Source organism: Pseudomonas sp. GW822-FHT03F04 (genome assembly GCF_058801405.1).
In genome coordinates, this window is record NZ_JBXANF010000002.1 from 627687 (window position 1) to 670494 (window position 42808).

Genomic DNA, 42808 nt, shown 5'->3' on the forward strand with positions numbered 1-42808 from the left:
ACGTCAAGGCTGCGCGGGCGCTGGGCCTGACCGACCGCAAGGTGATCTTCCGGCACATCCTGCCCAATGCGATGAATGCCACGTTGAGCTACCTGCCGTTCATTCTGACCGGCGCGATCTCCACCCTGACCGCGCTGGATTTCCTGGGTTTCGGCATGCCCGCCGGCAGTGCGTCGCTGGGCGAGTTGATCGGCCAGGGCAAACAGAACCTGCAAGCACCGTGGCTGGGATTGACGGCGTTTTTCACCCTCGCGTTGATTCTGTCCTTGTTGGTATTCATCGGCGAAGCGTTGCGCGATGCCTTTGACCCGCGCTCATGAACGGATCCTTGAAATGACTGACAACCTGATCGAAATCCGTGACCTCAGCGTCGCCTTCAATGGCCAGACCGCGGTGCGCAATCTGTGCCTGGACATCCGCCCCGGCGAGTGTCTGGCACTGGTCGGCGAGTCGGGGTCGGGCAAATCGGTGACAGCCCACTCGATCCTGCAACTGCTCCCGGACAGCGAAGCCCAGACCACCGGCAGCATTCGCTATCGCGGCCAGGAGCTGGTGGGAGCTGATCCCAAGACCTTGCGCGACTTGCGGGGCAACCGCATCGCGATGATCTTCCAGGAGCCAATGACCTCGCTCAACCCGCTGCACACCATCGAAAAGCAGATTGGCGAAACCCTGCTGCTGCACCGAGGCCTGGGCGGCAAAGAGGCGCAGAAACGCATTCTCGAACTACTCGAACTGGTTGGCATCCAGAAACCGAAAGAACGGTTGAAGGCTTACCCCCACCAATTGTCCGGCGGCCAGCGACAACGCGTCATGATCGCCATGGCCCTGGCCTGCGAACCGGAACTGTTGATCGCCGACGAGCCGACCACGGCCCTGGACGTCACCGTGCAGCGCAAGATTCTGGTGCTGCTCAAATCCCTGCAACAACGGCTTGGGATGTCGCTGCTGCTGATCAGCCACGATCTCAATCTGGTGCGCAGCATCGCCCAGCGGGTGTGCGTGATGAAGGCCGGGGAAATCGTCGAGCAGGCACCGTGCGAAACCCTGTTTACAGAGCCGAAACACCCCTATAGCTGCGTGTTGCTCAATGCTGAACCTGAGGGTGAAGCGCTTCCCCGGGATGAACGGGAAAACGTGCTGGAAGTTGAAGATCTGCGGGTCGACTTCGCGGTCGGCGGCGGGCTGTTCCAGCGCAAGCAATACCTGCGTGCCGTTGACGGTATCAGCCTGAACATCCAGCGTGGCAAAACGTTGGGCATCGTCGGTGAATCCGGCTCGGGCAAGTCAACGCTGGGTCAGGCAATCCTGCGCTTACTCGATTCCGAAGGCAGCATCCGCTTTCAGGGCCAGTCCCTCGATGACCTGAACCAGAAGCAAATGCGCCCGTGGCGCCGGCAGATGCAGGTGGTGTTTCAAGACCCCTTCGGCAGCCTCAGCCCGCGCATGTCGGTGGCACAGATCATCAGCGAAGGGCTGGAGGTACACTGCCAGTCCACCGCCGACGAGTGCGACGCCCAGGTGATCCGTGTGCTCAAGGAAGTCGGCCTCGACCCCGACAGCCGTCATCGCTACCCCCACGAATTTTCCGGTGGCCAGCGTCAGCGCATCGCCATTGCCCGGGCACTGGTGCTCAAACCGGCGCTGATCCTGCTCGACGAGCCGACCTCAGCGCTGGATCGCACCGTGCAGAAACAGGTGGTCGCCCTGCTCCGCCAGCTTCAGGAAAAACATGGCCTGACGTACCTGTTCATCAGCCACGACCTGGCGGTGGTCAGGGCACTGGCCCACGACATGATCGTGATCAAGGACGGCAAAGTGGTCGAACGTGGCGCCAGTCACGACGTGTTCGACTCGCCGCAGCATCCCTATACCAAAGAGCTGTTGGCGGCGGCGCATCCGGGATAGGCATAATCGCGCCACCTGACTTCCGCCAATGGACGCCGCCATGAACACCACTGAAAGCCTCAAGGATTACCAACGGGTTCGCACGCTGGCGATCCGTTCGTTGTTCGAGATCATCGAGCAATCGAGCGAAGGCACGGTGATTGTCGACCGCGACGCCAACATCGTCTGGATGAACGAGCGCTATGCCCGGCGCTTCGGGCTCGACTCTGCGGCCGGAGCCATCGGCAAACCTTGCGAAAGCGTGATTCCGGGCAGTCTGCTGCGTGAAGTGGTGCGCACCGGGCGACCGATTCTGCTGGACATGCAGGACACGCCGAAAGAGCCGCTGGTGGTGATGCGCCTGCCGATCCATGACGACGCCGGATCGGTGATCGGCGCCATCGGCTTCGCCCTGTTCGATGAACTGCGCAGCCTGTCGCCGATGCTCAAGCGCTACCTGAGCATGCAGGAAGAACTGGCCTCGACCCGTTCGCTGCTGCGCGCCCGCCAGACCAAATACAACTTCGCCCACTTCATCGGCACCAGCGCGGCCAGCCTGGAAGTCAAACGCCGTGCCCGCCGCAGCGCGAGTGCGGAGTCACCGGTTCTGCTGCTGGGCGAGACCGGCAGCGGCAAGGAATTGCTGGCCCAGGCGATCCACGGCGCTTCACCCCGAGCGCACAAGGCGTTCGTAAGCATCAACAGTGCGGCGATTCCCGAAGCGCTGCTCGAAGCCGAGTTCTTCGGCACCGCGCCCGGCGCCTTCACCGGTGCAGACCGCAAGGGCCGCACCGGCAAATTGCAGATTGCTCAGGGCGGGACGCTGTTTCTCGACGAAATCGGCGACATGCCGCTGCCACTGCAAAGCAAGTTGTTGCGGGTGCTTCAGGAAAAAGAATTCGAACCCGTAGGTTCCAACGACGTGATCCAGAGCGATGTGCGGGTGATTGCCGCGACGTCGACGGATCTGGAGGCGGCGATCAAGCGCGGTGAGTTCCGCGCCGACTTGTACTACCGGCTCAATGTACTGCCGATTCAGGTGCCGCCGCTGCGTGAGCGTCTGGACGATCTGCCGGCACTCAGTGAGGCGATTCTTGAAGAGCTGCGCAGCCAGCATGAACTCAATCGCGAAGCCCTGGAGCTGCTGGGGCAGCACGCCTGGCCGGGGAACATTCGCGAGTTGCGCAACGTGCTGGAACGAGCGGCGTTGCTCAGTGATGACTTGATGCTGACAGCGAGCGACATTCGCACGGCGATTGGTACGTTTACGCCGGTCGAGCGGGCATCGACGTCAGTGTCAGAGCCAACAGGCAACGAGACCTTCAGCCAGGCTCGGGAGCGTTTTGACCGGCAGTTGATTCAATCGACCCTCGCGCAATGCGGGGGCAAGGTGATTGAGGCGGCTGAGCGTTTGGGGCTTGGGCGTTCGACGCTGTACAAGAAGATGATTGCGCTGGGGATTGCTGAGTCTCAATAGAGAGACACAAATCTCCATAAAGGGACGAGATCGAAAACTTCGCGAGCAGGCTCACTCCCACAGGGAAAAACGTCCAACTGTGAGAGCGGGCTTGCCCGCGAAGTCGCCCGCCCAGACATAAAAGTCTCAAAACAGAGACAAAACCTTCAAAATCGATAACCGAAATCAAATTAAATCCATATATTTCAGTAACTTAACCAACTGGCACAGTTCTCGCTAAAGCCCCTTCCCACACCCGTTTCACCCACAAAAATAACAATCGAAGGAGCACACCATGAGTGTGATCATCGCCTTGGCAGCCCTCGCGCTGCTGATGCTCGCGGCCTACCGTGGCTACAGCGTTATCCTTTTTGCCCCGATCGCCGCCCTCGGCGCCGTCCTGCTCACCGACCCGTCCGCCGTCGCCCCAGCCTTCACCGGGGTGTTCATGGAGAAAATGGTCGGCTTCATCAAACTCTACTTTCCCGTATTCCTGCTCGGCGCCGTGTTCGGCAAGCTGATCGAGCTGTCGGGTTTCTCCCGTTCGATTGTCGCGGCAGCCATTCGCTTGCTCGGCACCCGTCAGGCGATGCTGGTGATCGTGCTGGTCTGCGCCCTGCTCACCTACGGCGGCGTATCGCTGTTCGTGGTGGTGTTTGCGGTCTATCCGTTCGCAGCGGAAATGTTCCGCCAGAGCAACATTCCCAAGCGCCTGATCCCGGCGACCATCGCCCTCGGCGCGTTCTCGTTCACCATGGACGCCCTGCCCGGCACACCACAGATCCAGAACATCATTCCCAGCACCTTCTTCAACACCACCGCGTGGGCGGCGCCCTGGTTGGGCCTGATCGGCACGATTTTCGTGTTCTGCGCCGGCATGCTGTTCTTGCAGCGTCAACGCAACAAGGCTCAGCGCGCCGGCGAAGGCTATGGCACCGAACTGCGCAATGAACCGGAAACTGCCGAAGATCTGAAGCTGCCGAACCCGTGGCTGGCGCTGTCGCCACTGCTGGCGGTGGGCATCATGAATCTGCTGTTCACCCAGTGGATTCCGCAGTGGTACGGCAAGACCCACAGCCTCGCGCTGCCGGGCATGGCCGCGCCGGTGACCACCGAGATCGCCAAACTCACGGCGATCTGGGCGGTGCAGGCAGCCTTGCTGGTGGGCATCCTGATGGTGCTGGCGTTCGGTTTTCAGGCGATTCGCAGCAAGCTTGCCGAAGGCAGCAAAAGCGCGGTCAGCGGTGCACTGCTGGCGGCGATGAACACGGCGTCTGAATACGGTTTCGGCGCGGTCATCGCCTCGCTGCCAGGTTTTCTGGTGCTGGCCGACTGGCTCAAGAGCATTCCCAATCCGCTGGTCAACGAAGCGATCACCGTGACCCTGCTGGCCGGTATCACCGGTTCCGCCTCGGGCGGCATGAGCATCGCTCTGGCGGCGATGTCCGAGCAGTTCATCAGCGCCGCCCACGCCGCCAACATTCCGCTGGAAGTGCTGCACCGGGTGGCCGCCATGGCCAGCGGCGGCATGGACACCCTGCCGCACAACGGCGCGGTGATCACCCTGCTCGCCGTTACCGGCCTGACCCACCGTGAGGCCTACAAGGACATTTTCTGTATTACGCTGATCAAGACCCTGGCGGTTTTCGTGGTAATCGGCACTTTCTACGCCACTGGCATTGTGTGAGGTATTCATGACGACTCTTTCTGGCAAGACCGCACTGGTCACCGGCTCCACCAGCGGCATCGGACTGGGCATCGCGCTGACGTTGGCCAAGGCCGGCGCCAACCTGATCCTCAACGGCTTTGGCGATGCTTCGAAGGTGATTGCCGAAGTCGAGCAGTTCGGCGGCAAGGTCGGCCATCACCCGGCAGATGTCAGCAGCCCTGAACAGATCGCCGACATGATCGCCTACGCCGAGCGCGAGTTCGGTGGCGTGGACATTCTGGTCAACAACGCCGGCATCCAGCACGTCGCGGCGGTTGAAGAGTTTCCGGTGGAACGTTGGGACTCGATCATCGCCATCAACCTGTCGTCGGTGTTTCACAGCACCCGCCTGAGCCTGCCGGGCATGCGCGACAAGGGCTGGGGACGGATCGTCAACATTGCCTCAGTACACGGTCTGGTGGGTTCCACCGGCAAGGCCGCGTATGTAGCGGCCAAGCATGGCGTGATCGGCCTGACCAAGGTGGTCGGCCTGGAAACCGCCGCCAGCAATGTCACTTGCAACGCCATCTGCCCGGGCTGGGTACTGACGCCTCTGGTGCAGAAACAGATCGATGATCGCGCGGCCAAAGGTGTCGACCCGCAGCAGGCGCAGCACGACCTGCTCGCCGAGAAACAGCCGTCGCTGGAGTTCGTCACGCCGGCGCACCTGGGTGAACTGGTGCTGTTTCTGTGCAGCGAGGCCGGCAGTCAGGTGCGTGGCGCCGCGTGGAATATCGATGGCGGGTGGCTCGCGCAGTAAACGTTCAACTGAACGCTCCCACATTGCAGTGGGAGCTTTCTGACAAACAATAAGAGGCAAACCATGTCCGACATCCTCTGGCAGCCCGATGCCAAACGCATTGCCCGGTCCCGCATGGACGGCTTCCGGCGTTTCATCAATCAGCGCCATCATCTGCACCTCGACGACTACCCTGCCCTGCACCAATGGTCCATCGACCAGCGCGAAGCCTTTTGGCAAGCAATCGTGGATTTCTTCGGTATCTGCTTTCACACCCAGCCCGATGCCGTTTTGCGTGAGGGCCTGCAGATGCCGGGCGCCGCATGGTTTCCCGGCGCCACCCTGAACTTCGCCGAACACCTGTTGAGTCGACGGGACGATGCCGTCGCCGTGATTGCCATCGCGGAAAACGGCCAGCGTGAATTGTTGACCTGGGCCGAACTGGCCCAGCAAGTCGCCGGGTTCCAGGCCAGCCTGCAAGCGGCCGGTGTCGTGCTCGGCGACCGGGTCGCGGCGTGCATGCCCAACACCTGGCAAACCCTGGTGGCGATGCTGGCGACCACCAGTCTCGGCGCGATCTGGTCATGTTCCTCACCGGACTTTGGCACCCACGGCGTAATCGACCGCTTTGGCCAGATCGAGCCGAAAGTGCTGATCACCTGCGCCGGCTACCGTTACGCCGGCAAAGAAATCGACCAGACCGTCAAGATCAACGAAATCCTCGAGCAGCTGCCGACCTTGCAGCAGCTGATCATTGTGCCGTACGCACGCCCTCACGCCCATGCCACGGATTACCGGACGCCCGCCAACGTCACGTTGTGGGACGACTTCTATGAACCGGGCGATGAACCGCAGTTCGTCCCGGTGCCATTCGCCCATCCGCTGTATGTGCTGTATTCCAGCGGCACTACCGGCGTGCCGAAGTGCATCGTCCACAGCACGGGCGGCGTACTGCTGCAACACGCCAAGGAGCACGGGTTACATGTCGATCTGGGGCCCGGCGACCGTTTGTTCTACTACACCACCTGCGGCTGGATGATGTGGAACTGGCTGGTGTCCGCACTGGCGGTCGGCAGCGCAGTGGTGCTGTATGACGGCTCACCGTTTTATCCGGACAACCAGCGATTGCTGGAGCTGCTTGATGACGAACAAGTCAGCGTGTTCGGCACCAGCCCGAAATTCCTTGCGACCCTGGAAAGCAGTGGCATCAAGCCGCAAGAAAGCCATGACCTGAGTCACCTGAAAACCTTGCTCTGCACCGGTTCCGCGTTGTCGCCGCAGAGTTACGACTTCGTCTATCGCGACTTCAAACCCGACGTTTGCCTGTCCTCGATGTCCGGTGGTACGGACATCGTGTCCTGCTTCGTCAACGGCAACCCGATGTCAGCGGTACGCCGGGGCGAGATCATGGGCAAGAGCCTGGCCATGGCGGTCGAAGTGTGGAACGACGCCGGGCAACCGGTGATCGGCGAAAAAGGCGAGCTGGTGTGTACCCGGCCATTCCCGGCGATGCCGATTGGATTGTGGAATGACCCGGACGGCGAGAAGCTGCGCAAATCCTACTTCAGCCAGTTCCCCGGCGTCTGGGCCCAGGGGGACTACGCCGAACAGTTGCCTCACGGCGGGATGTTGATCCACGGTCGCTCCGATGCAGTGCTCAACCCCGGCGGCGTACGCATCGGCACAGCGGAAATCTACCGTCAGGTGGAAAAAGTCCCCGAGGTACTGGACAGCGTTGCCATCGGCCAACAATGGCAGGACGACGTGCGCGTGGTGCTGTTCGTGCGCCTCAAGGAGGGTGTAACGCTGGATGAGGCGCTGCAACAGCAGATCCGTCAGGTGATCCGCGCCAACACCACACCGCGCCATGTACCGGCGAAGATCGTCGCGGTCACGGACATTCCACGCACCATCAGCGGCAAAGTGGTGGAACTGGCCGTGCGCAATGTGGTGCATGGCGAGCCAGTGAAAAACACCGATGCGCTGGCCAATCCTGAAGCGCTTGAGCAGTTTCGCAATCGGGTCGAGCTTCAGGACTGAACCGGCTCAATCCATCAGTCCCCACTCGCCAGTCGATGGTGGTGGGGACGGCATGGTGTCGGCGTGCAGCTTCAGACGCAGGCGCAGGTTGTTCACCGAGTCCGCGTTTTTAAGGGCCTCGTCTTCATCGATGACCCCTTCCGCCACCAGTGCAAACAGCGCACCGTCAAAGGTCTGCATGCCCAGTTCCGCCGACTTTTCCATGATGATTTTCAGTTCGCCGAAATCATTGCGCCGGATCAGATCGGCAATCGTCGGCGTCCCGAGCATCACTTCTGCTGCCGCTCGCCGCTGCCCGTCCCGTGTTCGCACCAGACGCTGGGATACAAACACCTTCAGGTGATTGCCCAAGGCATGCAGCAATTGCGCGCGGCGCTCTTCGGGGAAGAAATTGATGATCCGGTCCAGCGCCTGATTGGCGTTGTTGGCATGCAACGTCGACAACACCAGATGCCCGGTTTCGGCGAATGCGAGCGCATGTTCCATGGTCTCGCGGTCACGGATTTCACCGATCAGCACCACGTCCGGTGCCTGACGCAGGGTGTTTTTCAGCGCCGCGTGAAAACTGCGGGTATCGACCCCGACTTCTCGCTGGTTGATGATCGATTTCTTGTGTCGATGGATGTATTCCACCGGGTCTTCAATGGTGATGATGTGCCCGCTGCTGTGGCGATTGCGATGATCGATCAGCGCTGCCAGCGAGGTGGACTTGCCCGAGTCGGTGGCGCCGACAAACAGGATAAGCCCCTGCTTGAGCATCACCGTTTCGAGCAGTACCGGCGGCAGCTTCAGGTCTTCGAATCGGGGGATGTCGAGTTTGACGTTGCGGATCACGATCGACACATCGTTGCGCTGTTTGAAGATGTTGACCCGGAAACGACCGATCCCGGTTCGGGAAATCGCCAGGTTCATTTCCAGATCCCGGTCGAACTCCCGGCGCTGCTCGGCGTCCATCAGGGAGGCGGCGACAGTCGCCACTTCGCCGGGCTTGAACGGCTGTTCGTTCAACGGTGTCAGCACCCCATCGAACCGCGCACTGGGTGGCGCCCCCGTGGACAGGAACAGATCTGAACCGTGGCGGCTGGCCAGTTGTTTGAGCAGTGCGTCGATTTCCATGGCAAAAAGCACCTGCGAAGCTTTCAATGAACTTAAGACCGTGCGTCGTGACGCGACGGGCCTTACAGCGTCTACCGCACTAGGATAGTAGACGCCGCCTCACCGACCGACGCTCAGGACCCTTTGATGAACGCTGTACCGCACACCGATGACGCCCAGGCATTGATTGCCCGCACCGACTGGAGCCGCAGCCCGCTCGGCAGCGCCGACAATTGGCCGCAGAGCCTGCGGACCGCGGTGGACATCGTGATTCATTCACCGATGCCGATGCTGTTGTTGTGGGGCCCGCAGCTTACCCAGATCTATAACAACGGCTTTGCGCTGCTGGCCGGCAGCAAGCATCCACACGCTTTCGGACAGCCGGCGCACCAGATATGGCCGGAACTTCGAGACTTTACCGACCCGATTTACAGCGCCGTCCTACAAGGCCAGGTGCGAACCTACAGCGAACGACGCTTTACCCTGCAACGGGACGGCAAGGATTCCGACTTCTGGCTGGACCTGACCTACAGCCCGATTCGTGACGAAAGCGCGCAAGTGGCCGGCATTCTGGTCACCGCCATCGAAACCAACGAACGCCGACGCATTGCCCTGGAACTGCAGCAACGTTCCGAAGACAGCCTCAAGGCCCAGCGCGAAAGCGAAGAGCGCCTGCAACTGGCGCTGGCGGCCACCGATGCGGTCGGCACCTGGGACTGGGACATTGGTGAAGATCGCTTTATCGCCGATGCCCATTTCGCCCAATTGCACGGTGTCGACCCGGTTCGGGCCAGTCAGTTGCCCATCAGTGAATACCTGCACGGCGTGCACCCGGAAGACCGCGCGCTGATCGCCCGCAGCATCAAGCACTGCATCACCCATGGCACCGAATACGCCGAGGAATATCGTCTGTTGCAGACCAATGGCGAGGTGCGCTGGGTATTTGCCCGCGGACGTTGCTACAAGGATCACCACGGACGGCCGATGCGTTTTCTCGGCGCGGCGCTGGACCTGACCGAGCGCAAACACACCGAACAGGCACTGCGGCAAAGCCAGACCGAGCTGCAACTGATCATCAACGCAATGCCGATCCTGATCAGCTACGTCGACCGCGAAGAACGCTTTCGCCTGAACAATGCTGCGTACCTGGACTGGTACGGGCTGACGCCGCAAGAGCTGTACGGACGCACGATCCGCGAAGTGATCGGCGAAGAATCCTACTTTCTGCGTGCCCCCTACATCGCCGAAGCACTGGCCGGCCGCCCTTGCTCGTTCAGTCTTTACACACCCCATCGCGATGGCAGTCAGCGCCACGCCCTGATGAACTACCTGCCACGCCATGGCCCGGATGGTGCGGTGAACGGTTTCTACATCTTCGTGATCGACGAGACGGAACGTAAAAAGACCGAAGAAGCCTTGCGCAACCTCAATGAAACCCTAGAGGAACGCGTGAGTGCGCGCACCGAGCAACTGGCCCAGGCCAACCAGCGTTTGCAGAACGAAATGTTCGAACGCGAACGCGCCGAAGACGCCCTGCGTCACGCGCAGAAAATGGAAGCGGTCGGCCAGCTCACCGGCGGCATCGCCCATGACTTCAACAACATGCTGACCGGAATCATCGGCAGTCTCGACCTGATGCAGCGCTATATCGCCAGTGGCCGTACTGATGAAATCGGTCGATTCACCGATGCCGCGGTGTCCTCGGCCAATCGCGCCGCGGCGTTGACCCACCGCTTACTGGCGTTTTCGCGGCGCCAGTCGCTGGATCGCAAGACCTTGAACGTCAACGAGCTGATCCACTCCCTGGAAGACCTGATCCGCCGCACCAAGGGCGATCCGATCGAACTGACTCTGCGCCTGGCCGACAGTGTCTGGCCCGTCAGCACCGATGTCAGCCAATTGGAAAACGCCCTGCTCAATCTGGTGATCAACGCCCGCGACGCCATGCCGGACGGTGGCGAACTGCTGATCGAGACCGCCAACGTCTACCTCGACGGCAACGACATCACCACCCTCGAACCGGTCAAGGCCGGCGATTACCTGATGCTCGCGGTGAGTGACAACGGCACCGGCATGACGCCATCGGTGCGCTCGAAGGCGTTCGACCCGTTCTTCACCACCAAACCGATCGGCCAGGGCACGGGGCTCGGGTTGTCGATGATTTATGGTTTTGCCCAACAAACCGGCGGGCACGTCAGCCTCGACAGCCTGCCGGGCCAGGGCACCTGTGTGCGCCTGTACTTGCCGCGTTTGTACGCGCTGGAACCGGAGCGGCCGGTGATCGAAACGACGACCGAGGCCCCGGCAGCCGCCACCGGCGAAACCGTGGTGGTGGTCGAGGACGATCCGGCGGTGCGCATGCTGGTCATGGACCTGCTCAAGGAATTGGGTTATCGCGCCCATGAGGCCGAAGACGCCAAAAGTGCCTTGCCGCTGCTGGAATCCGACCTGCGTGTTGATCTGCTGGTGACCGATGTCGGGTTGCCGGGCATGAACGGCCGACAACTGGCGGAGATCGCCCGCCAGCATCGTCCGGGGCTCAAAGTGCTGTTCATGACCGGATACGCGCAGAAAGCTGCCGAGCGTCAGGGTTTTCTGGAGGACGGCATGGACATGGTGGCCAAGCCGTTTTCCATTGAGCTTCTGGCGGGCAAGATCCGCACGATGATCAGCCAAAACCCGTGACTTGAGGCATAATCCGCGCCCCGCCGTCACCCCGCTACAGGTATTGCACGATGAAAGCCCAAGCCCGCCACATTCTGGTGAAAACCGCCGAAGAGGCTGAAAAACTCAAACAACGCATCGCCAACGGTGAAGCGTTCGATGTACTGGCGAAGAAATTCTCGACCTGCCCGTCCGGCAAGCGCGGCGGCGATCTGGGTGAAGTGCGGCCGGGGCAGATGGTCGGCGTGATCGACGCAGTGATCTTCAAGAAGCCGCTGCGCACGGTGCACGGGCCGATCAAGAGCAAGTTCGGCTATCACCTGGTGCAGGTGTTTTTCCGCGATTGATCCGGTGCCCTGAAGGCGCGGCTGTCGGCAGCGCCTTCAGAGATCGGATTCATTCTTTGGGGATCAGTGCGCCAGGCACCTGAATCACCCGACTGGCCAACTGGTGCCCAGCCTCCGCCGCCTGCGCAGGGCTTGCGCCCGACAAGCGACTGGCCAGATACGCCGCACTGAACGAATCCCCCGCCGCCGTGGTGTCCACCACTCTCTCGACCTTCTGCGCCGGGACTTCGAACGTTTCCCCGTCGCAACGGATCAGACAGGCTTCAGCGCCGCGCTTGAGGACAACCTCCGGCGTGCCGATCTGCGCGTACGCTTCAAACACCGCATCACAGTCCTCGAAATGGAACAGCGCCTGCTCGTCGTCCACCGTCAGCAACGCCAGATCGACATGCGGCAGCACGCTGCGATACGCCGCCCGCGCCTCTTCTACCGAGGCCCACAGCCGTGGCCGGTAATTGTTGTCGAAGACGATCCGTGCATCGCGCTGACGGGCTTCGATCAAGGTCTGAATCAGCTTTTCCCGCCCCTGTGCGCCGAGCACCGCCAGCGTGATACCGCTGAAATACAGCACGTCGTAGTCCGGCAACGCCGCGAGAATCGGCGCGGCGGCCGGGGTCGTAAAACAGTCGCGTACAGCGGCCTCGTTGCGCCAGTACAGAAAACGCCGTTCGCCGGCGGCATCAGTCTGGATGCAATACAGCCCCGGCAAACGACCGGGCAAGCGCTGGACCAGATCCAGACCAATGTTTTCAGCGGCCCAACTGCGGCACATGGCGTCACTGAAGCTGTCGTCACCCAACGCCGTGACGTAATCGACCTGCGCCTTGTCGCCCATGGCGCGGGACAGATACACCGCCGTGTTCAGCGTGTCGCCGCCGAAGCTCTGTTGCAGGCTGCCATCAGCACGTTGTTGAAGCTCGATCATGCATTCGCCGATCAGGGCGATGCGCGGGGTGTTCGGACCCAAGGGACTGAGCGTGTTCATCAGAAACAGGTTTCCATGGTTTCGATCACCGACAACTGCTCGTCCACCAGCAGCCCTACGCGCCACTTGTCGAAGGTCAGGCACGGGTGCGAAGTGCCGAAGGAAATGATGTCGCCGACGCGCAGTTCCACCCCCGGTGCCACGGTCATGAACGCGTGCTGGTCCATCACCGCCGTCACCTTGCAGGCGCCGACATCGTCGCCCACCGCCGGCAGCACACCGGCCTTGTAACGCAGCAATGGCACCGGCATCCCGGCATCAAACGCCACGTCACGCTTGCCCAGGGCAATCACCGCAAACCCCGGCTCCGGCATCGACTGCACGTGGGCCCAGACTTCCAGCGCCGGGCGCAGGCCTTCATGCAGGTCGCTGCGACGGTCGAGCACGCAGCACTGCGCCTCTTTATAAATGCCATGGTCGTGAGCCACGTAACTGCCGGGACGCAACACGCTGAGGAAACGCCCGCCGGCGTTCTGCGCTTCGAACGACTCGGCGATCAGGTCGTACCAGGCCGAACCCGATGCGGTGATGATCGGCTTGGCGATGGCGAACGCGCCGCTGTCCTGCAACTGCACCGCGAGGCGCACCAGCGAGGCGGCGAATTCACGAATGCCGGTGACGGCGTGATCGCCGTGGATCACGCCTTCGTAACCCTCGATACCGGTCAGGGCCAGCGCCGGTTGCGCGCTGATGGCCTTGGCCAGTTCGATGACTTCCTGTTCGCTGCGGCAACCACAACGGCCGCCGACCACGCCGTACTCGATCATCACGTTCAGGCGCACGCCACGGGACGCGAAGTAAGCGCCCAGATCGGCGACGTTGTCCGGGTGATCGACCATGCAATAGAAGTCGAAGGTCGAATCGGCCGCCAACAGATCGGCGATCAACGCCATGTTCGGCGTACCGACCAGTTGGTTGGCCATCAACACCCGGCGCACGCCGTGGGCGTATGCGGCGCGGGTCTGGGTGGCGCTGGCCAGCGTAATACCCCAGGCGCCGGCGTCGAGCTGACGACGAAACAGCGCCGGGGTCATGCTGGTCTTGCCGTGGGGCGCGAGTTCGGCGCCGCTGTCGCTGACGAATGTCTGCATCCAGCGGATGTTGTGCTCCAGCGCCTCGCGGTGCAGCACCAGCGCCGGCAGGCTGATGTCACGCACCAGTTGCGCGCCGAGGGCGGCATCGCCTTTTTCCACGGCAGCAGTGTTGTTGGCAGTCGTCATGGTCGAACTCCTCACAGTCGCGCCCGCTGCCGGGCGCGGTTATTCGTTGATTCGCCGGGCGAGGCTGTTGGCGCTCTCGATCAAGACCCGGCGATAGTCGTTGTAGTTGGTCTTGGCATCGGCGCGCGGGGCGACGATGCACAGGGTGCAGATGGCCACGCCGCTCGGGTCTTTGACCGGGGCGGCGAAGCAATGGGTAAAGGTGTCGGCAACACTGTCGAACGAGAAGAAACCGTCGATGCCAGCCTGACGGATTTCCTTGAGAAACGTCTCCATCGGCAGGCGTTCGCCACCGGGCAGGATGAAGTCGTCGGGGTCGATCAGGTCGCTGATCTGCTGGTCACTCAAGTGCGCCAGCAGCAAGCGTCCGGACGCCGTCCACGGGATTGGCGCGTTCTCGCCGATATCGGAGGAAATGCGGAAATGCCGCTCGCCCTCCTTCATCAGCGCCACCGTGTATTTGCGCCCGTTGAGCAGGCACATCTGCGCGGTTTCCCGGGTCTGGCTGACGATCTCCTGCAACGCGTGATCGGCCTCGCGACTGAGGTCGAAATGCCGCAGATGCGCCTGGCCGAGGAAATACAGCTGACGACCGAGATAGACATGACCGTCCTTGCCCACCGGTTCGAGAATCCGCCGTTCGAGCAACGAGGCCACCAGTTCGTAGACCGTGGATTTCGGGCTGCCGATGCCGTTGGCGATGTCGTTCGGGCGCAGTGGCTGGCCGATTTCCTTGAGGAAATCGAGGATATCGAACGCCCGGTCCAGACCGCGTGCCCGGCGCTTGATGGTGTCTTCGGTCATTTCAGTGGTTCCCATTCAAAGTGCCGGGAGTTTATCGCGAAAAATCGTTCCCACGCTCTGCGCGGGAACGGTCAACACTCAAGCCTTTTTCTTGTACGCAATGCAGTCGATCTCGACCTTGCAGTCGACCATCATGCTCGCCTGCACACAGGCCCGGGCCGGTGCGTGTTCGGGCTTGAAGTATTCGCCGAAAACCTTGTTGAAACTGCTGAAATCCCGCGGATCGTCCAGCCATACGCCGGCACGTACCACATCTTCCAGGCCATAACCGGCTTCTTCGAGAATCGCGATCAGGTTCTTCATGGTCTGGTGAGTCTGCTCGACGATGCCGCCCACGATGATCTCGCCATCCACCGCCGGCACCTGACCGGAAACGTGCAGCCAGCCATCGGCCTCGACTGCGCGGGCGAATGGACGAGGCTGGCCGCCAGCGGCGGTGCTGCCGGTGCCGTAACGAGTAATGCTCATGGATGTGTCTCCTGATTGAAAAAGTGAAAAGTCAGAACCGCGTGCTTTTGAGAAACTCAGCCAGCCGCGGCGATTGCGGACGCTCAAACAGCTCCTTGGGAGGCCCCTGCTCTTCGATACGCCCCTGATTCATGAAAACGATCTTGTCCGAGACCTCGAACGCAAAACGCATTTCGTGGGTCACCAGCAACATGGTCATGCCGTCCTCGGCCAGGCCCTTGATCACGTTCAGCACTTCGCCGACCAGTTCCGGGTCGAGGGCCGAGGTGACTTCGTCGAACAGCATCAGGCTCGGGTTCATCGCAATCGCCCGGGCAATCGCCACGCGCTGCTGCTGACCGCCGGACAACTGGCCGGGAAAGTGATTGCGCCGCTCCAGCAGGCCGACCCGCTCCAGCCATTTCTCGGCCAGGACCACGGCTTCGTCCTTGTGCATCTTTTTGACTTTGAGCAAGCCGAGGGTGACGTTCTGCAGCGCAGTGAGGTGCGGGAACAGGTTGAACTGCTGGAACGCCATGCCGGTCATCGCCCGATGGCGCGCGATGACTTTTTCCGGGTGGCGCACGCGTTTGCCATTGAGTTCGTCATAACCGATGGATTCGCCGTCGAGCAGGATCTGCCCGCCCTGGAACTCCTCCAGCATGTTCACGCAACGCAGCAGCGTGGTCTTGCCCGAGCCGCTGGAGCCGATCAGCGTCACCACGTTGCCGCGCTGCATGCTCAGGTCGACACCCTTGAGCACTTCGACCGCGCCGTATTGCTTGTGCAGGCCACGGATGTCCAGCAGCGGCTGGCCGTTCTGGACGTTGGAAACTTGAGCTTGAGTCATGGCAAGGCCACCCGCTTTTCAATGTGCCGGCCGAGTAATTCGATGCCGTAGTTGATGACGAAGAACAGAAAACCGGCGAACAGATAAAACTCCAGGGTCATGAACGTCCGGGCGATGATCTGCTGGGTGCTGAGCAACAGCTCCGCCACACCGATCACCGACAGCAAGGTCGAGGCCTTGACGATTTCCGTGGACGAGTTGACCCAGGTCGGCAGGATCTGCCGCAGCGCCTGGGGCAACAGCACGTAGCCGAGGGACTGATAGAACGTCAGGCCGATGGCCTTGCCCGCTTCCATCTGCCCGCGTGGCAATGCCTGCAACGCACCGCGCACGATCTCGGCCACGTGGGAGCCGCAAAACAGCGTCAGACCCAAGGCACCCGCCTGAAACGCGCTGATCTGCCAACCGAGCGCCGGCGCCATGTAGAAGCAGGCCAGTACCAGCACAAACACCGGTGTGCCGCGAATCAGGTCGACATAAAAGCGGAACGGCGCGCGCATCCAGAACTTGCCGTAGGTCAGCACCAGACCGGCGAATACGCCGATGACCGTGCCGAACAGAATCGCCAGCGCCGACACCTGCACGCTGGTCAGAAAGCCTTGCCACAAGGCTTCGCGGGCAATCCACAACTCATGCAACCAACTGGGGGATTCGTACATCGCAGCCTCCTATCGGCGGATCGCCAGACGCTGCTCGAGATAACGCAGCAGCATGGCAATGAGGTAACAGGCCGCGACATACAACGCCGTGGTCACCAGCCAGGTTTCGATCACCCGGTAGCTCTCGACGTTGATCTTGCGCGCGTAGTAGGTCAGCTCCGGCACCGCAATCGCGGCGGCCAGCGAGGTGTCCTTGAACAGCGAAATGAAGTTGTTCGACAGCGCCGGCAGCACGTTGCGCAACATCACCGGCACGGTGACGTAGGCCTTCACCTGCCACTCGCCCAGACCGATGGCCAATCCCGCTTCACGCTGACCTTTGGGGATGCTCAACAAGCCGCCCCGGAACACTTCGGTCAGGTATGCCCCGGCATATAACGACAGGGTGATGATGAACGACGGGATCTTGTCCAGCCGGATCCCCAGGCTCGGCAACGCAAAGTAGATCAACAGAATCAACACCAGAATCGGCGTGTTACGGATCACCGTGACATACACCGATGCCAGCACCCGCAAGGCGCGATGCTTCGACAGCAAGGCAAACGCCATCAGCAGGCCGATCACGCAGCCGATGGCGATCGACACCAGCGCCAGTTCGAGGCCCAGACCGAGCCCCGCCAGCAAGGTGTCGAAATCGCGCCACACGGCGGCAAAGTTCAACTGATAGTTCATGGTTGGCAGTACCTTGAGCGGGGCGCATCAGGGCGCCCCACTCTCACGGGATCATTTGAATTCGACAGGGAAACCGATAGCGGGCGATGGCAGATCAACGCCGAACCATTGCTTGAACGATGCCGCGTAGGTCGGGAATTCAACACCGGTCATGGCTTCATGCAAGGTGGTGTTGACGAAGTTCAGCCAGTCCTGATCGCCACGTTTGACGGCGCAGGCGTAGGTCTGCGGGCTCCAGGCGTATGTCGGGCTGCGATAGCGGCCAGGGTTCTGCACCATCAGGTATTTGACTGAAGACTGGTCGGTAGCAGCGGCATCGGCGCGACCGGAGTTCACGGCCTGATACATCAGATCGACGCTGTCGTACTGATCGACCTTGGCCTTGGGCAGCGCCTGATGCACCAATTCCTCGGCGTACACGTTCTGCAGCACGGCCACGGTCACGCTGTCGCCAGCGGCTTGCAGGTCTTCGATTTCCTTGTACTTGCTGTTGTTCGGCAGCAGCAGGCCGACGCCTTCGCGGTAATACGGCAGGGTGAACGCCACTTGCTGCGCGCGGCTGGCGGTGACGGTGATGAACTGGCAGCTCATGTCGACCTTGTCGGTCAGCAGGTTGGGAATCCGCGCATCGGACGACTGCACCACGAACTCGACCTTGCTCGGATCATTGAACAGACCCTTGGCCACCATCCGGGCGATGTCGATATCAAAGCCCTGCAACTTGCCGTCCGCGCCCTGGAAGTGCCACGGCGCGTTGGTGCTGCCGGTCCCCACGATCAGTTTTCCACGAGCCAGGACGCTGTCGAGCTTGCTGTCGGCCGCCTGGGCCATACCCACGACAGCGGACGAAGCCGCAAGAACAAAAACACACGCTTTGAACAAGGAAAGTCGGCGATGCATGGCAAGCACTCCAGAGAATTGTTTATTCCGTTATACCGGAACACGGTTTGTTACTACGGAATTAACAGCAGAAAGTGTGCCACAGGAATCGCCAGGAATCCGCAACGGATTGAAATGCGTTCTGAATCAAAGGGATGTGAAAAGTGTTCGGAACGGTGTTACGCGCAGTGACAGGGACGCCGCGCTACCGTTGGCTACACGCGACGGGTACTCGGGCCACATATCGGTGCGCGGCGCACAAAAAATTGCGCTCGGCACCTGTCAACTCTGACAGTTGCGACAGCGACCGCCGCTCCTTTAACGTCGTGACGCCTTGTGCATCGAATAAAGGAGGCTCCGATGACGGCGCCGACTCGATATTCAGCGTTGCCCCCGACGTACCGGAAGGTCTTGAAAGCCAGGCGCCTTGTCGTCCTGTACTTCTTCAACGAGCACTGCGGTGCCTGCGTGTTCTCCGGCCCCGTTTTTCTCGAAGTCGCCAAGCCCTTCCGGCCCTGGATGGATGTCTTCATGGTCGATACCGCACAGTCGTGTCGACATCCTGATGTCACGGGTACGCCGACGGTGTTGTTCTACAAGGAAGGCGTACTGCTCAAAAAACTGAAAGGCATCGGAGCGGATGAATCGCTTCTGCAAGACTTCACCCAGTTCCTCGGCAAAACCAGACACCCCGCTGCGCTGCGCAAATCGGTCCATGACCTGAGCTGGCTTCGCCACACCCTGCGTACCCTCTGCACCATCCCCCGCGCAAAACGATGGAACTTTTCCTGAAAGTGCCACCTAAGAGCCATCAGATATGGCACTTTCGTTCCAATTGATCTGTAACAACTAGCCTCAAGGCCGGATTGGACAAGCTCCCATCCGGCTGCTTTTCTTTATTTCTCAGAAAGAGATAGGTGCTGCTGGCTATCCGGCCACGGCCTTGCTTCGTCCCAGGAGGGGTCAATGTCCTTTAACGTCATGATGGTTTTCGGTACTCGCCCGGAGGCCATCAAAATGGCCCCGCTGGCTCGGGTTCTGCGTCAGTGGCCCGACATCAAACTCAACATCTGCTCGACCGGCCAGCATCGGGAGATGCTCAAACAGGTACTCGACGCGTTCGAACTGACGGTCGATGAAGACCTGCAAGTGATGACCCAGGGCCAGACGCTCAACGGTCTGTCGCAACATCTGCTTGCACAACTCGACCAGGCCTACGAACGGGTCAAACCAGACATCGTGCTGGTACACGGCGACACCACCACCAGCTTCATCGCTGCCCTCGCCGCGTTCAATCGCCAGCTGCCCATCGGCCACGTCGAAGCTGGTTTGCGCACCGGCAACCTGCGCGCTCCCTGGCCTGAAGAAGCCAACCGACGTCTGACCGGCGTGATCGCCGACCTGCACTTCCCGCCGACCGGCAAAGCCGAAGCGAATCTGCTGCGTGAAGGCGTGCCGCAGGACAACATCGAAATCACCGGCAATACCGTCATCGATGCGCTGCTGTGGATGCGCACGAACCAGCAACAGAGCAACTGGCGCCCGGCTGCCGATTCACCTCTGGCGGTGCTCGACGACAGCCGTCGCATGGTGTTGATCACGGGCCATCGCCGGGAAAACCTTGGCGACGGTTTCCAGAACATCTGCCAGGCCCTGGCCGATCTCGCCCTGCGTTACCCGGACGTGCAATTCGTCTACCCGGTTCACCTCAATCCGCAGGTGCAGAGCGCGGTGTACGGCATGCTCGCCGACAAACCCAACATCTATCTGGTCGCCCCTCAGGATTACCCGAACTTCGTCTGGCTGATGGGCCGTGCGCACTTCATCCTGACCGACTCCGGCGGCGTCCAGGAGGAAGCTCCGGCCATCGGCAAGCCGTTGCTGGTATTGCGTGACGTCACCGAACGCCCCTCCGTGCTTGAGGGCGGCACCGTGCTGCTGGTGGGCACCGACACCGCGAAGATCGTCAAGGAAGCCAGCCAGTTGCTCGATGACGAAGCGACCTACAAACGCATGAGCCGCATCCACAGCCCATACGGTGACGGTCACGCCAGCGAGCGTATCGCCAAACGCCTCCACGCCTGGCTGAGCACACGCTCGACGGCGGGTAACGGGGTATGAGCCTGGGCTGGGTCGATTTTTTTGCGTATGTGCTGTTTGGTCTGAAGTATGTGGCGATCCTCCTCGCCCTGCTGATGTTCATCCTCGGCCTCGATGACCTGTTCATCGATCTGGTGTACTGGAGCCGCAAGTTAATTCGGCGCTGGCGGATCTACGAGAAATTCAAGCGCGCTGACGAGGAACGCCTGTATTCGATTCCCGAGAAGCCGCTGGCGATCATGGTGCCGGCGTGGAACGAAGTCGGCGTGGTCGGCGAGATGGCGCGGCTGGCTGCCTCGACCATCGATTATGAGAACTATCAGATTTTCGTCGGCACCTACCCCAACGACGCCGAAACCCAGGCCGACGTCGATGCGGTCTGCCAGCACTACCCCAACGTGCACAAAGTGGTCTGCGCCCGCCCGGGTCCCACCAGCAAGGCCGACTGCCTGAACAACATCATCGATGCGATCCTGCGTTTCGAGAGCGAAGCGAAGATCCAGTTCGCCGGTTTCATCCTGCACGATGCCGAAGACGTGATTTCGCCGATGGAGTTGCGCCTCTACAACTACCTGCTGCCGAACAAGGACCTGATCCAGATTCCGGTCTACCCCTACGCACCGGAATGGAAAGGCTTCACCGCCGGGCACTACGTCGATGAGTTCGCCGAGAACCACGGCAAGGACGTCATCGTCCGCGAAGCCCTCACCGGCCAGGTGCCCAGCGCCGGCGTCGGCACCTGCTTCAGCCGTAAAGCCATCAGCGCGCTGCTGGAAGACGGCGACGGTATCGCCTTCGATGTGCAGAGTCTCACCGAAGACTACGACATCGGTTTCCGCCTCAAGCAGAAAGGCATGAAATGCATCTTCGCCCGCTATTCGGTCAGCGATCCGAAACTGGCGCTGGAGCAACCATGGGTCTTCGGGATGAACCGCGAGTTCTCCCAGGTGATCTGCGTACGCGAGCACTTCCCCCGGGACCTGCAACACGCAATCCGGCAGAAATCACGCTGGATTGTCGGCATCGTGTTTCAGGGCACCAAGAACCTCGGCTGGAGCCGCAAAGGCCTGCTCAATTATTTCCTGTGGCGTGACCGTCGCGGACTGATCGCCTACCTGCTGAGCTTTCTGGTCAACCTGCTGTTCCTGGTGCTGCTGGCGATGTGGGGCATCACGGTGATTGCCCCAGAGTCATGGCGCTATCCCTCGATCCTCGCCGACAGTTCCTTGCTGTCGGTGCTGCTGTGGCTCAACGGTTTGATGCTGTTCAACCGCCTGTTCCAGCGTGGCTGGTTTGTCACTCGCTACTACGGGCTGGTCGAAGGTCTGTTGTCGGCGCCGCGCATGATGTGGAGCAACTTCGTCAACTTCTTCGCCAACCTGCGCGCCCTGCGTCAGGTCATGGAGATGGGCGATTCGCGCCGTGTGGCCTGGGACAAGACCACCCACGAATTCCCGGCACTGACCAAGGCACAACGTACCCCGCTCGGCCATCGGCTGGTGGAAAAAGGCCTGCTGACCGAAGAACAACTGGAAGCGGCGATCACCAGTCCGGTGCGTCGTCGACTGGGTCGCGAACTGCTGCTGCGTGAGTACATCGACAGCACTCAGCTGGTTCAAACACTTGCCGAACAGCTTGACCTGGAGTGGGCGCCACTCAACCCGTTCAAGCTCGACAAGCGCCTGATCGATGCCGTGCCACGCCGGGTCGCATCGCACTACGGCGTGCTGCCGGTGGCCGAAGAAGGCGACACCCTGATTCTGGCCTCCGAAGGCCCGGTCAGCCAGGTCTCGCTCGGCGCGATCAGCCGTCAATTGAAACGCCCGGTGCGTAGCCGTCTGGCACCGCAGGGCCGCGTTACGCTGGGGATTCGTTACTGGTACGCCAGCCCCCGCCAGAATGAGGAAGTGCGTCATATGCTCGAAGTACTTGAGCGCCATCAGGACGATGAAGCCTTGCTGGAGCGGGTCAGCCGCCATCAGGTGCTGCTGGGCAATCTGCTGCAGGTTCGCGGTATGGTGCCGCCAACCTTGTTCAATCAGGCGTTGATCGATTTCGATGCGGAAAACATGTCACTCGGGGAGCATCTGATTTCCCGCGGCATGATCACCCAGGAAGTCCTGGAACAAGCCCTCGCCGATCAGGCCAGCGAACAGCAAGCCGCCTACCGCATTGTTCGGGAGGTCGCATGAAGCCTGGGCATCGTCACACCCTGCTGATGGGCAGTCTGCTGCTGGGCCTGAGCACCGCGTATCCGCTACAGGCCGCGCCGCTTAGCGACTTCGAACAATTTCGCAGCTATCCCTACATGGACCGAAGTTATCGCGAGGCGAAAAAGGGCAACTGGAAAGAAGTCGAACGACTGATGCGCCACTTGCTGGAAAAGGTCCCGAAAAACGACGAGGCCCGAGCGCTGCTGGTTGAGTCGCTGGCCAAACAACGCCGCTACAAGGACGCCATGCAGGCGCTGCCGGACAACAGCGACGCCCTCCTCGACCTGCGCCTGACCTGGATCGAACAGGATCCACCCACCAGCACTCAGGTTGAAAGCTGGATGGCTACCAGCAGTCTGAATGACCGCGTACGCCTGTGGCAGGCCTACAGTCTGAGTCTCGCCAAGTTCGGCGGCGCGGCCAAAGCCCACGACTGGCTCGCACAACTGTCGCCCAAGGGCGATGACAATATCCTGCGTCTGGCGCGGGCCAACTGGTCGGAGCAATTGCGCGACTGGAGCGGCACCATCGATCAACTCGCGCCGCTCGCCGCCCGTAAACAGCTGGACGCCGAAGGCTGGCAACGTCTGGCCAATGCTTATGTACAGCGCCTCGACGAAAAACCGCTGCAACAACTGCTGCAACAGGCACCGACTCCGGAGGCCGCACGCAAGGTCCGCCTCGCAATGGTCGACCGCGCCATTGCCATGGGTCACGAACAACAGGCGCAACGCTGGATTCAGTCGTTGCCGGACTCCGATCTGGCCGATCCCACGCAACGTCAGCGCCTGTGGGAGCTGGCACGCAAGACCGAAGACGTTCCGACCGTGCAGCGCTTGAGCAACGATCTGCAACGGCCGTGCCTGGAAACCGCTGAATGGTTGTCACGCCAGGACCCGGAAGCAGCGCTCAAGCAATTTCGTGGTTGCACGCCTGACGACGACCCGCAAACCTGGCTGATACTCGCCCAACGCCTGCAAGCCACCGACCTGCTGCAGACCACCCGACTGCCGCAGCCGTGGGACAGTCGCCGTCAGGAGCAGTTGCTGGGTGTCTGGCAGGAACAGGGGCGCAGTGACAAGGTCGACGCCTGGCTGGCGGGTCAGACGCAAACACCTGAAATCGTCAAACGTCGGGCGGAACTGTCGCAACGCATGGGCCGCATGACCGAAGCACAAACCCTGTGGGAGCTGCATTACCGGCAGACCGGCAATCTGGCTTCGCTGAATCAGGCCACTTATCTGGCGATGAACAGCGGCGATCGTGAGCATGCGCAGCAGTTACTTGAAACGGCGTATGACCGCCATCAAGGGCGCTTGCCGGCCACTGCACTGCAACGTCTGGCCGGACTTTATGCGGCTTCGAAAACCACGACACCGGAACAGCAACGGCGAATGGCTTCATTGCTCACCCATGTGGATGGCGCCACCCGTGGTCAATTACTCGCGCAACTCGCGGAAAACGGTCAGTGCGACGCGGTTCAGCAAGCCATCGGCAGCCATCCAAAGGCTGCCGGCGATTACCGGGCACTGGGGCGTTGCGCGATGCCGGATCGGCCGGGCGAGGCTGTCGTCTATTACCAGCAAGCGGAAAAACTCGGCGACCGCGGCAGTCGTCTGCCGTTGGCGTACGCCCTGGAAGCCGCTGGTGATTCGGCCGGCGCACTGGCCATCTGGCGCAGCCTCCCGGCAGCGGAACTGAGCGACAACGCGCGCCTCACCGCGAGCCGCAGCGCGCTGAATGCCGGTGACAGCCAGACAGCCGAACGCTACTGGCAGCAAAGCACCACCCGCGGCGCCAACGAATGGGCCCTCGGCGCGGCAATCGCCGACGCTCGTGGCGATCATGTCCAGGCACTTGAACGTCAGCGTAAAGCCTTGCAACAAGCACCGGACGCCGGGCATTTCTACGCGGCGTCGGTCACTGCGCAAAAGGCCGGCGACCTGCCACAAAGTACCGCATGGCTGGCCGAAGCGGTACGCCGCGACCCGAACAACCCACGTTACCGCGCCGACTACGGCATGCGTCTGGCCGGTGCCGAAACCCGCGAGGAGCGCGCCACCGCAATCCCCTATCTGCAACAGGCCACCCGTGATTTCCCCGAGGACTATCGACTGGGTGAAACCCTGGCCTGGCGTTATGACGAAGCGGAAGACAGCGCCTCTGCCCGCAAGGAACTGCGTCGGGTGATTGATCTGGAACAGAACCCGGTGGCTGCCGACGACGAGGATGGCAGCATGGAAGCGCGGCGTTACCGTCAGCGCCGCGCCCATGAAACCCTCTCCCGCCGCGACAGCCGGACGATTGCCAGCACCTGGTCACCGGCCGGGGTATCGACGAATGACTTCGTGCGACCGGACGAGAGCAAAGGTTCGCGCCGCCGCGCCGACTCGCAAAACGTGCAACTGGCGATGTGGGACCACGCCCTCGGCGACGAACCGAGCCGCGCCGGCAGCACGCTGTCGGTGTACGGTCGGGTGCTGCTCGGTGGCCAGGGTCGCTCCAGTTACGCTGAATCCCTCGCTGCCGGTGTCGGCCTGCGCTACAAGCCGTGGGGCACGCAGAACATCAACTTCTACGGTGAGATCTACAAACAGAGCCAGTTCAACGATGACGACAACCACAGCCTGAGCCTCGGCCAGATGCTGGTGCCGGAAAAGTTGCTGGATCAGGTCAACGATCACCGCCAGGACGGCCACACCACCACCGACTATCTGCTGCGCGCGACTGCCTCGTTCCTCGATCAGGGCAAGTACCGCAACGACTGGCGCGTCGATGAAAACGATTGGGATGAGCGTTTCCTCTACCTCGACGCCGCCTGGTGGACCAAGGCCGGCGATCATCAATGGCTGTCGCGGTTCCAGCAGGGGCATGCCTGGAAGCTGCCAAACAGCGGTGCTCAGACAATCATGCCTTACGGCTTCCTCGAATTTGCCAGCCAGGACCCGAGCAACGATTGGCGCCAGGATCTGCGTACTGGCGTGGGTCTGCGCTGGCAGTGGTGGTACGACGAAGATCGCTACAACGCCTACCGGTCGAAACTGACGGTACGCACCGAATATCAACAGTCCCTGGGCGGCAATCTGTATGAAGGCGGCAACGGTGTGCTGCTGGGCGTGGAGTGGAATTTCTGATGGCTCGATGGATGTTGTTTTTCTGCCTGTTGATGGGCGCCACGCTCGCCCGGGCCGATGAGCGGGTGTTCTATCAGCCGCTGAATGTCGACGCCGGCCTGACGCAGGCGCAATGGCAGAAAGTCTGGCAGGACACCGCCAGACAAGGCACGCGAACGGTGATCGTGCAGTGGACCGCGTATGGCGACTCGGATTTCGGTGGTGCCAATGGCTGGCTCGCCAACAGCCTGAAACTTGCCGAACAACAAGGTCTGCAACTGGTGCTCGGGCTGTCGATGGACCCGGCGTATTACAAGCGCATCGACGAACTGGACAGCGCCGGTCTCGGTGCCTACTGGCAGGCGCAACTGGGTCAATCGCTGGCGCAACAACAGAAGTTGCGCCAGGAATGGAAACTGCCGGTCAGCGGTTGGTATCTGCCACTGGAGCTGGATGACTTGCACTTTCTGGCGGCTGATCGACGGGCAACGCTCCAGCGTCAGCTGAAGGATTTCGCGGCAAAACTGGATGCACCGCTGCATGTCAGCGCCTTCAGTGCCGGCAAGCTTGCTCCGACAGTCAACGCCCAATGGCTGGGGGATCTTACAGCGGCCGGTGCGCAAGTCTGGTGGCAGGACGGCGCAGGCACCGGGCGCCTGCCAGTGCTGGTGCGCAACGGTTATGCCAGTGCACTGCCCTGCTCCGTGGCAATCGTGCGTGAAGCGTTCCGCCAGGTCAGTCGCGAAGGCGAGTCGTTCCGCGCGGAGCCGGCAACCCCTGATGCCACCTCTACCGGCTGTCATCAGAGTGCAGTGTTTTCCCTGCGCTATCGACCGTGGGGACAGGTGATTCTCGACAACCAGCGCAAGCATCCGGGCAGCAATGTACAAAACCATTGAAGACGAAGTCCTGAAGCGAACCGCGCCCGCCGAGCTGTGGGACGAGTTCATCCAGCATGAGTTCGAGAGGCTGCACTCGTTCTGCCTGCTGATCTATCTGGCCAGCATGGGCATCTGGCTGGCCTTCGACCTGATCGTCAGTTTCCTCGGCGATCAGGGTTTCACCTGGCGTTCGATGATCTTCATCGCCGCGTTTGCGGTGCTCGCCGTGGTGCTGATGTTCACGCGCAAGGCCCGCCACTTTGACTGGCTGAACCTGACCTTTGTGTTCGTCATTACTCTGGGCATCAGGCTCGTGATTGATGGCCTGCCGCCGACATTCCATGGAATCTGGCTGGTGCTCGCTGCGGCCACCACGCTGTACAGTGCCTCAGTGTTGCCACTCAGTCGCTGGTCGTTCTTCGGTGCGCAGGTCATCACCTGGCTGATACTCAACCCGTTCATGGGCACCGGTATCGGCCTGCTGGAACTCAAAGGGGTGATGACCATCTGCTACAGCGTGTTTCTCTGTGCGCTGACGATCTACACGTTCCTCAAACTGCGCGAGACCAAGCTCTACAACTACATCATGTCCAAGCTGTTGCTGGATCAGGCCTACAACGACACCCTGACTGAAATCCCCAACCGCCGCTCGTTCATGACCCGCGCCGAAAAGAGCCTGCAAGCGGTGCCCCGCGAGCAGGACCATTTCCTGGCGATGATCGACATCGACAACTTCAAGAAAGTGAATGATGTGTACGGCCACGACATCGGCGATGAAGTGCTCAAGCGGATCGCGACAGACATCAAAGCGGTGATGGCGCCGTTCGAGTACGCGCGACTGGGTGGCGAGGAGTTTGCGATTTATCTGGCCGGCGTACGCCGCGACGACGTCGAGGCATTGGCCGGTGAGCTGTGCCGGGTGGTGCGTGAGCAAACCACCCGGTACCCGGTGACCATCAGCATCGGCGTGGCCCGGGTCGAAGATGGTGACACCCTCAACCAAGCCCTGATCAAGGCTGATGAAGCGTTGTATGAGTCAAAGCACACCGGAAAAGACCGGTACACCTTTCATCAGTGAGGCCATCAGGCCTCACGCACCAGCAACACCCGCGTCACCCGCCGCTCCTCGACCGCCATCACGGTCATGCCCCAACCGTCGTGTACCAGGCGATCACCTTTCATCGGCAACCGATCCAGCAGGCTCATCACCAACCCGGCAAGCGTCTGGTAATCCTCGGTCGGCTCGGCGGTGAAGCCGGTGCGCTGACGAATCCGCGTCAGATTCAACGCGCCGTTCACCACAAACCCGCCCTGCTCTTCGACCACGTCCGGGCCAGCGATTTCGCTGGCGTCCGGCAACTCGCCGGCGATCGATTCGAGAATGTCGGTCATGGTCAGCACGCCGACAAAATCACCGAATTCGTTTACTACAAACGCGATATGGGTCGATGCTGCACGCATCTGCTCCAATGCATTGAGGATCGAATAGCTGTCGAGCAGGTTCAGCGTCTTGCGCGCCAGGTGTTCGAGGTTTGGCTCGTTGCCGGCCAGATACTCCTTCAGCAGTTCCTTCTTGTGAACGAAGCCCAAGGGTTCATCCACCGCACCGTTGCGAATCAGCGGCAGGCGCGAGTAGGAGGAATGCATCAATCGCGTGCGAATTGCCCCCGCGTCATCCGCGAGGTCAATGTGATCGACATCGGCGCGCACGGTCATCAGGGTGCGGATCGGCCGTTCAGCCAGTTGCAGCACGCCGCTGATCATCACTCGCTCACGTCGGTCGAACAGCTCCGCGCTTGGCGCCTCGCCATTGTCCAGCAAGTCGGAGATCTCCTCACCCACCTCTTCAACCGCCAGTTTGCGACCGCCCAACAAACGCATCACCGCGTGGGCCGTACGCTCACGCATCGGGCGCAAACCCTGCATCGAGCGCTTGCGACGAGCACGGGCGATCTGGTTGAACACCTCGATCAGGATCGAGAAACCAATCGCGGCGTACAGATAACCTTTCGGGATGTGGAAGCCCAGGCCTTCGGCGGTCAGGGCGAAACCGATCATCATCAGGAAGCCCAGACACAGCATGATCACCGTCGGGTGAGCGTTGACGAAGCGGGTCAGCGGCTTGCTGGCAACGATCATCACACCAATGGACACGATCACAGCGATCATCATCACCGCCAGTTCATCGACCATGCCCACGGCAGTAATCACCGCATCGAGGGAGAACACCGCATCGAGTACGACAATCTGCGCCACGATCGGCCAGAACAACGCATAAGCCGTGTTGGTCGAACGCTCGCCGATATGGCCTTCCAGCCGTTCGTGCAACTCCATGGTCGCCTTGAACAACAGGAACACACCACCGAACAGCATAATCAGGTCGCGGCCGGAGAAACTCTTGCCGAACACTTCGAACAATGGTGCCGTGAGGGTGACCAGCCAGGAAATACTCGCCAGCAGGCCAAGACGCATGATCAGCGCCAGGCTCAAACCGATGATTCGCGCACGGTCACGCTGATGCGGTGGCAGTTTGTCCGCCAGGATCGCGATGAACACCAGGTTGTCGATACCCAGCACCAGTTCCAGCACGATCAGTGTCAACAAGCCCAGCCATGCCGTGGGATCCGCTAACCATTCCATAATCTGTCTCTATCTCTCTTCAGTGAATTCAGGCTGCCGGACACGGCAAAGTGCGGCGCGAAAGCTCGAAGGCTGCGCCATCAACGATAGTCGGGAGTCGGAAGACTGGATGCTGCGAGTGCGTCAAGACCGCGCCATGGCGCGAAGGGAACGTGGTTCTTTGAGTCGAACTGGGAGGCTCCGAGAGGGTGTTCATGCAAATCCTGAATGAAAAAAGGCTTTGAAGCGTACAGGCTCAGATGACTTTTCCTACAGCTGGAAATCATTTCAAAATCTGTACGCCTTCGCCGTCGCTTCAGGATTCCGGGTAGATCGAGGCCAGCACCCGTTCGGCATTCGCACCGCAACTCATGCCTTCGGGCTTGGATTGAATGCTGTCGATCACCTCCAGCAGCCGCGCCTTGCTCTGGGCCAGATGCTGTTGCATGACTTCGATCTGCTCGACCTTGCGCGTCAGGCCTTCCACCAGTTCATCGTGCTTGAACTCTCCGGTTCCGGCAGCCGGCAGCAACTGCTTGAGTTCTTCAAGGGAAAACCCGGCCTGCTGGGCGCAGCGAATGATATTGAGGGTCTGCAGCACTTGCGGCGGGTAACGCCGATAACCATTGCCCAGCCTTTCCACTTTGGGAATCAGGCCCTGGGCTTCGTAGAAACGAATGCTCGAAGCGCTCAGCCCGCTCTGTTGCGCCAATTCACCAATTTTCATTCCAACCTCGAATTGCCTGCTTGACATTAAAGTTAACTTTAAGCTTAGCCTCTCTCCATCACTGATGAGGAGTCAAGCAATGTCGCCCTTCCAGATTTTGAATCTGCCCAACGGCCAGACCGTCGGCAACCGTATCGCCAAAGCCGCCATGGAAGAAAATCTCGCGGATCGTGACCAGGCACCGTCCCGTGAATTGTTCCGCCTGTACCAGGCCTGGGCCGACGGCGGTGCCGGGCTGCTGCTGACCGGTAACGTGATGATCGACCGCCGCGCCATGACCGGTCCCGGCGGCGTGGTGCTCGAAGACGAACGGCATCTGGACCGTTTCCGCCAATGGGCCGAAATCGCCCGCAGTGGCGGCGCGCAGGTCTGGGTGCAGCTCAACCATCCCGGCCGTCAGACCTTCGCCAATATGGGCCAGCAAGCACTGGCGCCGTCAGCGGTGGCCCTGGACATGGGTTCGTTCTCGAAACTGTTCGCCGAGCCCAAACCGATGACCGAGGACGACATCGAGGATGTGATTCAACGTTTTGCCAAGAGCGCAGCACTCGCCGAAAAAGCCGGATTCACCGGCATACAGATCCACGCCGCCCACGGTTATCTGCTCAGCCAGTTTCTTTCGCCGCTGACCAATCGTCGTACCGATCGCTGGGGTGGTTCGCTGGAAAACCGTGCACGCCTGCTGCTGTCGGTGATCGAGGCTGTGCGTCAGGCGGTGTCGCCACAGTTTTGCGTAGCAGTGAAGCTCAATTCGGCGGACTTCCAGCGCGGCGGTTTCGACACGGACGACGCCCGTCAGGTGATCGAATGGCTCAACGAACAGCCGATCGACCTGCTGGAACTGTCCGGTGGTAGCTACGAAGCACCGGCGATGCAAGGCGAAGCCCGCGACGGGCGCACCCTGGCCCGTGAGGCATTCTTTCTGGAAATGGCCAGCGAACTGGCCAGCGTGGCGCGCATGCCGGTAATGGTCACCGGCGGTATCCGTCGCTTGCCCGTGGTTGAGCAGGTGCTCGACAGCGGCCTCGCCATGGCCGGCATCGCCACGGCGATGGCCATTGAGCCGAACCTGGTCAAACACTGGCGCGAAGGCCGCCACAGTCAGCCGCAACTACCGCCGATCCGCTGGAAACGCAAACCGCTGGCCGCGCTGGCGAACATGGCGGTCGTGCGTTTCCAGATGGTGCGCCTGAGCCGGGGTCGCCAGCCACATCCCGAAGTGTCAGCACTCTGGGCGCTGATCCGCGACCGCTTGTACCTCAGTCGCCGCACCCGGCAGTACCGCCAGGCGATGGATATACACCGCATTGCGTGATGGCCGTTGATGGCTGACACACTGTGTGTCAGCCATCAAACGAGTAGCGCTGGATAATTGCAGTGTATTTTTTCACCCGATGGTCTGTTTTGAACGGTTCATTAACGATCAATACAGTGTAAATCCCCAATATTTCTTTAAACCGGTTGTACTCGAGCATATTTTCATCGGTCGGGCTTAAGTTGATCAGTGATTTAATCTCTCTCATCCCAAAGGTGTCTGATTTCACATTAACGGAACGAAGCAAGTTCGAGAAACAGAGCGGGGTTGCCATCGCTATCGCCAAAAGTGTGAGCAATGCCTTGTACTCTCCGTCCTCCAGAGTCTTGAGATCATCGGGTTTGAGACTGACCTTAATCAAGCGATAGACATTCAGGAATCGCAGCGCGCGTCGAGGCGATGCCCCCATGAACCGCGCCAGTTTTTGCAGCGCTTGCGTCTCGCCTTCGGTGAGACGCATAAGTTCAGGCGTAACACCCTCAACGTTGACGACCTTGACCGAGGGATCGTCATCCGGTACGGGGGGAAGACCATCCCCCGAGTAGGCACCTTTTATTCTTTCCAACTGACTCTGCAAAAACTGCTCACTAGATGCACTGTCCATTGGCCGCATCCAATAGGGTATCTGGAAGATTTTCTCCAGATAATCAGACACCGAGGCGGTCTGAGATTGCTCTTCATTTCCCGTCATCAGATTCGGGTAATGCTCAAGCAATGCCTTGCGCACCCAACGCACATCCACGGCAACCATCACCACAAACAACGGAAACGTCAGCAGCAAATGCACGGCCTGCAATACTTCGACGACCTTATCCGGTGGGCAGCGATCCAGATCGTCGATGTACAGGGCAATACGTTTGAAAGATCGTACCTCAGCATCTGGTTGTTTTGCTGCGGCACGCAATTTTTCGATGTCATCATCGTCCAGCAGCGCACTATTGGCTGTTAGGAACGACTCCATCTTCGTCACGAATGCCTCTCGCTCTGCCTCGACCGACTCACGAAGACTGCCCGCCTCGGCCACATTGAATGCCAGCTCTTCGAAATCCTTTCGTACCGTGGCAATCAATCCGAGGTGTTGCGCATAGCCACCGTCAGTCGCACGAGCACGAACAAATTTCTTCAAGCGCCCGGCACCTGTCCCCTGAGAGAAATCGTGTGTCGCATGCGCCAACTGTTCGCTGGTGACTTGCACCAAAGCCTTGGCTTCATCGACGGATGCATTCATCTTGGCCAGCTCTTGGCTTGCCACCTCAACTGTCTTTAGCTCCTTGGCAAGGCGACGGTCGATGACGTCATCCAGTACTTTCTTGCCCGACTCCAACTTTTTCAATGCGTCGCGAACCCTGCCCCAGACGAAACGCAGGCGCGCAGTGACGGCTGTCACTGCAACACTCAACAGAATCAAATCTTCATGCAGACTGCTCAGCACAGGAACATGGTTTTTTAGCGCCGTCAGTCCTGTCGCGATCCATGGCAATGCCAGCACGAACCCGACGAAGGCGCCCACGCTCCACCAACTCAGCAGTTGTGACTTGTAACCGCTGGCGAGTAATTTCGCCTTTTCGGTTTCGTTACGGAGGGCATTGGATAACTCTTGAAAGTCTTTGACGTTCACGGCCAATGTGTCGATCCCAAATAACCTGACAGCGCTCGTCATCTCGGCTATTGCACTTTCAACTTCCTCATCTCGATCCTCGACGTCAAATATTTTGCTCAGAGTTTCAAGATAGGCCGAGGGCGAAGAAACAGTTTTTGCGTGAGCATCCTCGAGTTCTTTACGAGCCTTGAGCAGTTGCTCGGCTGCAGCACGCTGGTCACGGCGGCGGCGAACCAGCTCCTTGGCAGCATCCAGCGTCAGCATCCGAGAAGTTGATAAATGCTCGAGCAAAGGGTCGCGTACTTCAGGATTATGCTTGGTGTACCAGCGATCCAGTTCAATGAACAAATGGCTGACCAGACTCGCCCACAGATTGGTTTCTGCGTAGTGCCAGGCATTGAATCGAATCTGTACGACATCAGTATGGAATGCCTTGGAACCTGCTTCGGGGGCTTGGGGACTCGGCACTCCCTGGATCAAACGCTCGATGTGCTGATAGATCAGCCGCATGAAAAATGACTTTCCACTGCCCCAATTGCCAAACAATCCGATGGCTAAAGGAGGAGTGAAATCTTTGGCAACGGCCAGGCGAGCAAAAGCTTTCGCTTCATCGTTGGCACCCAGGCGATCGTCCAGATTGGTTGCCCATGGGTCATCGTTCTGAGTGATTGCTATGGCGGTAGCGGCTGAGCGGTTGGTTTGCTTTCTCGTGCTCGCCATCAAGTATTCCAGTGCCTCAACGGCTTCTTTGGGAAGTTGAGGCGGCAACTGTTGCTGGGATTCCTCAGACTTTACAGAGTTTTTCTCAGAAACCCTTTTGGACTTTTCACGCGTTGGTTGCTGCGTTCCTTGTGGTTGAGGCGGTTGGGAGGGAGCATCGTCTTTTGCGTATTCCCGCCTCACATCGTCCGATGGACTCGCATTATCGTCACGACTTATCGATTCCTTGTCCTTGTTTTGCATGACGCACTCCTGTTCGTATGAGCAACCCGGGAAATATTCGATTATTCGAATGTAAATGATCTGTTCTGATTCGTTATCGCCCGGCAAACCGCAGACGAGACAGCTGGCGCAAATCCCCTTCGACGTAATAGTCGTTGGTCCAGCTGTCATCCGCCGCCAGCGGCTGCACCTGCTTCAGCGCCAGTTTTTTCGCGAAATAGCGGAAGCGGTAATGCTCGTAGAACCGCAACAGTTCCAGGCCATAACGGTCCGCCAGTTCGGTGTCGCCACGAATGATCAGGAAGTTCTCGTCGTTGCCGTTGCTGGCCGCTGCGCTGAGATTGTGGCTGCCGCTGATGATGGTCGGGTTGTCACTGGTGAAGTCGGTGACGATCGCTTTGGTGTGCACCAGCAGGTTGCCCTTCTGGCCTTTCATGTTCTCTTTCAGCCAGCCTTCCAGCCCGGTGTTGAGCAGCGCGGTGGCAGCGAACTCGGCCGTGCGGTCGGCGTGGAATCCGGTGATGCGACTCACGGTGTTCTGCAGGCCGTAACGCAGGATGTCGTCGTGGGGCTGGCCGAGCAGCGCGTTGAGAATCGCGTCGGGCAAGGTAAATGCCGTGACGAATAGCACGTCCTTCTTCGCCGCATTGATGATGTCGACGAACGCCCGCAGATCGGCACCGCCACTGCGCGGCGAGAACCCGGCAAACAGCGGTTGCGCCGGGTTCATGGGGTTGTGCTGGGTGATCCAGTCACGGGTGGCACCGACGTCCGCCGGCGTCGCCCAGACCTGCTCGAACGTCTGCAGATAGCTGGCTGCGATGGCCGTGTCGTCCAGCACATGCACCACGTTGGCCTGACGATACACGCCGTTGGCGGTGAAATTGGTGCTGCCGCACAGCACGGCCTGCGGCTGCCGCTCACCACCGGCGATGTGGCTGAGAACGATGAACTTGTCATGGAAAATATCGTGGGTCACCCGGCCGCGTTTGCTGGTGTCCGGCAATTTGGCGAGGCTGGCCTCGTTCATCGTCGTGTCTTCGTCACCGGGCCGGGCGTGATACAGCACCCGCACCTGCACACCGCGATCGAATGCGGCGTTCACCGTGTCGATGATGGCTTGCAGTTGATATTCGTAGATCGCGATGTCCAGCGCCCATTGCCCGTCGACGGCGCGCTCGATAAACCCTTGCAAGCGTCCGAGCAGACCGTTTTCCAGCCATTGTCGAGCGGCGTCTGGCCAGGCCTCGATGGGCATGTTCTTGTTGGCACTGATCTGTGCGTCGAGATCGGGAAACTTGCGCTGGAACGCCTGACTGGCGGCCACGGCGCGGTTGAAGATCACGCTCTGGTTGGCCGGGTGACCGTCATCCGAGGTAATGCTCAGTTCCAGCGACTCCCCCAGCACCGGCGCGTCGACGGTGCCGTAGGCCAGATGCACACGGTAGTGCATCGTAGTCCCGGGATTGACCGCGTAATCGGCCCAGCGAAATTTCTGCAGGGGTGCGATGTCACTCGGCGTAGCGTGAAACTGCGGGAAGGTGTGAGCCTTGCCGGGAAAGGTCAGGCTGTTGAACAGGAACTGCCAGGGTTTGTCGCCCTGCTGCTTCTCGATGGCAAACCCCAGCAGGCCTTTGCGGCGGGGTTCGGCGAGGTCCATCGCCAGCAGCACGCCGTTGGTGCCGGCGTAAGCCTTTACGCGAAAATCGTCCTGAGAATTGGCAACCAGTACGCGCATGATTCACTCCTTGTGAGATGGGCTGGTTGCAGCATAGACCTCAGATCGACAATAGATCGTCAATATGACGGTAATCCGCTTCCAGTGCCGTCGCCAACTGCCTGGCCCGGCCCAACCGGATCGGCCCGCGTTCGATATCGATCAGCAGGCCCGGACAAGCCAGCACCGGCAACCTTGACCATTCTTTCAAGCGTCCATCGGTGAGCACCAACAGACGCTGTTGCTCGGCGGGGAATCGCTTGCGACGCACGGTCAGCCAGTGTTCAGCCTCAGTCAGCGCCGCCAGCAATGGCGTGCCACCGCCCGCGCCCAAATCCTCGAGCCACACGCGCAACCCGCTGGAAGCTTTCAAACCCTGCACCTGCCATTTCGGCGCTGCTCCACTGGCGGTCAGCAAGGCGAGACGCGCCCGTTGTCGGTAAGCGTCATCGAACAATTGGGCGAGCACACCCTTGGCATCGCTCAACGCTTGATGACGACGGGTCGAGGCCGAGGCGTCGACGATCACCAGCCATAGTTCATGAGGCGTACGGGTGCGCAGTTGAAACAGCAGATCCGAGCGCACTTTCGGCCGGCCATTGAGCAAGGTGCCCGGCCAGTTCACCGAACCACTGCGAGCGGCGTGACGTTTGCCCTGGCGACCGTTATCGAGGTGTCCGGCGCGGGGTCTGGCACTCGCCCCCGCGTCGGATCGGGGACGAATGCCTACGGCTTTTTTGGCCAGGCAGGGATTTCGCGGCGCGTGCCAGCGGCGAGTGCCGGCGCCGGCATTTCACCCCATTGCCCCTGCCCTTCACTCGGCGCCGTCTGGGTGCCGGACGGCGCTTGCGCCGGTTGCTGCGTATGGGATGGCGACTGTTCGCGGCGGCGATGACGCAGTGCAAATTCAGCCACGGCATCGATGTCCTGCTCGGCGATGGCTTCGGCGCCACGCCACGCCGCATGAGCCCGCGCAGCACGCAGCCAGACCAGATCGGCACGCAGGCCATCGACACCGGCCGCAAAGCAACGCTCGGTGATCTGCGCCAACGCGTCATCATCAAGGGGAATGCTTGCCAAGGCATTGCGGGCGTTTTCACAACGCTCACGCAGGGCTTGTTGCTCGGATTCCCACTGCCCGCAGAAGGCCTGCGGATCGCTGTCGAAATCCAGTCGCCGGCGAATGATCTGCCCGCGTTCGACCGGCGCCGTGTGACCAGTCAGGGCGACATTCAGACCAAAGCGATCGAGCAGTTGCGGGCGCAATTCGCCCTCTTCCGGATTCATCGTGCCGATCAGCACGAACTTCGCCGAATGACGATGGGAAATGCCGTCGCGCTCGATCAGGTTGGTGCCGCTGGCGGCCACATCGAGCAGCAGGTCCACCAGATGATCCGGCAACAGGTTCACTTCATCGACATACAGTACGCCGCCATCAGCCTTGGCCAACACACCGGGAGAAAACTGCGCGCGACCGTCGCTGAGTGCCGCATCCAGATCGAGGGTGCCGACCAGCCGTTCCTCAGTCGCACCCAATGGCAAGGTGACGAACTGACCGCTGGCCAGCAAATCCGCCAGGCCCCGAGCCAGGGTCGACTTGGCCATGCCGCGTGGGCCTTCGATCAGCACGCCGCCGATCTTCGGGTCGATGGCGGTCAGGTACAGCGCCAGCTTCAGATCGTCGGCGCCGACCACCGCAGAGAGCGGAAAATGTGGGGTATCGGTCATGTTCAGCTCTCTTCTTCTATATCCAACAACAGGTTTTCCAGCGCTTCGCGGTACGCGCCCGGATCCTGCCACATCCCGCGCTGCTGCGCTTCGAGCATGCGCTCGGTCATGTCGCGCAGCGCGTGGGGATTATGCTCGCGCACGAACTCGCGGGTCGCCGGGTCCAGCAGATAGGCGTCGGCCAGCAACGCGTACTGGTGATCGTCGATCAGTTGGGTGGTGGCATCGAAGGCAAACAGGTTGTCGATGGTTGCCGCCAGTTCGAACGCGCCTTTATAGCCGTGGCGTTTGACGCCGTCGATCCATTTCGGATTCGCCGCCCGGGAACGGATCACCCGGTTCAGCTCTTCTTTCAGGGTGCGGATCTTCGGCAAATCCGGCTGACTGTGATCGCCGTGATAACTGGCCGCCGCTTCGCCGCGCAGGGTTTCGACGGCCGCGAGCATGCCGCCCTGGAACTGGTAGTAATCGTTGGAATCGAGCAAGTCATGCTCGCGGTTGTCCTGGTTTTGCAGCACGGCCTGCACCTGGCTCAGGCGCTGGACGAATTGCTCACGGGCGGCGGTGCCTTCATCGGAACCGCCATAGGCGTAGGCGCCCCAGTTCAGGTAGACCTCGGCCAGATCTTCGCGGCTCTGCCACAGGCGACCGTCGATGGCGCCCTGCACGCCCGCGCCATAAGCGCCGGGCTTGGCACCGAAGATCCGCCAGCCGGCCTGACGCCGGGCAGCCTCTTCGTCCAGCCCTGACTGCCGCAAGGCCTCGCGTTCGGCACGCACTTTGGCGGCCAGCGGATTGAGGTCGTCCGGTTCGTCCAGCTCCGCCACGGCTTGCACGGCAGCGTCGAACAGACGAATCAGATTGGCGAACGCGTCGCGGAAAAATCCGGAGACCCGCAGCGTGACATCGACCCGAGGCCGGTCGAGCAGACTCAGCGGCAGAATCTCGAAATCATCGACGCGCTGACTGCCTGTCGCCCATACCGGACGCACGCCCATCAGCGCCATGGCCTGGGCGATGTCGTCACCGCCGGTGCGCATGGTCGCCGTGCCCCAGACCGACAAACCGAGCTGGCGTAGATGGTCGCCGTGATCCTGCAGGTGTCGTTCGAGAATCAGGGTTGCGGACTGGAAACCGATCCGCCACGCGGTGGTGGTCGGCAGGTTGCGCACGTCCACCGAATAGAAATTGCGCCCGGTGGGCAATACATCGAGGCGACCGCGACTCGGTGCACCGCTTGGGCCGGCCGGGACAAAGCGACCGCTCAGAGCGTCGAGCAGACCTTGCATTTCGGCCGGGCCGCAGGCGTCCAGACGTGGGGCGATCACTTCGCGCAGGGCACTGACGATCGCCTGCACATCTGACCAGCCAGAAGCGTCCAGTTGCGCCACATCACCCGCCAGTGACTGCTCGATCAATTGCGCCGCGAACAGCTCAAGGCGTTCACGGGTATCCCCCGCCGTACGCCAGACTTCATCGCTGACCGACAGCAGCTCCATTGGACGCGGGCCCGTCCAGGGATCAGCCAAAGCGCAATCCAGCGGATCGAAACCCAGTTGAAACGCCTTGGCCAACGCCCGTAACAGACTCGACTGAGCACCCTTGCCATCGCCACGGGGAATCCGCAGCAGCGCCAGCAAGGTGTCGATGCGCAGCCGTCCGCTCGGCGACTCGCCAAAAATGTGCAGGCCATCGCGGATCTGCGACTCCTTCAGATCACACAGATAAGTGTCCAGACGCGGCAGCCAGATCGCCGCATCAGCGTCGCTGTCGAGGGCTTCGTCGAGTTGCAGTTCGCGATCGATCTGCGTGTCACGCACCAGTTGCAGAATGTCGCGCTGCAACTCCCGGGCGCGGCGCGGATCGAGCAATTGCGCTTCGTAATACTCGTCGGCCAGCAATTCGAGATTGCGCAACGGGCCGTAAGTTTCGGCGCGGGTCAACGGCGGCATCAAATGGTCGATGATCACGGCCTGGGTGCGACGCTTGGCCTGGGCGCCCTCGCCCGGGTCGTTGACGATGAACGGATAGATATTCGGCAGCGGCCCGAGCAGCGCGTCCGGCCAGCAGTTCTCCGACAGCCCCACGCCTTTGCCCGGTAGCCATTCGAGGTTGCCATGCTTGCCAACGTGGATCACGCCGTGGGCGCCGTAGGTCTGGCGCAGCCAGAAATAGAACGCGAGGTACGCGTGCGGCGGCACCAGATCCGGATCGTGATACACCGCGCTCGGGTCGACCTGATATCCCCGCGCCGGTTGAATGCCGACGAAGGTCAGGCCAAACCGCAGGCCGGCGATCATCATCCGCCCGTCACGGCACATCGGATCGTGTTGCGGCGAACCCCAACGTTCCAGCACCGCCGCGCGATTGGCTTCGGGCAGTGCATTGAACATCGTCAGGTAATCGTTCATCGCCAGGCTTTGCTGGCACGGGCGCTGATCGAGCGTATCGAGGTCGTTGCTGACGCCGCCGAGCAATTGCTGGATCAGCTCGGTGCCGCTGTCCGGCAGTTCGGCCGGCAGCGGATAACCCGCTGCCTGCAATGCCTGCAGGATATTCAGCGCGGCAGCCGGCGTGTCGAGGCCGACGCCATTGCCGATGCGTCCGTCGCGGGTCGGGTAGTTGGCGAGGATCAGGGCGATGCGCTTTTCAGCGTTCGGCACCCGCGCCAGATCGACCCAGCGCCGCGCCAGTTCGGCGACGAAATCCATGCGTTCAGGCTGCGCCCGATAACACACGACATCGGACTGACTGCGCTCGCTGCGCCAGGCCAGATCCTTGAAGCTGATCGGCCGACTGATGATCCGGCCGTCCAGCTCCGGCAAGGCAATGTGCATCGCCAGATCCCGCGGGCCGAGGCCCTGCTCGCTGTCACGCCAACCGGGCTCGTTGTCCTGGGCGCAGATCGCCTGGATCACCGGAATGTTGCGACGGAACGGCCGCAGATGCGGCGCTTCCGGGCTGGACTGGGCGAAACCGGTGGTGTTCAAAATCACCCCCGCCTCGACCTCATCCAGCCAGTCCTCGACCACCGACAGGCAACCGGGCTCTTTCAAACTGGCCACGGCGATCGGCAGCGGATTGAGTCCGGCAGCCTGCAACCGTTGGCAGAACACGTCGATAAACGCCGTGTTCGCCGCTTGCAAATGCGAGCGGTAAAACAACACCGCCGCGACCGGATGACCGGGCAGCCAATCGGCTTGCCAGTCGCTCAGTGCGGCGGTGTTTTTGTTAGGGTGGTAAATCGCCGTGCGCGGCAGCGTTTGCGGCTCGCCCCACACGTAATCCCGCGCCAGCCAGCGATTGGCCAGACAGCGGAAGAAATCCAGCGCATTGCCCATGCCGCCCTGACGCAGGAACTGCCAGAGCCGGTCACGATCCTCGGCGCCCACGGTGCTCAAGTCGCTGAGCTCCGGGTCGGGACGGTCATCGCCCGGCACCAGAATCACCTGCACGCCACGCTCGGACAACTCGACCAGCCGCTCGACGCCATAACGCCAATAAGCGATGCCTCCGTGCAGCGAAATCAGAATGACCTTGGCATGACGCAGCACTTCATCGACGTACAGGTCGACCGACGCATGGTTCTGCACCTGCATCGGGTTGGCCAGCCGCACGCTCGGATAATCCTCGGGCAGCTGCTGCGCGGCTTCGGCGAGCAGCGCAAGGCTGGAGTCGCCGCTGCACAGGATCACCAGCTCGGCGGGGGTTTGTCCTAGGTCGGCAATGTTGTCATCCGACACGAAACCGCCGGGCTGGGTCCTGAGCAGGTGCATGGCTTAAACGCTGAGCGCGGCGCGCAATTGCGCTTCGAGCTTGGCCGCGTCCAGTTCCTGGCCGATCAACACCAGACGCGTCACACGTGCCTCATCGGCGCCCCATTGACGGTCGAAATGCTTGTCGAAACGCGTGCCCACGCCCTGGATCAGCAGACGCATCGGCTTGTTCGGGATCGCCGCGAAGCCTTTGACCCGCAGGATGCCGTGCTGAACCACCAGTTGCGTCAGCGCATCGAGCAACAGGCTTTCGTCGGCTTGCGGCAGTTCGATGGAGATCGAATCGAAAGCATCGTGATCGTGGTCGTCATGATCGTCATCGCCTTCACCGTGGTGGTGATCGTGATGGCTGTGGCGGCTGTCGATGTGCTCTTCGGAACCGGCACCGAGGCCGATCAGCACGTCCAGCGGCAGACGGCCGTTGCTGGCTTCGATGATTTTCACCGCTGGCGGCAGCTCTTCGGCGACTTCCAGGCGTACGCGAGCGAGGTTTTCAGGGCTGGTCTGGTCGGCCTTGTTGAGGATTACCAGGTCGGCGCTGGCCAGTTGGTCGGCGAACAGTTCGTGCAGTGGTGATTCGTGATCCAGGTTCGGGTCGAGTTTGCGCTGTGCGTCGACCTGATCCGGGAACGCGGCGAAGGTGCCGGCGGCCACGGCCGGGCTGTCGACCACGGTGATCACCGCGTCGACGGTGCAGGCGCTGCGGATTTCCGGCCACTGGAAGGCTTGCACCAGCGGTTTTGGCAGAGCCAGGCCCGAGGTTTCGATGAGGATGTGGTCGAGGTCGCCGCGACGGGCCACCAGTTCGCGCATCACCGGGAAGAACTCTTCCTGAACCGTGCAGCACAGGCAGCCGTTGGCCAGTTCGTAGACGCGGCCGGTGGCTTCTTCTTCGGTGCAGCCGATGGTGCACTGCTTGAGGATTTCACCGTCGATGCCCAGCTCGCCAAACTCGTTGACGATCACCGCGATACGACGGCCCTGAGCGTTGTCGAGCATGTGCCGCAGCAAGGTGGTTTTACCCGAGCCGAGGAAACCGGTGACGATGGTGACGGGGAGTTTGGCCAGTGTTTTCATCGGATGCCCTTTGGCAAGGTGGCGGGCATACGGGACGAGACCGGCAACGCGGGTGCGTGCCTGGAGAGTTCGCCACCGGATCACCCCGCCCGGTTGAAAGTGAGAATCTGTGACGAGGCAGGTCTCCTGGCTGACGGTGTTCAGGCCTTGGCCCGGCGTTTACTGCGCCTTCCCGCTGGCTCTGGATTGAGCTGGCAGTGGCGTGGCAGCGAACAGCACCGTTCACAGTTGCGGGGGCAGCCGCGGCTTGGACCGCGTTCCCTTCTTAGCTTCGGCGTGGGCCGAAGAACCTCGAAAGCGCAAGGCTACGCAGGGTGTGGGGATGGGTCAATGGTTCGTGGAGTTTGGGAACGAGAGCATATCCGTTGCTTCGGGTGCTGCCGCTGGTGGTTTCGCTCTTACAGCGACTCACTTTTCCAAAAGCCGAAAAGTAAGCAAAAGGCTTTTGCCCCGGCGTACGGCACTTCGCTGAGGCTCAGTGTTCCCTCGCTACGGTGTCCATCAGGGGGCATCGCCTACGGTTTGCTTCGCTGCACCTCCTCTCGATG

General features: G+C 61.0%; 32 protein-coding genes and 1 riboswitch (1 of these 33 running past the window's edge). Of the genes, 15 read left to right on the forward strand and 17 right to left on the reverse strand.

Translation table 11 applies throughout. From position 1 onward, the window contains the following. From AC1RMX_RS06550 to AC1RMX_RS06575, 6 genes are all read left to right on the forward strand, one after another. Positions 1–320, forward strand: partial view of an ABC transporter permease gene (locus AC1RMX_RS06550; RefSeq protein WP_102622254.1) — the end only. The gene continues 703 nt to the left of window position 1, outside the view; 320 of the gene's 1023 nt are visible here — the last part of the coding sequence; the start codon falls outside the window, past its left edge; its stop codon occupies positions 318–320. A 13-nt stretch (positions 321–333) separates the two neighbouring features. Then, on the forward strand, positions 334–1908 hold the full coding sequence (locus AC1RMX_RS06555) for an ABC transporter ATP-binding protein (protein WP_493071115.1): 1575 nt from the start codon (positions 334–336) through the stop codon (positions 1906–1908). A gap of 40 nt (positions 1909–1948) precedes the next feature. Further along, positions 1949–3364 carry a sigma-54 interaction domain-containing protein gene (locus AC1RMX_RS06560; protein WP_096821575.1) on the forward strand — a complete coding sequence of 472 codons (1416 nt, stop codon included), beginning with the start codon at positions 1949–1951 and terminating at the stop codon, positions 3362–3364. Between the two features lie 274 nt (positions 3365–3638). After that, complete coding sequence (locus AC1RMX_RS06565; RefSeq protein ID WP_192558129.1) at positions 3639–5030, forward strand: GntP family permease; 1392 nt, start codon at positions 3639–3641, stop codon at positions 5028–5030. Between the two features lie 7 nt (positions 5031–5037). Next, entirely contained in the window at positions 5038–5811 is a 774-nt protein-coding gene (gene hbdH, locus AC1RMX_RS06570) for a 3-hydroxybutyrate dehydrogenase (protein ID WP_493071118.1), read from the forward strand. A gap of 63 nt (positions 5812–5874) precedes the next feature. Beyond that, the gene (locus tag AC1RMX_RS06575; RefSeq protein WP_493071120.1) at positions 5875–7830 is read left to right on the forward strand and encodes an acetoacetate--CoA ligase; all 1956 of its coding nucleotides are present in this window, start codon (positions 5875–5877) and stop codon (positions 7828–7830) included. Positions 7831–7836: 6 nt separating this feature from the next. On the opposite strand, the gene AC1RMX_RS06580 is transcribed toward AC1RMX_RS06575, so the two are convergent. Continuing rightward, complete coding sequence (locus AC1RMX_RS06580) at positions 7837–8946, reverse strand: PilT/PilU family type 4a pilus ATPase (RefSeq protein WP_493071122.1); 1110 nt, start codon at positions 8944–8946, stop codon at positions 7837–7839. Positions 8947–9072: 126 nt separating this feature from the next. On the opposite strand from AC1RMX_RS06580, the gene AC1RMX_RS06585 reads away from it, so the two are divergent. Both AC1RMX_RS06585 and AC1RMX_RS06590 read left to right on the forward strand, forming a co-directional pair. Next, a complete protein-coding gene (locus tag AC1RMX_RS06585; protein ID WP_493071124.1) occupies positions 9073–11610 on the forward strand; it encodes a PAS domain-containing hybrid sensor histidine kinase/response regulator in 2538 nt (845 codons plus the stop codon). A 50-nt stretch (positions 11611–11660) separates the two neighbouring features. Beyond that, a complete protein-coding gene (locus tag AC1RMX_RS06590) occupies positions 11661–11936 on the forward strand; it encodes a peptidylprolyl isomerase (RefSeq protein WP_096821583.1) in 276 nt (91 codons plus the stop codon). Between the two features lie 49 nt (positions 11937–11985). On the opposite strand, the gene kdgK is transcribed toward AC1RMX_RS06590, so the two are convergent. The 8 genes from kdgK to AC1RMX_RS06630 all read right to left on the reverse strand — a co-directional run bounded on the left by kdgK (position 11986) and on the right by AC1RMX_RS06630 (position 18473). Continuing rightward, positions 11986–12921, reverse strand: coding sequence for a 2-dehydro-3-deoxygluconokinase (gene kdgK, locus AC1RMX_RS06595; protein ID WP_493071126.1), 936 nt, complete (start codon positions 12919–12921; stop codon positions 11986–11988). Continuing rightward, on the reverse strand, positions 12921–14141 hold the full coding sequence (locus tag AC1RMX_RS06600) for an amino acid deaminase (protein ID WP_493071128.1): 1221 nt from the start codon (positions 14139–14141) through the stop codon (positions 12921–12923). The genes kdgK and AC1RMX_RS06600 overlap by 1 nt, the downstream gene beginning before the upstream one ends. Positions 14142–14180: 39 nt before the next feature. After that, complete coding sequence (locus AC1RMX_RS06605; RefSeq protein ID WP_102622265.1) at positions 14181–14945, reverse strand: IclR family transcriptional regulator; 765 nt, start codon at positions 14943–14945, stop codon at positions 14181–14183. 78 nt (positions 14946–15023) lie between these two features. Beyond that, entirely contained in the window at positions 15024–15413 is a 390-nt protein-coding gene (locus tag AC1RMX_RS06610) for a RidA family protein (protein ID WP_007912330.1), read from the reverse strand. A gap of 31 nt (positions 15414–15444) precedes the next feature. Further along, positions 15445–16242 carry an amino acid ABC transporter ATP-binding protein gene (locus AC1RMX_RS06615; RefSeq protein WP_007960239.1) on the reverse strand — a complete coding sequence of 266 codons (798 nt, stop codon included), beginning with the start codon at positions 16240–16242 and terminating at the stop codon, positions 15445–15447. Further along, positions 16239–16901 carry an amino acid ABC transporter permease gene (locus AC1RMX_RS06620; protein WP_007960241.1) on the reverse strand — a complete coding sequence of 221 codons (663 nt, stop codon included), beginning with the start codon at positions 16899–16901 and terminating at the stop codon, positions 16239–16241. The genes AC1RMX_RS06615 and AC1RMX_RS06620 overlap by 4 nt, the downstream gene beginning before the upstream one ends. 9 nt (positions 16902–16910) lie before the next feature. After that, positions 16911–17573 (reverse strand): amino acid ABC transporter permease, encoded by a 663-nt coding sequence (locus AC1RMX_RS06625; protein ID WP_059405928.1) that lies wholly within the window; start codon positions 17571–17573, stop codon positions 16911–16913. Positions 17574–17624: 51 nt separating this feature from the next. Beyond that, entirely contained in the window at positions 17625–18473 is an 849-nt protein-coding gene (locus AC1RMX_RS06630) for a transporter substrate-binding protein (RefSeq protein WP_096821589.1), read from the reverse strand. A gap of 339 nt (positions 18474–18812) precedes the next feature. Here AC1RMX_RS06630 and AC1RMX_RS06635 point away from each other — a divergent pair, with 339 nt between their 5' ends. From AC1RMX_RS06635 to AC1RMX_RS06660, 6 genes are all read left to right on the forward strand, one after another. Next, positions 18813–19244 carry a thioredoxin family protein gene (locus AC1RMX_RS06635; RefSeq protein WP_096821591.1) on the forward strand — a complete coding sequence of 144 codons (432 nt, stop codon included), beginning with the start codon at positions 18813–18815 and terminating at the stop codon, positions 19242–19244. 174 nt (positions 19245–19418) lie between these two features. Then, positions 19419–20573, forward strand: coding sequence for a non-hydrolyzing UDP-N-acetylglucosamine 2-epimerase (wecB, locus tag AC1RMX_RS06640; RefSeq protein ID WP_493071131.1), 1155 nt, complete (start codon positions 19419–19421; stop codon positions 20571–20573). Then, entirely contained in the window at positions 20570–22744 is a 2175-nt protein-coding gene (nfrB, locus tag AC1RMX_RS06645; RefSeq protein ID WP_493071133.1) for a cyclic di-3',5'-guanylate-activated glycosyltransferase NfrB, read from the forward strand. The genes wecB and nfrB overlap by 4 nt, the downstream gene beginning before the upstream one ends. Further along, positions 22741–25899 carry an NfrA family protein gene (locus tag AC1RMX_RS06650; protein ID WP_493071135.1) on the forward strand — a complete coding sequence of 1053 codons (3159 nt, stop codon included), beginning with the start codon at positions 22741–22743 and terminating at the stop codon, positions 25897–25899. Before nfrB ends, AC1RMX_RS06650 begins: the two co-directional genes overlap by 4 nt. Continuing rightward, positions 25899–26777, forward strand: coding sequence for a DUF4434 family protein (locus tag AC1RMX_RS06655; protein WP_096821595.1), 879 nt, complete (start codon positions 25899–25901; stop codon positions 26775–26777). The genes AC1RMX_RS06650 and AC1RMX_RS06655 overlap by 1 nt, the downstream gene beginning before the upstream one ends. Beyond that, on the forward strand, positions 26761–27837 hold the full coding sequence (locus AC1RMX_RS06660; protein WP_096821596.1) for a GGDEF domain-containing protein: 1077 nt from the start codon (positions 26761–26763) through the stop codon (positions 27835–27837). The genes AC1RMX_RS06655 and AC1RMX_RS06660 overlap by 17 nt, the downstream gene beginning before the upstream one ends. 5 nt (positions 27838–27842) lie before the next feature. Here AC1RMX_RS06660 and AC1RMX_RS06665 read toward each other — a convergent pair whose 3' ends face one another. Next, positions 27843–29399 (reverse strand): TerC family protein, encoded by a 1557-nt coding sequence (locus AC1RMX_RS06665; RefSeq protein ID WP_096821597.1) that lies wholly within the window; start codon positions 29397–29399, stop codon positions 27843–27845. A gap of 295 nt (positions 29400–29694) precedes the next feature. Further along, positions 29695–30105, reverse strand: a complete 411-nt coding sequence (locus AC1RMX_RS06670) for a MerR family transcriptional regulator (protein WP_096821598.1) — start codon at positions 30103–30105, stop codon at positions 29695–29697. A 79-nt stretch (positions 30106–30184) separates the two neighbouring features. On the opposite strand from AC1RMX_RS06670, the gene AC1RMX_RS06675 reads away from it, so the two are divergent. Further along, positions 30185–31420, forward strand: a complete 1236-nt coding sequence (locus AC1RMX_RS06675) for an NADH:flavin oxidoreductase/NADH oxidase family protein (protein ID WP_493071139.1) — start codon at positions 30185–30187, stop codon at positions 31418–31420. Positions 31421–31448: 28 nt separating this feature from the next. Here the strand turns inward: AC1RMX_RS06675 and AC1RMX_RS06680 are convergent, their stop codons facing one another. From AC1RMX_RS06680 to cobW, 6 genes are all read right to left on the reverse strand, one after another. After that, positions 31449–33983, reverse strand: coding sequence for a P-loop NTPase fold protein (locus AC1RMX_RS06680; protein WP_493071141.1), 2535 nt, complete (start codon positions 33981–33983; stop codon positions 31449–31451). Between the two features lie 73 nt (positions 33984–34056). Next, positions 34057–35700 (reverse strand): phospholipase D-like domain-containing protein, encoded by a 1644-nt coding sequence (locus AC1RMX_RS06685; RefSeq protein ID WP_493071143.1) that lies wholly within the window; start codon positions 35698–35700, stop codon positions 34057–34059. A 40-nt stretch (positions 35701–35740) separates the two neighbouring features. Continuing rightward, the gene (locus tag AC1RMX_RS06690) at positions 35741–36403 is read right to left on the reverse strand and encodes a vWA domain-containing protein (protein ID WP_493071170.1); all 663 of its coding nucleotides are present in this window, start codon (positions 36401–36403) and stop codon (positions 35741–35743) included. Positions 36404–36405: 2 nt separating this feature from the next. Further along, entirely contained in the window at positions 36406–37407 is a 1002-nt protein-coding gene (locus tag AC1RMX_RS06695) for a magnesium chelatase ATPase subunit I (RefSeq protein ID WP_493071145.1), read from the reverse strand. A 2-nt stretch (positions 37408–37409) separates the two neighbouring features. Beyond that, positions 37410–41183, reverse strand: coding sequence for a cobaltochelatase subunit CobN (gene cobN, locus AC1RMX_RS06700; protein ID WP_493071147.1), 3774 nt, complete (start codon positions 41181–41183; stop codon positions 37410–37412). Between the two features lie 3 nt (positions 41184–41186). Beyond that, positions 41187–42260: a cobalamin biosynthesis protein CobW gene (gene cobW, locus AC1RMX_RS06705; protein WP_493071149.1), complete on the reverse strand. Its 1074-nt coding sequence runs from the start codon at positions 42258–42260 to the stop codon at positions 41187–41189. 99 nt (positions 42261–42359) lie between these two features. Next, positions 42360–42569, reverse strand: a riboswitch (cobalamin riboswitch). Positions 42570–42808 lie beyond the last annotated feature (239 nt).

Bases quoted from the DNA above. Each gene is read 5' to 3' on its own strand.
- AC1RMX_RS06555 (WP_493071115.1), top strand. From the start codon at position 334: ATGACTGACAACCTGATCGAAATCCGTGACCTCAGCGTCGCCTTCAAT.
- AC1RMX_RS06560 (WP_096821575.1), top strand. From the start codon at position 1,949: ATGAACACCACTGAAAGCCTCAAGGATTACCAACGGGTTCGCACGCTG.
- AC1RMX_RS06565 (WP_192558129.1), top strand. From the start codon at position 3,639: ATGAGTGTGATCATCGCCTTGGCAGCCCTCGCGCTGCTGATGCTCGCG.
- hbdH (WP_493071118.1), top strand. From the start codon at position 5,038: ATGACGACTCTTTCTGGCAAGACCGCACTGGTCACCGGCTCCACCAGC.
- AC1RMX_RS06575 (WP_493071120.1), top strand. From the start codon at position 5,875: ATGTCCGACATCCTCTGGCAGCCCGATGCCAAACGCATTGCCCGGTCC.
- AC1RMX_RS06580 (WP_493071122.1), bottom strand. From the start codon at position 8,946: ATGGAAATCGACGCACTGCTCAAACAACTGGCCAGCCGCCACGGTTCA.
- AC1RMX_RS06585 (WP_493071124.1), top strand. From the start codon at position 9,073: ATGAACGCTGTACCGCACACCGATGACGCCCAGGCATTGATTGCCCGC.
- AC1RMX_RS06590 (WP_096821583.1), top strand. From the start codon at position 11,661: ATGAAAGCCCAAGCCCGCCACATTCTGGTGAAAACCGCCGAAGAGGCT.
- kdgK (WP_493071126.1), bottom strand. From the start codon at position 12,921: ATGAACACGCTCAGTCCCTTGGGTCCGAACACCCCGCGCATCGCCCTG.
- AC1RMX_RS06600 (WP_493071128.1), bottom strand. From the start codon at position 14,141: ATGACGACTGCCAACAACACTGCTGCCGTGGAAAAAGGCGATGCCGCC.
- AC1RMX_RS06605 (WP_102622265.1), bottom strand. From the start codon at position 14,945: ATGACCGAAGACACCATCAAGCGCCGGGCACGCGGTCTGGACCGGGCG.
- AC1RMX_RS06610 (WP_007912330.1), bottom strand. From the start codon at position 15,413: ATGAGCATTACTCGTTACGGCACCGGCAGCACCGCCGCTGGCGGCCAG.
- AC1RMX_RS06615 (WP_007960239.1), bottom strand. From the start codon at position 16,242: ATGACTCAAGCTCAAGTTTCCAACGTCCAGAACGGCCAGCCGCTGCTG.
- AC1RMX_RS06620 (WP_007960241.1), bottom strand. From the start codon at position 16,901: ATGTACGAATCCCCCAGTTGGTTGCATGAGTTGTGGATTGCCCGCGAA.
- AC1RMX_RS06625 (WP_059405928.1), bottom strand. From the start codon at position 17,573: ATGAACTATCAGTTGAACTTTGCCGCCGTGTGGCGCGATTTCGACACC.
- AC1RMX_RS06630 (WP_096821589.1), bottom strand. From the start codon at position 18,473: ATGCATCGCCGACTTTCCTTGTTCAAAGCGTGTGTTTTTGTTCTTGCG.
- AC1RMX_RS06635 (WP_096821591.1), top strand. From the start codon at position 18,813: ATGACGGCGCCGACTCGATATTCAGCGTTGCCCCCGACGTACCGGAAG.
- wecB (WP_493071131.1), top strand. From the start codon at position 19,419: ATGTCCTTTAACGTCATGATGGTTTTCGGTACTCGCCCGGAGGCCATC.
- nfrB (WP_493071133.1), top strand. From the start codon at position 20,570: ATGAGCCTGGGCTGGGTCGATTTTTTTGCGTATGTGCTGTTTGGTCTG.
- AC1RMX_RS06650 (WP_493071135.1), top strand. From the start codon at position 22,741: ATGAAGCCTGGGCATCGTCACACCCTGCTGATGGGCAGTCTGCTGCTG.
- AC1RMX_RS06655 (WP_096821595.1), top strand. From the start codon at position 25,899: ATGGCTCGATGGATGTTGTTTTTCTGCCTGTTGATGGGCGCCACGCTC.
- AC1RMX_RS06660 (WP_096821596.1), top strand. From the start codon at position 26,761: ATGTACAAAACCATTGAAGACGAAGTCCTGAAGCGAACCGCGCCCGCC.
- AC1RMX_RS06665 (WP_096821597.1), bottom strand. From the start codon at position 29,399: ATGGAATGGTTAGCGGATCCCACGGCATGGCTGGGCTTGTTGACACTG.
- AC1RMX_RS06670 (WP_096821598.1), bottom strand. From the start codon at position 30,105: ATGAAAATTGGTGAATTGGCGCAACAGAGCGGGCTGAGCGCTTCGAGC.
- AC1RMX_RS06675 (WP_493071139.1), top strand. From the start codon at position 30,185: ATGTCGCCCTTCCAGATTTTGAATCTGCCCAACGGCCAGACCGTCGGC.
- AC1RMX_RS06680 (WP_493071141.1), bottom strand. From the start codon at position 33,983: ATGCAAAACAAGGACAAGGAATCGATAAGTCGTGACGATAATGCGAGT.
- AC1RMX_RS06685 (WP_493071143.1), bottom strand. From the start codon at position 35,700: ATGCGCGTACTGGTTGCCAATTCTCAGGACGATTTTCGCGTAAAGGCT.
- AC1RMX_RS06695 (WP_493071145.1), bottom strand. From the start codon at position 37,407: ATGACCGATACCCCACATTTTCCGCTCTCTGCGGTGGTCGGCGCCGAC.
- cobN (WP_493071147.1), bottom strand. From the start codon at position 41,183: ATGCACCTGCTCAGGACCCAGCCCGGCGGTTTCGTGTCGGATGACAAC.
- cobW (WP_493071149.1), bottom strand. From the start codon at position 42,260: ATGAAAACACTGGCCAAACTCCCCGTCACCATCGTCACCGGTTTCCTC.